Genomic DNA, 55835 nt, shown 5'->3' on the forward strand with positions numbered 1-55835 from the left:
ATGCCCGAACGGCATGGGCACAGGCGGCCCAGGCTACACGATCAACTGTGAGATCAACCCGAACAAGCATGAGCGCGGTACGCTCGCAATGGCACACGCTGGCCGTAACACGGGCGGCAGCCAGTTCTACATCTGCTACCAGCCACAGCCGCATCTTGACGGCGGACATACCGTATTCGGTAAAGTGTCCAAAGGCATGGAGCATGTCGACACGTTCAAGAACGGCGTGAAGATGGAGAAAGTCGAAATCTTCGAAGTGTAATAACGCGAAGTCGACAGCCCGCACGGCGATAAGCCGTACGGGCTTTCTTTATGCTGTACGATAAGTTCCGCATTTTGCACGCCTCTCTTCCATGGAACCGTGTCTGTGACGCTAAGAATGGCGCTGTGACGTCCGTTATCGTGCCATCCTGGAACGCTTGTCCGTTTCGATAGGGACATGTTCGTGTATAGAATCAGTAAGCGATAGGGGTATCCAGCAGCCTGTAATACGGGCTGACTTAACTCTTAACGAGACCAGAAGAAGAGGTGGCGAACATGGAGAAGGAGCAATATTACGTATCGGTATCCGCGCGCACGATCGAGACGTCGCCGTCGCGGTCCGAGCAGCTGGAGATCGAAGCAACCGAACAGGAGCTTAACGAATTGCAAGCCAGACTCGAGCGTGAAGAGCATGACTACAACGTAACTTCGGGCAGGGCGCTCATTCCTTACAAATCGGCCGAGCGCGATCCCGCGACAGAGGCGTTCAGCGAGCACCTGCTAGAGCTGTATGCGTACATTTATGAGCTCGGTACGCCGTCGACCCGCGAGCACATCGAATCCATGGACATCCTGCCAGAGCTGAAGAATCAGAATATGGACTTGCCAGGGTACAAGTAGGCGACTCGCCGATCTGATTCCCTTGCGAACACCCTTTTTTACGGAAGGGTGTTTTTTGGCATGCTCCTAAGCTAGCTGCAGAGCTGTCCTCCGCTTCATTGGCATAGCAAGGAAATGGGTTGCTTTTTTCAGAGCCGAGTGGTAACATTTTTGTCAAAGTATTTGCAGCTAACCTTCGGGGTAGGGTGAAATTCCCAACCGGCGGTGATCAAGGCTTCCATTGACTACCTTTCGCAAGGCGTCATTAATGAAGTGCTTGTCAGTCCGTGACCCGTGCTTGCTGGCTTCTTCTCGTCGAACGACTGAAGCTAATGCCGCAAGAACGGTGGACCCGGTGTGAATCCGGGACCGACAGTAAAGTCTGGATGGGAGAAGGCGACGGCAGCGAAATCGGATTCCTGTTTCCTGGATTACTTGTACCTTTTTTCACAAGTAAGAAGGGTTTATTCGGATGTGTATTTGAGCTGTTCCTCATCGTTTGATCACCATCACCCCGTCGGCATTTATGCGGATAGGGGTGTTTTTATTTGGAAGCAATTATCAATGATGGTTACTATATGCAGCTAGCCATCGACATGGCCAAGAAAGCTAGCGGCCAGACGGATATTAATCCCGTGGTCGGCTGCGTCATTGTGAAGGAAGGCCGAATTATCGGCTTGGGCGCGCATCTGAAGCGCGGCGAAGGCCATGCTGAAGTACATGCGCTGCGGATGGCAGGTGAAGAAGCAGAAGGCTCCACAGCTTATGTGACGCTTGAGCCCTGCAGTCATCATGGCAAGACGCCTCCTTGCTGCGAACGCTTGATCGACGCTAAGGTTGCCCGTGTCGTGGTGGCCTGCACCGATCCGAATCCGATGGTCGCAGGAAGGGGCATCTCTCGTCTGCGCGAAGCGGGCATTGAAGTCGATGTAGGTCTTCTCGGCGACGTCTCGCTGCAAATGAACGAGAAGTTCAACAAGTTCATTACGACCCGGCAGCCATATATCACGCTTAAGACGGCGATGACGCTCGATGGCAAGATTGCAGCCAAGACCGGCGACAGCCGTTACGTGAGCGGTCCGGCGGCACGCGAGCACGTCCATACCCTTCGGCATCAGCATATGGGCATTATGGTCGGCGTGCAGACGGCGCTAGCGGATGACCCGGAGTTGACGACCCGGCTGAGCGTTCCGGCACTGCATCCTACCCGGATTATCGTCGATTCGAAGCTTCGTCTGTCTCCTGAAGCGCGGCTGTTCCACAACCGGGAAGTGCCGATCATCATACTGACCGTGGAAGGGGCAGATCCTAATAAACGGGCTGCGCTCGAAGCGCAAGGGGCGAAGGTTATTACTTGCGGCAATGGCGAGCAGGTCGATCTTACGCTAGCCATGAAGCAGTTGGGCGAGGAAGAGATCGGTTCGATTCTGCTGGAAGGCGGCGGGAAGCTTAACGGGGCCATGCTAGAGCTTGGGCTGGTGGATAAAATCATGCTGTTCATCGCACCGAAGCTCATCGGCGGAGATAATGCCCCCGGCGCTTTTTCGTTCGGCGGATTCGGGAAGATGGCCGACGCGATCCAGCTTACGGGCGTTACTATGGAACAGGTTGGCGATGACTTCTGCTTGACCGGTTATCCTGCAGGGCGATAGCGACTAGTCTCGCTGAAGGCTGCAGACTAGGAGGGTATGCGACATGTTCACTGGATTGATTGAGGAGGTAGGCGCGCTGCGCCGCGCTTACCAGCAAGGAGAAGCGATGCTATTGACCATCGAAGCGTCCCGCGTGCTTGAAGGGGTGGCGCTCGGTGACAGCATTGCCGTCAATGGCGTATGTCTGACGGTTACGGAATTCAACCGTTCGTCCTTTACGGTAGACGTGATGCCGCAGACGTTTCGCCATACGAATTTGAAGGATACGCGGCCCGGAGAGAAAGTCAATCTCGAGCGAGCCATGCAAGTCGGCCAGCGCTTCGGCGGCCATATCGTGCAGGGCCACGCCGACGGCACGGGGACCATCGAGTCCCGGACGCACGACGCGAATGCGGTCGTATTCACGATCCGTCCACATGATTCGGCGCTGATGAGGTATGTTATTGCACAGGGCTCCGTGACGCTGGACGGCATCAGCCTTACGGTCGTCAGCAGGGACCCGCACGCGTTCTCGGTGTCCATCATTCCGCACACCTTGAAGGAAACCGCCCTTCAAGGCAAACAGCCCGGCAGCGTCATTAACATCGAGACCGACGTGCTGGGCAAATATATCGACCATCTGCTTCATGAACCGAGAGTTCCACGGGAGGAGCAGCCGAATGACGGCCGTTCGCGCAGCGGCGGCGGAGTTACGGCCGCGTTTCTGGCGGACAATGGCTTTTTCTAAGGAGGGAACAAGATGAACGAGCAGGATACAAGACTGGAAGCATCGCTCGAGGGAATTTTCGATTCGATCGAAGAGGCTCTGGAGGATCTCAAGCAGGGTAAGGCCATCATCGTCGTTGACGACGAGGACCGGGAGAACGAAGGTGACTTGATCGCGCTCGCGGACAAGACGACGCCGGAAGTCATCAACTTCATGATCACGGAAGCGCGCGGGCTGGTGTGCGTGCCGATTACGCAGGAGCGGGCCGAAGAGCTTGACCTGCCGCCGATGGTCACGCATAATACCGATTACCACGGTACGGCGTTCACGGTGTCGGTCGACCATGTGACGACATCCACGGGCATCTCCGCTTTCGAACGGTCCGAGACGATTAAAGGGTTGATCGATCCGAGCTGCAAGGCGTCCGATTTTCGCCGGCCCGGCCATATCTTCCCGTTAATCGCGAAGAACGGCGGCGTACTTCGCAGAGCAGGGCATACCGAAGCGGCGATTGATTTGGCGCGAATGTGCGGCAGCGCGCCGGCCGGCGTCATTTGCGAAATTATTAAGGAAGACGGTACAATGGCAAGACTGATGGATCTGGTGGAGTTCAAGCGCCAGCATGGCCTGAAGCTGATCTCGATCGAGATGATGATCCAATACCGGAACGCCAAGGAGAAACTCGTTCAGCGTGCGGTCGATGTCAAGCTGCCTACCGACTATGGCGACTTCCGGGCGATCGCCTATACGAACGAAGTGGACAGCAAGGAGCATGTCGCGCTGGTCAAAGGCGAGATCGATCCTGCGCGTCCAACGCTTGTCCGCGTGCACTCGGAATGCTTGACCGGCGATGTGTTCCATTCGCACCGCTGCGATTGCGGACCGCAGCTTGCCGCCGCGCTGTCCCAGATTGAAGCGGAAGGCAGCGGAGTGCTGCTGTATATGCGGCAGGAAGGCCGCGGCATCGGTTTGATTAATAAATTAAAGGCCTATTCGCTCCAAGAGCAGGGATTAGACACCGTCGACGCGAATATTAAATTGGGTTTTGCGCCTGATCTCCGCGATTACGGGATTGGCGCGCAGATTCTGAAAGATCTCGGCATCACCCAGATGCGGCTGTTGACGAACAACCCGCGGAAGATCCGCGGCCTTGAAGGCTACGGCATCGAGGTCGTCGAACGCGTGCCGATTCAGATGGAAGCCAACGCGACGAACGAGCCATATTTGCAAGCGAAGAAATCGAAGCTCGGCCATTTGCTCGAGTTTGAAATATAAGCACCCGCCGTACACAAGCAAGTACATAATCGAAAAGGGGATATTCACATGCCACATGTATTCGAAGGACATTTAGTTTCGCAAGGACTGCGCTACGGGATCGTAGTCGGCCGTTTCAACGAATTTATCGTCAGCAAGCTGCTCAGCGGGGCGCTGGATGGCCTGAAGCGTCATGGCGTCAATGATGACGAAGTCGAGATCGCTTGGGTGCCAGGCGCATTCGAAATTCCGCTTATCGCGCAGAAGATGGCCGAATCCGGCAACTACGACGCCGTCATTACGCTTGGCGCGGTTATTCGGGGGTCAACGCCGCACTTTGACTTCGTCTGCAATGAAGCGGCGAAAGGTGTTGCGGCCGTTGCCTTGAAGACTGGCGTTCCGTCGATCTTCGGCGTTCTGACGACGGACTCCATCGAGCAGGCGGTTGAGCGTGCCGGTACGAAAGCGGGCAACAAAGGGTACGAGTCGGCGATCAGCGCGATCGAGATGGCGAACCTGACTAAATCTTTGAAGGGCTAATGCACTTCATTCAAGCGTAATAGAAGCATTATCGGGAGGAAGGCAACACCATGTCGGTTACGTACAAACTGGAATCTTTTGAAGGTCCGCTTGACCTGCTTCTTCACCTGATCGATAAGGCGGAGATCGACATTCACGAGGTGTCCATCAGCGAAATTACGGATCAATATATGGACTATCTGAATGCAATGCAGGAGCTGGAGCTTGAAGTGACCAGCGAGTTTCTCGTCATGGCCGCCACCCTCCTGTCGATTAAGAGCAAGCAGCTGCTGCCTAAGCCTCCGATCATTGAAGAGGAGTATGATTATTGGGAGGACGACAGCGGGCTCGATCCTCGCGATGAGCTCATCGCCAAGCTGGTGGAATACCGCAAGTACAAGCAGATTGCCGAGCAGCTTCGGGATATGGAATTCGAGCGCAGCTTGGTCTATACCAAAGAACCCGAAGACCTGACGCCATACATGCCGGTTATTCCGGAGAATCCGGTCAAAGGATTGCATGTAGGCGATCTGATCAAGGCATTCCAGCGTGCGCTCCGTAAGGCGACGCGGCGGAATGTGGTAGCTACCGTCCATCGCGATGAGGTATCCGTCAAAGACCGGATTCGTGACATCGTCCAGGTGCTGCGCGAGTTCGAGACGGTCCGGTTCTCCAAGCTGATCAAGACCGAGATGAGCCGGCACGAGATTGTCGTCACCTTCCTGGCGCTGCTGGAATTGATGAAGATGAAGCATATCCGTTGCTTCCAGCATCAGTTGTTTGACGATATCGTGATACATTGGAGAGGGGAAGCGGCAGAAAGTGGATTACTCGAAATTGAAGACAGTTACTGAAGGCTTGCTGTTCATGGCAGGAGACGAAGGATTGACCGCCAAGCAGCTGGCTGACATTCTGCAGACTGACACCGCCGTTGCGCACGATATCGCCAAAGACCTGATGAGCGAAATGAAGAAGAATAAGCGCGGCATCCTAGTCTCGCTCGTTGCAGGCGCTTTCCGGCTCACGACCAACCCGGATCACGCGCCGTTTTTTGAACGGATGGCGTATTCCCCGACAAGATCCAGCCTTTCGCAAGCGTCGCTGGAGACGCTGTCAATCATCGCCTACCGCCAGCCCATTACGCGGATCGACATCGAAGAGATTCGCGGCGTGAAGAGCGATCGGGCGCTCCAGACGTTAATGGCGAAGGATCTGATCGAGGAAGTCGGCCGCGCGGAAGCGATCGGCAGGCCGATTCTGTACGGGACGACGAAGTCGTTCCTCGACTATTTTTCACTGCCAAGCTTGGAATCGCTGCCCGAACCGTCAGCCGTTGACGATGACGCGCTGGATGAGCAGACCCAGCTGTTGTTCGAGAAGCTCGAGGGGCGTCAGATGACGATCGAAGAGCTGCCACCGGGGCATAACAAAGAATAGCACCAAATGCCAAACATGAGATTTGTTCGTAAGATCCATACTATCACTGAACTTAACAGAAATGGGGGAGATGACCCATGCTGGGTTACCCGTTCGGTGGTTGGATCGCGGCAGGTCTCTTTTTTTTGCTGCTGACCGCTGTGCTCCTGTCACGGCTTGTCGTGCGAGGCATCGTTAGCCGCATTGGCGAAGATGATCATGTCGAGCTGCGTATCCGAGGTCTGATGGGCCTCGTGAATTACCATTGGGAGCTGCCTATTATGCGCTTCACAAGCTTGAGCAAAGGCGTGGAGATGAAACAGGAGAAGACCTCCACGAACATGGGAGGCGACAGCGAGCAGATTTCCAAAGAAAAGGTCGATAAGGAAACGATTATCAAGCAGATCGATTGGATGCGCGTGCTGCTGCAGCAGACGGATCAGCTGTTAGGTTGGGTCCGAATCACGCTGAATCACGTCCATCTGACCGATTGGCGCTGGCGTTCTGCCGTGGGCACAGGCGATGCAATGTGGACGGCTATGCTGACGGGCATGGCGTGGACGGTCAAAACAACCGCGATCGGCGTTATATCGCAGCTGATTCGTCTGAAGACGGAGCCTAAAGTGACCGTTGAACCGGTGTATGCCAAAGCGCATTTCTCGACGGAGTGGCATTTCTCCGCGCATATCCGCCTGGGTTACGCGATTTTTGCCGGCGTTCATCTGCTGTACCGGATGCGCAAAGCGCGCGGGATTCTCCGCGGTCTTGTCGGCTGGCAGCGAATTCTGATGAGGGCGTAACCGGACTGTCCCCGGCAGCCACATAGAATGATTCGCTCAAGGGTAAACTGAATGTGGCAGAAAACATGAATGATAAGCAGCCAAGAGGAGGGCCAAGCAGCAATGAACGAGCATCCGATACAAGGGTTAATGCAAACGGCCATGGAGAACATCAAGGAAATGGTCGACGTCAATACGATCGTTGGCGACCCGGTACAGACGCCTGACGGCAGCGTTATTATGCCTATAAGCAAAGTAGGCTTCGGCTTCGTTGCCGGGGGCAGCGACATCCGATTGGGCAATATGGCCGATCAGGCTTCGGGAAATGCCGCATCCAACAATGATGCGCATAATGCCCTTGTCAGCATGCCTTTTGGCGGCGGCAGCGGCGGCGGCGTATCGATCACTCCGATCGCATTCCTGGTTGTAGGCACACAAGGCGTTCGCGTCGTTCCGCTCGATAGCCAGACTCATCTGGTGGAGCGCGTTATCGAGTCCGCGCCGCAAGTATTCGAGAAGCTTCAAGGGATGTTCAAAAAGAACGGCAATCAGCACGATGAACAGGCCAGTGCTGTCTATATCGACACGATCAATACGACGGACGGCCATATCATCTAAGCCGATGCGTTAAAATCTGGTCTTCCAGGAAAACTGCTCGCATGGAGCAGTTTTCTTATTTATAGACTTAAAGAATCGTTAGCGACATAACCTCGTCCCACGCTCATATAATGTACAAGACCAATGTAGGGCTAACCTGCCCGAGGAATACAAGGAGGATTACGTTTGTATGAGGCCACACCGTACACGTACTTGGCTCGCAGGTATTCTTGTGATGGCATGCTCGGCCATGACGGTCGTTCCGGCACACAAGGCAGACGCGGCGCCATCGATCTATACGAATGCCCAAGCAACGTCCTTAATTGATGTAGAATCCGGCCGCATCCTGTACAGCGAAGACGGCGACAAGCCTATGTTAATTGCGAGCTTAACCAAGATCATGACGGCGATCGTGGCGATTGAGCACGGGAAGCTGGCTGATATGGTCAAGACGAGTAAACGGGCGGCTGGCAAGGAAGGCTCATCGATCTATTTGAAGCTGGGAGAGCAGATGAGCCTGAAAGATATGCTGTACGGCTTGATGCTGCGATCGGGTAACGATGCGGCAACCGCTATTGCTGAGCATGTCGGAGGGTCCGAAGAAGGTTTCGTCTATCTGATGAACGAAAAAGCGAAGGAGCTCGGCTTGACGAACAGCCACTTCATGAATCCGAGCGGACTTGACGCGAAAGGGCATTATTCCTCTGCCAATGATTTGGCCAAGCTTACGGCGTACGCGATGCACAATCCCGTATTCAAAGAAATCGTGAAGACGCCGGGCAAGCGGGTGGAAGGGCGCGATTACCAGTGGGTGAACAAGAACAAAATGCTTCGGATGTATGACGGAGCAGACGGCGTCAAGACAGGCTATACGAAGGCGGCGCTCCGTTGTCTGGTCAGCTCGGCTACGCGGAATGATCAACAGCTTGCAGCGGTTACGCTGAGCGATCGCAGCGACTGGGCGGATCATGCGAAACTGTTCGATTGGGGCTTTGCGAATTTTCCGCTTACGGAACTTGCCTACAAGGGGCAGTTGGTCGATGGCTACTTGCTTGCGGCAGGCAGGACCGTACGGTATCCGCTAGCAAAGAACGAGCAAGGCGCCTTATCCACGAAGCTCAACCTTATTGATCCGGCTTCCATCTCGTACTCGCTTGGCGAGCGGGGCAAGCTGGAGTGGTCCATGAACGGGAAGCCGATTGCCGTAACGCCGGTCTATGACGTCATGGGATCAAGATTGTCATTGCCCGAACGACCTGCATGGGCAACGGAGGAAACCGCGGATCGCACGGCTAGACCATGGGCGTATTCGCTGCGCCATTCGCTTACACGGGTGCTAAAAACGTTGTTTGGAGGAATGGGGGCATAGAAGATGGTAAACTGGATATGGCTGTTTTTCATTGCGGCGAGCTTCGTGGCTGCAGCCATTAACGGCAACATGGAGGCGCTGACCGAAGCGGCCTTCGATGGAGCCAAGAACGGGGTATCCGTAAGCTTCGGCCTGATCAGCGTGATGGTGTTCTGGCTCGGGCTTATGCGAATTGCTGAGGACGGCGGCCTGCTGAACAAGCTGGCTGCCTTACTCCAGCCCCTCGTGCGCATGTTGTTCCCTGATGTTCCGAAAGGACATCCGGCACTCGGCTATATCATGAGTAACATGAGCGCGAACATTCTTGGCCTCGGTAATGCAGCTACGCCGATGGGGATTAAGGCGATGCAGGAGCTGCAGAAGCTCAACCCGGATAAGGAAACGGCGACGCCGGCCATGTGCACGCTGCTGGCCTTGAATACGGCGAGTATAACGCTGGTGCCCACGACGTTGATCGCCATTCGCATGACGTACGGCTCAGCGCATCCCGCCGAGATTGTCGGGACGACGCTAGCAGCGACGGCTGTTGCTACCGTTGCGGCTATTGCTGCTGACCGTTGGTACCGATCGCGAAGCAAACCGCCAATCAGCGGCGGCGGCATCGGCAAGACCATTCAGCGCGGCGCTTCACCGCCGGATTCATCCGCTTCGGCTGCTAGTGACGGAATCGCCTCCATTACAGCTTTGCCAACGGCAAGCGGGAAGGGGTGAGGTTCTCGTGTACGCATGGATCACGACGATATCAGCCTGGACCATCCCGTTCATGATTGCTTTTATTCCACTCTATGCCGCTTTCAAAAAAGTGCCGGTCTACGAATCCTTCCTTGAAGGCGCGAAAGACGGCTTCGGCACCGCGATCAACATCATTCCTCATCTCGTCGGTATGATGGTGGCCATCAGCATGTTTCGCGCATCTGGGGCGATGGACTTGATGATCGGGCTAATCCGGCCGTTATTCGACCAACTGGGCATTCCGAGCGAGGTACTCCCATTGGGACTGCTAAGACCACTGACCGGAGCGGGCTCGCTTGCTTTCACGACAGAGCTCATTAAGACGTACGGACCTGACTCCATGATCGGACGGATCGCTTCCACGATACAAGGCAGTACCGATACAACGCTATACGTGCTTACCGTTTACTTCGGCGCAGTCGGGATCCGACGCAGCCGCTATGCGCTTAAGGTAGGATTATTCTCGGATTTAGTCGGTTTTCTTGCTGCTATCTTTATCTGCTTATACATATTCGGCTAATATCCGGAGCTTCAAGAACAGCCCATTTCTGCGAAATGATCGGGATAACCGAACGTTTCGACAGAAGCGGGCTTTTTTTCGCTGTCTTTCGCTTTTCTTCTTTGTCGATTTTAGGGTATGATGGAGGATGAGGTGAACGAATTGGAACGATTACAGAAAATATTGGCGCAGGCGGGCATTGCTTCACGCCGCAAATGCGAAGAGTTAATACTGTCCGGAGTTGTTGCGGTTAACGGTGAGACGGTGACTACGCTCGGGGTGAAAGCCGATCCGGCCGTCGATGTCATTACGGTTAAGGGGCGTCCGATCCGCAATGAACAGAAGCTTTACTTAGTGATGAACAAGCCCAAAGGCGTCATCACGAGTGCCAGCGATCCGCAGGGCCGCAAGATCGTGTCCGATTTTCTCCCGGGCATTAAGGAACGCGTCTATCCGGTAGGAAGACTGGACTATGATACGGAAGGTTTGCTGCTGCTTACGAACGATGGCGAGTTTGCGAACTTGCTGACGCATCCGAGCCACCATGTGCCGAAGACGTATTTGGCTACGGTTAAAGGCATTCCGCACGGTACCGCGCTCGAGAAGCTGCAGAAGGGGATCAAACTGGAGGACGGCATGACGCAGCCGGCAGAGGTGGAGTACCAGGACGTCGACCCCGAGAAGAAGCAAGCGACGATCATGATTACGATCTACGAAGGCCGCAATCGCCAGGTTAGGCGTATGTTCGAAGCAATCTCCCATCCGGTAACCCGCCTGAAGCGGATCCGTTTCGGCGAATTGGGACTTATGAACCTGCAGCGCGGCAAGTATCGGCATCTGACGCCTAAAGAAGTGCAGGAGCTGAAGGATATCGCCCTCAAGACACATAAAGTTCAAAAATAGCGAAGTGACGGCATTCAACCTGCCGTCCCATTTTCGTTATAATGAAATTTGCAAGCGAGTTCAACAAGGCAAGGTCGGTGACGCATAGATGGGGAAATACCGCAAAACGACACAAATCGTCATTTTGATTGGGGTCTTGCTGCTCGGCGGATATGCGATCGGCAAGGCGCTTTTTGCATCTGACGACGGTGGCTTGCCCAAGATTGGCGAGAAGCCGCCGGAATTTGCGCTGCTCGGAGAAGATCAAGAGGCGCATAAGCTGTCCGATTATGAAGGCAAGGCGCTTGTCATTAATTTTTGGGGAACGTTCTGTCCGCCCTGTGTCATAGAGACGCCGGAGTTTCAGCGACAATATGAGAAGTGGACAAGTATGGGCAAGCCGTTCGAGATTATCGGCATCAATCTGGGCGAGGATAGCTTGACGGTCCGTAACTTCGTGCAGCAATACGGCTTAACCTACGAGATGCTGTACGACAAAGGCCGTAAGATCATGGCCAAGTACGGCGTAGAATCATTCCCGACGACGTTCTTCGTGAAGCCTGACGGTACGATTATGGATATATTCGTCGGCGGTATGACGGAGGAGGATATCGACAAACGCGTCACGAAACTGCTGCAGTCCTAACTTCGTAAGGAGGATTATTGTTGCTATCTTTCCAGAATACCAAATGTGAATGCGGCCATCAGAATCCGGTAGGCACCGTGCTGTGCGAAAGCTGCGGCAAACCGCTCGAGGAGGCTGAAGCTGCGTCTACGGCTCCGCTCGAGATGCGGTATGACGGCGCAGCAAGGCGGTCGCAGAAGACGAATCCGAGTATCATTGACCGGGTATGGAATTTCTTCTCCTCGGTGAAGATTGCTGTCTGGCTGATCGTAATTACGTTGATCGCTTCAATGATCGGGACGATTTTCACGCAAGAGAGCGCCTTCATTTCATTTGACCCGGACACGTATTACGAAGAGAAATACGGATGGATCGGTAAGCTCTATTATGAGCTCGGCTTCTCGCATACATACGAAACCTGGTGGTTCACAACGCTGATCGTCATGATCGCCACATCGCTCGTCGTCTGCAGTCTGGACCGGGTGCTCCCGCTCTACAAAGCGCTCAGCAAACAGCAGGTCCGCAAGCATGTTCAGTTCCTGAAACGGCAGCGGACGGTTTATGAAGGTGCCGTTGTTGGCGATGCTGAAGAGTGGGTCGCTGAAGTGGAGCAGCAGCTGAAGCGCAAACGTTACAAGGTGAAGCGCGAAGGCACTGCGCTGCTGGCCGAGAAGAACCGGTTCAGCCGCTGGGGACCTTACATCAATCATATCGGCTTGATCGTGTTCTTGCTGGCGGTGCTGCTGCGATCTGTTCCGGGCTGGGCGATGGACAGCTACTTGGCGATTCGGGAAGGCGAGACGCTGCAGATCCCGGAGACGAACTATTATCTTAAGAACGAGAAGTTTACGCTGGACTACTATGCGGATGACGAGCTGCCGGACGAGCTGAAAGGAATCCCTCGGCCTAAGCTTTATCAGACGGATGCCATTCTCTACGAATGTACGGCGGATTGCGATGATCCGCTCAAGGAACCGGTGCTTGAAGAAGTAAGCCAACACGGAATTATCGTGAATGACCCCATGGCTTACGGGGGACTGAAGATCTATCAGTTCGGATACGACGATACGCCGAAGCTCGCGGCCGTTAAGCCTGTCTTGGTGGATAAGACAACAGGCAAGACCTACGGGCCATTCGAGCTGTCGATGCGTAATCCGCAGCTGAATTACGAGCTCGGGCCTTATACGCTGGAGCTGCACTCGAAGTATTTGGACTTTGCGATGGATGAGAAAGGCGAGCCCCGGACCAAATCGGACGAACCTAACGCACCGGCCTTTATCTTTATGTTGAAAGGACCCGGATTGGCGGAGGACGGCGAACCGTATATGTATTTCCCAAGGCAGATCGATAAGGAAAAGTTCAGTCAGGATGCCATTAACGGCGATCTGGCGAATCGGTTCGAGATCAAGGTGCCTTCAATGGAAGGCGTAACCTTCGCCGGAACGGTCAGTACACTTAATATACGGACAGAGATGGCAATGCCTTATATATGGACAGGGACCGCGATTTGGATCTTCGGCGTATTCCTCGGCTCGTACTGGCATCACCGCCGTATCTGGCTGCGAATCGACGAGGGCCGCGTCCTGCTTGGGGCTCATACGAACAAAAACTTTCACGGCATGCGTGCCGATGTCGCTTCGGTCTTGAAGAAGACCGGGATCGATGTGGAGCCGAAGTCGCTCGATAACGGAGGTAATCGCGCTTGAATTCTTCATTGCTGACTTTCAGCAGCGACGCTTATTTGGTCGCGTTCTTTTTATACTGCTTAGGTTTTATCTCGTACGGGATTACGATCGCTGGGGCACGCTACACCAAGCGTGATCCGAAAGCGTATATGAAGCGTTGGGGACGGATCTCGTACGTCATATCATTGCTCGGCTTCGTGTCGCATGTTGCCTTCTTCTTTACCCGATGGATCGGCGGAGGGCATATCCCGACCAGCAATATGTATGAGTTTATCAGTTTCCTGGCGATGATGATCATGCTTGCATTCGTGGTCGTTCATGCCATATACCGCAAGGCGGTTATCGGGTTGTTCACGCTTCCGCTGATCGTCATTATCGTTGCTTATTCCATGGTCTTCCCTCAAGAAGTCCAGCCGCTTATCCCGGCGCTGCAATCCTATTGGCTGAAGATCCACGTTACCACCGCCGCGCTAGGCGAAGCTTTCTTCGCGGTCGGCTTTGCAACAGCGCTGCTGCAGTTGCTGCGCGTGGTCGATTTCCGCGAGAAGAGCCCTCGTGCACGCCGCTCGCAACGTTGGGTAGAGATTGTCATGATCGTCGGCGTGATCATGATCGGGTATCTGGTAAGTGTATTCGGTTTTCGCGCCGCGGGTTATGAAGCGGTCTTCGTGCAAGAGAACGTCACCATCACGGATGCCGGCGTTGATAATACCGAGACGGATGAAGTGGTGTATAGCCTTCCTCCGATCTTTAAGCCATTCAACAGCCAGGTACAAGAGATCGACTCTTTCATCGGTCTGAAGGACGGCGTATTCGAGACACCGCATTGGATGAAGGGCGTAGACGCCGCGCGCAAATTAAATACGATTATATGGTCTATCATTGCCGGGCTTGTGGTATATGCCATTATCCGTCTCATCCTTCGCAAACCGATTGGAGCCGTGCTTCATCCGTTTACGAGAGGGATCGATCCCGATGATCTGGATGAGATCAGCTACCGAACGATCGCGATCGGGTATCCGCTATTCACGCTAGGAGCTCTCGTATTCGCCATGATCTGGGCATATGAGGCTTGGTCGCGATTCTGGGGTTGGGATCCGAAGGAAGTATGGGCACTTATTACATGGCTCTACTATACGGCTTATCTCCATCTGCGGTTGTCCCGCGGCTGGCACGGTGAGAAGTCTGCATGGCTTGCCGTTATCGGCTTTATCGTGGTCATGTTCACGCTCGTCGGCGTCAACTTGGTACTTGTCGGTCTGCACTCCTATGCAGGCGTCTAAATGAAAGAATAAGGAGTCGAAGCGCATATGTCCGAACAGCAGCATCGTATTCTCGTCGTTGACGATGAAGAACGTATCCGCAGATTACTGAAAATGTACTTGGAGAAGGAAGGCTACGTCATCGAAGAGGCTGAGGACGGGGAGAGTGCGCTTCGTCTCGCGAGCGGCCGTGATTTTGATTTGATTCTGCTTGACGTTATGCTTCCCGGTATCGACGGCATCGAGGTTTGCTCGCGTCTTCGTCAGGTGAAGGCGACCCCGGTCATTATGCTGACGGCCAAAGGGGAAGAGATGAACCGCGTACAGGGCTTCGAGGTTGGCGCGGACGATTATGTCGTCAAGCCATTCAGCCCGCGCGAAGTCATCTACCGGGTTAAGGCGATTCTGCGCCGTTCCTCGGCAACCGCGTTCCTGTCAAAGGAGACGCTCACGAGCAACAATATCGTATTCCCGCATCTCATTATCGAGCATGACGCGCACCGTGTCATGGCTGGCGGACATGAGGTTAGCCTGACGCCGAAGGAATACGAGCTGCTGCATTATTTGGCCATCTCGCCGGATAAGGTCTTCTCGCGCGAAGAACTGCTGAAGGATGTATGGAACTACGAGTTCTTCGGCGATCTCCGTACGGTCGATACGCATGTGAAGCGGCTGCGCGAGAAGCTCAATAAGGTGTCTCCGGACGCTGCTTCCATGATCACGACCGTATGGGGCGTCGGCTACAAGCTCGAGGTTCCAAAATAACGATGTTCGGCATGTTATGGCGTAGTGTCGTCGGCAAGCTGTGGATGACAATCATCGCGCTTGTCGCTGTCGTATTGCTCATTCTGGGCGGATTCCTGTTGCAGTATATCGATATGCAGTTCGAGAATTCGCATCAGGTGAAGGTGCTCTTTGTCTATACGGGTATTATCGGGTTTTTGCTATCGACGTTCTTTGCTTTCTTCCTGTCCACGAAGATCACGCAGCCGCTGATTCAAATGAAGAAAGCGGCGGATCTTATAGCGAAAGGAGAGTATCGGACGAGAGTTCCGGTCCGTTCCAATGATGAGATCGGCGATCTGGCCGATACGTTTAACCATATGGCGGAAGAACTCGATACGCTTATCCGGGATTTGAGTCATGAGAAGGATCATCTGGCAAGCGTGCTTCGCAGCATGGGAGATGCCGTCGTTACCTTCGATGCGGAAGGGAACGTGATCTTGTCCAATCCGCCTGGCCAGCAGCTGCTGGATCGGTGGAATGCGATGGATTGGACTGAGGCAGCGGATGCCACGGGCAAGTACCGCATGCGTAACCAGGTGCCGGTTCCAATCTTCGAAATTTACCGAAACGTCCTTCGCAAAGGCCGGGATATGTCGGACAAAGTACATGTTCAGAGCGGCGCATGGTCGATTGTGATGGCGCCTCTTAAATCGAATGATGCTGTTCGCGGCGCTGTAGCGGTTATGCGTGATGTCACCGAGGAGACTAAGCTTGAGAAGCTTCGCAGAGACTTCGTCGCGAACGTCTCGCATGAGATTCGGACGCCGCTCTCCATGCTTCAAGGATATAGCGAGGCGCTGCTCGATGATATTGCCGGTTCGCCGGAAGAACGCCGGGAGCTGGCGCAGGTTATCCATGATGAGTCGCTCCGAATGGGACGATTGGTGAAGGATCTGCTCGATCTGGCCCGGATGGAGGCTGGTCATCTTGAGATGAGCCCGGTCTCGCTGGATCTGACGGACTTGCTGAAGCGAGTGCATCGCAAGTTCAACGTCTATGCCAAGGAAAGAGGCATCGCGCTTGAGCTGGTGCTTGCGCAAGATGAACTGCATCTTGGAGCAGGGGACGAGGATCGCCTTGAGCAGGTGCTTACGAACTTGCTCGATAACGCGCTTCGTCATACTTCCACCGGTGCTTCGATCCGACTCTCCGGGCGGTACACGGAGATCGAGATCAAGCATTATGTACAGATTCAGGTGGAGGATGAGGGCGAGGGCATTCCAAGCGAAGACCTTCCCTTTATATTCGAGCGTTTCTACAAGGCGGATAAGGCCCGCAAACGAGGCGCTTCCTCTGGTGGCACAGGTCTTGGACTTGCCATCGTCAAGAACATCATGGAAGCGCATCGCGGTCGAATTACGGCCGACAGTAAGGTTGGCAAAGGGACGACGTTCACGCTGCTGCTTCCTGTCGAAGCGACATAGATAATGTTTAAGCACACCGGCTCGGTGTGCTTTTTTTGTTGAAGCAAGCCGACTAATCTTGTTGGTCGTGAAACAATTTTCATCAGGATTTACGCGAAATGATTTCTACTTGGAGAAGAATGAGGGAAGGTGGGTACGAAAAAAGCACCGACCCTGGGATCGGTGCTAATTATAAATTAACGAAGCGTGATTTCTTTGGCATTATTCAAATCAGGCAAGGAGGCGATCTGAGCAACCAGTTCCTTCGGAGCTGCTTTGTCAACCGACAGCACCATGATCGCTGCGCCGCCTGCAAGTTGACGACCAACCTGCATCGTTGCGATGTTGACATTGTTGTCGCCGAGCAGTGTACCGATCTTACCGATAATGCCTGGTTTGTCATTGTGGGAGACGAGTACCAGATTGCCTTCTGGAGCAACGTCAACCGGGTATTTGTCGATCTGTACGATGCGTGGACCATAGCCTGTCAGCATGGTGCCGGCAACCGTACGCTCTTCGTTCTTCGAACGAAGGGTAACCGTAACAAGGTTCGTGAAGTCACGGGAGGCAGTCGATTTGTTCACGACGATGTTAACGTTGCGCTCTTTCGCCAAGTGCATCGAGTTAACGACGTTCACTTGCTCGATGCCGAGGTGATGTCCGAGAACGCCGCGTACGATATAGCGTGTCAGCGGCTGGGTATCAACGTCGGCAAGCTCGCCGGAGTAGCTGACTACGATCTCGGCTACTGCGCCTTCTGTAAGTTGAGCAACGAAGCTGCCCAGTTTCTCGCCAAGGCCGAAGTAAGGCTGAAGCACTTTAAGCAGGCTAGCCGGGATCGGCGGCATGTTGACCGCGTTCACGAACGGCTTGTCGCGCAGAATGTTCAGTACCTGTACCGACACGTCAATCGCAACGTTCTCTTGCGCTTCAACCGTAGATGCGCCGAGATGCGGAGTGACGATTACTTTCGGGTGGCTCAGGAATGGATGATCCGCTGCCGGAGGCTCGATCTCGAATACGTCAAACGCTGCACCGGCTACGATGCCTTGATCGATCGCTTCGATAAGCGCCTTCTCGTCGATGATGCCGCCGCGGGCACAGTTAACGATCCGCATGCCCTTCTTCATCACTTCGAACTGTGCGCTGCCGATCATGTGGCGCGTCTCAGGCGTCAGCGGCGTATGAACGGTCATGAAGTCCGCATTGCGTACAATCTCGTCAACCGTGGAGAGGCGAATACCGAGCTGCTCTGCGCGCTCTTCGGTCATGAATGGATCATAGCCCATGATTTCCATACCGAATGCTTTGGCGCGCTTCGCAACCTCGCTGCCGATCCGGCCCATACCGAGTACGCCGAGTACTTTGGTGCGGAGCTCAACGCCCACGAAAGATTTGCGATCCCATTCGCCGCCTACCGTCTTGAGGTAAGCTTGCGGAATGTGGCGCGCGACAGCCATCATCATGGCAAAGGTGTGCTCACATGTTGTAATGGTATTGCCGTCTGGTGCATTAATAACGATGATTCCAAGCTCAGTTGCTGCTTTAAGATCAATGTTGTCTACCCCAACGCCAGCGCGTCCGACTACTTTAAGCTGCTTGCCTGCTTCCATTACGCGCTTGGTAACCCGTGTCTGGCTGCGCACCAGAAGGGCGTCGTACTCGCCGATGATGGCGACAAGCTCGTCCTCGCTAAGACCAGGCTTCTTGTCAACAGCTACATCGGTTGCTTCCACAAGCTGTTGAATACCGAGATCGCTGATTGGATCTGAGACCAAAACTTTGAACATGTGAAGTGCCTCCTGAACGTTATTCCCATAGCATACTTGATTATGCCGCATTAAAGGCTTAAAGCAAGGATGTATGAGGTTTGGGTGCAACGGAATCGCGTATGCTAAAAACCCTCGCTAGCCGCTGATTGCATAACGGGCGAGAGTCTTGTATCGTGATCCGCTTCTATCATTACCGCTTGTCGCATCGCTCCGGACATTGTCGGAATTGTGCGATTTCGCGTACACCGTAACTGTTTTAGACTTTACTATTTTATAGCAACCTTGTGGATAAAATCAATGGCGAAACTTGCCCATTTGTGAAAATTTCGTTAGAATCAAGGGCAAATAAGTCGCTGTAACTGAGGTGTTTTGTGAAGATGTGGGAAGAGATCGCTCCTGGAGAATTTATAACGTTATTGTCGAATGATGCGCTGGAGACTACGCAAATTATTGATGTGCGAGAAAAGCATGAGTGGGATTACTATCATTTGGAAGAGTCTACCTTGCTGCCGATGAACGAGATCCCATCGAAGCTTCATCTGCTGCGGACGGACAAGCCGCTCTATATTGTATGCGCGCACGGGGTGCGAAGTGCGGTTGTATGTAACTATCTGCAAGAAAAAGGCTATGACAACCTCCGCAATGTTTCCGGCGGAATGGCTGCCATAGCCGATCTGCAAGGCTTTGCTTATGACTGAACCCGTAAGGCGAATTAATTCTCTTCGGAGAAGAAGAATGGGAGCTGCGGCAGAACTTCCTTCTCGTAAAGTCTGGATTTGCTGCTCATAAAATCCCCGGACCGAATGGCTTTGGCATTCACGAGCAAATCGACGACAGCATCGACCGTTTTCATCTTCATCTTGGTCGCTTCACCGGATAGGATATACTCGTCTACTCCCGTCGTAAGATCTTGCGGGTAATAAGGCGTGAGCAGCTGGCGCGCTTTGAGTTGGTCAGCCATCAGCTTATTCTTGACGGTGAGGGACAGCGTTTTCCACTGTGCGATGCCAAGCACGCCGGACGGATCGTAAGTAGCCGGGATTTTGGAATTTACGGTGTTGCTCCACCTCAGCATGGATTTGTAATAATCCAGCTGGGAAGCAGTTACTTGTTCGACGCCTTCCTTATAGAAGGAATCGTTGACGAGTGCCCGCATCAACTCGGCATCTGCCAGATCCTTAGAGGATACAGAGGCGCGGCTTGCGGCTTCGCCAAGGAGCTTGATCCCCTTGAGCATCTCGACCTGAGCCTGCTGCAGCAGCGGAGAAGAGCTTTGCATGGAAGAACTCGAAGCCCTTTTGTAGTTCTCTTTGGCCAAGGAGGCAAGTTCCTTCAAGGCAGAGGCAGGTTCCGACAAGGAAGCGGCCGCCAGCTTATCCATCGTCTTATACCATTCGGATTGAAATTCACGATAAGGTAAAAATACAGTATGATAGAAGGAGACCAAATCCTGCTGCGGATATGAGCCTGGTTCGCTGGGGGCGCCGCTCAAATGCGCTTTTTCTTCCACATATTTGGCTTCGGTCTGTTCGGCACCTATTTTGGCACCATAGAAGAAGGCGCCCACGGCTACGACGAGCATAAAGATGAAGCCGAGGCTGAAAAAAAGTTCTGTGCGGGTTAGTCGTTTCTCCATGGTAATCTCCTTCGTTCTCCCAATTTTCGCCAAAATTCGCGGCAGCAATTGTCCTACTAGTATAGGGGAATTCAATGTAAAAGAAAATATGAACCTTAGTTGACAGGCGGGAATCTATGAAAAAATTCGACATGAGCAAATTTAAGCTGCGCAAAGTCACAATCGATGAGATCGATGACCGGATGCTGCTTATTAATTTGTACGCTACACAAGCTGTTACACTTATTATCGGTCTCATATGGATTTTTTTTCAGAAGGGAAACCCGATTTTATTATTTTCCGCCCCGAAAGATTTTTCCTTTTTGTACTGGGGAGCGGGGCTGGCGGCTGCCGTATTGCTGGTTGACCTCGCCGTTTCCCGTTTTGTGCCGGATGAAGTCAATGATGATGGGGGAGTTAATGACCGGATTTTTAAAAACCGGGCGTGGTGGCATATCCTATTGTTGTCGTTTGTTGTCGCAGTTTGCGAAGAGACGTTGTTCCGCGGCGGCATTCAGGCTACGATCGGCCCCTATTGGACGAGCATCATTTTCGCTGCCATCCATGTGCGCTATTTGAAGCACTGGATTCCAACCGGGCTTGTCTTCTCCATAAGCTACGGACTCGGCTGGATTTACGAATACACGGATACATTGTGGACACCAATCGTTGCACATTTCCTCATTGACGCCATTATGGGCTTTATCATCAGGTTCCGGAGGGAATAGAAGTATGAGCAGGGTAGAGAAATTCGGAAGCCGCAAACTGGATGGGGGAAATGTTCGGGCTCGGGGGAAAGCCGGCGCTAAGCCGGATGCCGAAGGGGAGCAACTTCCTTCTAGAGTGGAGAAATATCCTTCTAATCGCTATAAATTCACGCATTGGTTCTATCGTTTCCTTATTATGTTGTTCATTATGCTGGCAGTCGGGCTGTTATTATGGGGGAAAAGGCGATATGGTCTTTAACGGTATCTTAATCATTTTACTTCTTGCGGCAGCTGGCATTGCGATATTATCTTGGATGGTTCGCGAAGCAAATAAGCATCGACTCGATGCGCAAACGGTTCATCTGGCGGAACTGCCGGCTTCGTTCGAGGGGACGAGGGTATTATTTTTGTCCGATGTCCATGCACGGGAAATCCCGGATCTGCTTATCCAGCATGCCAAGGAGGATGGCCCGGTAGATTTGGTGCTCATCGGCGGAGATTTAAGGGAGCATGGCGTACCGCTTGAACGAAGCAGAAGCAATATTCGCAAGCTGTTAACGCTTGCGCCCGTCTATATGGTATACGGCAATCATGATTATGATGAGGATATTCGTTCATTCGATGTTATGTTGCGCGAAGAAGGGGTTCGAGTGCTAATCAACGAATCGGTCATCCTGGAGCAACAAGACGGCGCAAGGGTACGGCTTGCAGGCACCGACGACCCGCGGACATTGCGGGAAGACGTAGCCATGACGCTCAGTCATCCGGAGGTCGAGCCGGGAATATGCACGATAATGCTGGCGCATGATCCGGAAATTATCGAGCGTCTGAGCGAATCGGAAGAGCGGCAGATTAACCTGATAATGTCCGGCCACACACATGGAGGGCAAATCGTATTGCCGTTGATCGGGCCGCTCGTAATCTCGTCGAATATCCGAAAATATACGTATGGCTGGTTTACGTTTGACGGTAAGAAGCAAACAACCGCCACGGATGTGCGGCGGTTGTTCGTCAGCCGGGGGCTAGGCACATCCAAGTTCCCGCTGCGCCTGGGCGCTCCGGCCGAATATCATATTTTCACTCTGAAATCTGGCTCTTCTCGTTAGTTTCAATTGTCGCGGGGTCAATGAAGGTATACCCCTTATCTTTCAACTTCGTCAGCAAGGAATCGAGAGCGTCTTTGGTCCATGGCAATTCATGCATCAGGATATTAGCGCCCGAATGGAGCTGCTCCAATACATTAGCAATGACTTTGTCGGGTTTGTCTTTCGTACTGCTGTCCCAGTCAAGGGAGCCGTTGGACCATGTCATATAGAGCAGACCTTGATCAGCGGCAATTTTCTTCACTTTATCGCCGCCTGAGCCGAAGGGCGGGCGGAAGAACCTCGGCGTCGTTCCCGTTGTTTCCTTAACGATGGATTGGACGTCGCCGATTTGTTTTGTAATGACGGATTCGTTTTCTTGTTTGAGATCGATATGTTCCCAAGAATGGTTGCCGATCGTCTGCCCGCGTTCGGCTATTTTTTTCAGCAATTCCGGTTTTGCTTTGACGCGGTATCCGTTAACGAAGAAGATCGCTTTGGCATGGTGCTTATCCAATGTGTCCAGCATGGCAGTTAACGTCTCATCGTCTTTCGGGCCATCGTCAAAGGTGAGCAGCACCGCCTTCTTCGGTGCGTTCGTGCCTTCGATGGGGACGAAGCGGTAGGCGTCGTTCATTCGATATAATTTCTCGCGTTTGCTTGGTGCTTCGGACATTGGAGCTTGCTTGTCCGCCGACGTTTCTGGTGCTGTCTGCGAGTTAGCCGAAGCAGGCTGATCGGATGCGGGAGCAGGAACGGGTACGGGCACGGACTTCGTGACCGAATTGGAGTTAGTCTTGGGTGAGGCGGAATTTCCGCCTTTCCCATTATCCGTCTGATTTGCATTATTCTCAGGCTGTATGTTGTTTGACTGTTCCGAAGGCGAGTTGTTCCCGCAGGCAACCAGAAGCGATAATAATACAGTCGCAATCGTAATCCGCTGCAAATTTTGTATCATGAGCTGCATTCCCCTCCTGTCGTTTCATTAGATTACCCTTAAATCGTCCTATTTGTATCATACTTACGGGTGAGCAACCTATTCATATCTTTCCTGAATTTGTGGAGCATGCCGCGCGCCAAGCCAGGCCACAATACGTAGTGAATCCAACGATCACAAAGGAGGACTCACGCATATGAGATTGACCGGATTTATTATGGGTACTGTTGCAGGGATGATGACTGCCGCTTATTTGTCCAAGAAACGCCCAGGTATGGTAGCATGGGCGGGAGCCGCAACAGGTGATATGTTGTCTTCGGTAAAAGGCAAGGCGATCAGCGCAGTCATGAACCGGAAATTCGGGCGTGAGACCAACGCAGCTACGGCTGCCGCTCCAACTTCGACGGCAGTAAAAACTGCCGGAAGTTCGACGAACTCCACCGATTCTTGGAATCAAATCGAAGTGCTCATGAATGCCGATCCGCAAGTAAAAGCGGAAGCTGAGGAGATCGTCAAAGAGAACCAAACGCATTAAGCTTTACCTTGCAAAAAGCTTGGGCCATCCCTAATCGGATGGCCCAAAAGCTTGAACAAAAATGAATCGCCAACGCCGTCTCTTCCGTATGAAAGGGGAGGCAGCTTGGCGATTCTTTTTTTGTCCGATCTAGTGCATTCCAAGTACGAAAATGATAACATAGGTATATAGCACGAATTAAGCACACATTGCTCGCTGTTTCATACGCTGTTAAATAACAGATACAACCGCAATCCTTTGCGCCATTGCAATCTGTTTGCTCCGCGAAACGAAGCAGATGCTTTCGAAGAGGAGGATCCTAACATGAAAATCGAACGACTCAATCAAGATAAAATACGAATTTTCCTGACGTTCGACGACCTGCTGGAGCGTGGGATCCAGAAGGAAGACATGTGGCGCGAAATTCCGAAGGTGCATGAGCTGTTCAGCGAGATGATGGATCAAGCCTACACCGAACTCGGTTTCGATGCCAACGGGCCATTGGCAGTAGAAGTGTTCGCGCTTCCGGCTCAAGGTATGGTCGTAATCGTCACGCGGGGCAAGGTGAACGGAAGACCCGAAGAACGGGCACTCGAAGACGAAGACAGCGACGAGGATGTATATGAGCTCGAGGTTACGATGGAACAGAGCGATGTCGTCCTATATGCGTTCCGCGATTTCGAACATGTTATTGATGCTTGCAAACAACTGCATACAGCCGGATTGTCTGAGGACGGACGTCTCTATGCATACAACGGTAAATATATGCTTGCCTTTGAACCGGCAGGCCTGGAGCTTGCTCGCTATCAGGTATTGATTGCGGTGCTTGCTGAATATGGTGAAGCTGCCTCTGTAACGACCGCAGTTTTGGATGAATATGGGAAGGTCATTATTCCTGCTAAAGCTGTAACCGAAATCTGCATCCATTTTTAACATGAACGCACTGATGGAGCATCATTAGCGGCATTTCCGCTAGCATGGGTGCTCCTTTATTGTGTCCTTGGAAGGCTTGCATTATGAACGGAAGCTCAATTGCGGGAGCCGCATAGAGTAGACGGTTACCGCCCATATTATGCAATGAAAAGGTGGTGACAGTTCCAATGAATGGAACAGATTCGAACGATGTCCTGCAATCGACGCAGATCGTCATCGAAGAGGCACTTCGCAAACTAGGCTATGGCGAAGAAATGGTCGAGCTTCTTAAGGAACCGATTCGGATGCTCTCCGTTCGAATTCCGGTTCGTATGGATAATGGCAAGACGAAAGTGTTTCAAGGCTACCGCGCCCAGCATAACGATGCCGTCGGGCCGACGAAGGGCGGCGTGCGCTTCCATCCGGACGTCTCGGAGAACGAAGTTAAAGCGCTCTCGATCTGGATGAGCTTGAAATGCGGCATTGCAGACCTGCCTTACGGCGGCGGGAAAGGCGGAATTATTTGCGATCCGCGTAAAATGTCTTTCCGAGAGCTGGAGCGCCTTAGCCGCGGCTATGTAAGAGCGATCAGCCAGCTCGTAGGGCCGACGAAGGACATCCCTGCTCCGGATGTCATGACCAACTCCCAGATCATGGCGTGGATGATGGATGAGTATAGCCGAATTCGCGAATTCGATTCGCCGGGCTTCATTACGGGCAAACCGATTGTCCTCGGGGGTTCGCAAGGACGCGAGACGGCGACCGCACGCGGGGTAGCGATCATGATCGATGAAGCCATGAAGAAGAAAGGCATCCCTATTCAGGATGCGCGCGTCGTCATTCAAGGGTTCGGCAACGCCGGCAGCTACCTGGCCAAATTCATGTTCGAAGCGGGTGCCAAAGTTATAGGTATTTCCGATGTGAACGGCGCGTTGTATAATGATAAAGGGCTCGATATTGAATATCTGCTCGATCGTCGGGATTCCTTCGGTACCGTAACGAATTTATTCAAAGAAACCATCTCGAATGACGAGCTGCTAACGTTGGATTGCGACGTTCTCGTACCTGCAGCCATCGAGAATCAAATAACGGCAGACAATGCCCATAACATTAAAGCGAAGATTATCGTGGAGGCGGCCAACGGGCCAACTACGCTAGAGGCCACTCGGATTGTTACCGACCGCGGTATTTTGCTCGTGCCTGATGTGCTGGCAAGCAGCGGCGGGGTGATCGTATCCTACTTTGAATGGGTGCAGAATAACCAAGGCTACTACTGGTCGGAGCATGAGGTCGATACGAAGTTGCGCGATATGATGATCCGCGGGTTCAATCAAGTCTATGAACTGCATGAGACCCGTAAGGTGAATATGCGCCTAGCGGCTTATATGGTAGGCGTGCGCAAGACGGCGGAAGCGTCCAGACTGCGCGGCTGGATTTAATTACGGGGCATTACACGGGCGGCACACGTCGTTCTGCCTTAAGATGGAGGTGACAGACGAGAGAATGCTTCTTTTATCGATATTGACCGCAGCGGTCGCACCGGGCATTTCTCTGCTCATGTACTTCTACTTAAAGGACAGGTATGATGCTGAACCGGTTCATATGGTCATCAAAGTGTTTTTGCTTGGCGTATTGATCGTCCTGCCGATCATGGTCATCCAACGAGGCCTCCTGATCTGGTGGGGCGATCATGAGTTTCTATTCGCGTTCGGCGTCTCGGCCGGGGTGGAGGAGCTGGTCAAGTGGTTTGTCCTTTTCCATATCATTTATAACCATACGGAATTCGACGAGCCTTATGACGGCATCTTGTATGCCGTTGCTATCTCGTTAGGGTTCGCTACGGTCGAGAATGTGCTGTACGCCATTTTCCAACCGGCTTCATTCGGTTCACTGTTGGTCCGCGCACTGCTTCCCGTATCCGGTCATGCGTTATTCGGGGTTACGATGGGCTATTATTTGGGCAAAGCCAAATTCGCCGAAGGCAAGCAGGTCAAGAAGTTCCTCGCCTTGTCCTTGCTCCTGGCAATGGTAGAGCACGGCGTATACGATTGGATTATGGGATCGGGCACCGTCTATTGGATCTGGTTTATCGTTCCGCTCATGGTTTACCTATGGGTCAAAGGCATGCGTAAGATCAACCGGGCTAACGCGAGATCGCCATTCCGGCTGCTTGGCAAAGAGGAAGAGATTAAGCTATAACGATTCCGTCCATAATATTGAAGTTGGTTGACCAATTTCGGCTATGGACAGGAGGAAGATTAGCATTGTCTCGCGTGAAAGTAACCATTCGATGCAATAACTGCGGAGAGAAATTCATTCTTCGCGGACGCCGTGACAAAGGTAAGGTAGACACTGGCTTCAAGCAGTGCCTCTGCAACAATGTGGAGGACTTTGAAGTGGAAGAACTTGCGCTATAACGCGAAGCCTGACAGGCATGCCAGGACTTCCCGAAAACATGAATAAAGCTCCTTTCGACAAACCAAACTACCACTAGGGTTTGCATACGAAAGGAGCTTTTGCCATATGTACCGTCGATTAAGTGCTGTGCTGTTCCCGGTAATGACGCTGTTCTTTATCGGCTCAATCTATTGGGGTTATCAAGAGCATCAGGAGAAGAACTCCATCCTGATCAAAGCAGAGAACCAATATCAGCGTGCGTTCCATGATCTCTCCTACCACGTGGAGCAGCTTCATCGTGAACTCGGCAGCACGCTTGCCGTGAATACAACTTCACAAGCTTACCAGCGCAAGGGGCTAGTGAATGTGTGGCGCTTGACGAGCCAGGCGCAGAATGAAATCAATCAGCTGCCGCTCACGCTGTTACCGTTCAACACGACCGAGGAGTTCCTGTCCAAGATCGCGAATTTCGCTTATAAAACATCGGTGCGCGACCTAAGCAAGCAGCCGCTCTCGCCGGATGAATATAAGACCCTCAAAACGCTGTATGCGAATTCAGAGGAAATCTCGCAGAACCTGCTCGGCGTGCAAAGCAAAGTATTGGCCAAAAACTTGCGCTGGATGGATGTGGAGGTCGCGCTGGCCTCCGAGCAATCCGCAAGGGACAACACGATTATTGACGGCTTCAAAACGGTCGACAAGAAGGTGAGCGAGTACCCGGAAATCAACTGGGGGCCTTCCGTGGCGAGCATGTATCAGAAGCGTTCGGTTCAAATGCTCGGCGGGACGAAGAAAACGCCGGAGGATATCAAGAAGCTGGCAGCCGATTTTCTCAAAGTCGACCCAAGCGTCGTTCAAGTGGTCGAGAACGGAAAAGGGACCGAATATGAATCGTTTACCGCGTCGGTTAAGCAGCCGAATTCGGAACGTCTGACGCAGATGGATTTTACGAAGAAGGGCGGACAGCTCATCTGGTACATGAATCCGAAAGAAGTGACGCAGAAGAACTTGAACATCGGCCAGGCGGAGAAGACGGCATTGCAGTTCTTGAATGAGCACGGATACAAAGGACTTAAGCTGACGAATTACGATGAATACAACAACGTGATATCGTTCACGGCGGTAGGCACGCAGCAAGGCGTACTCATCTACCCCGAGAAGCTGACGATCAAAGTCGCGCTGGACGATGGCGAAGTTACAGGACTGCAAGCGAATGACTACGTCTATGAGCACCATACGCGCAAAATCCCGAAACCGAAGCTTGCCGCGGCAAAAGCGCGAACCGCGCTGAATCCGGAGCTGAAAGTCGAATCGGAACAGTTGGCTATTATTCTGAACGATATGGGGGCAGAGGTGCTGACCTATGAGTTCACCGGCAAAATCAACGGGGGCAAATACCGGATTTACATCAATGCCAACACGTCAGCGGAGGAAGCGATCGAACAGCTGCCATAGATGCCCAAGCGGCGGAATGCGAACATAAGCCCTCGCGTTCCGCCCTTATTTTTGCCCCGTCGTCCAAATAAGCAATGGCCTGTGCTATAATCGGGGAACGGAGGGGACCAGCGATGCTACCGAAAATTAACCAACTATTATACATACAGGTGGCTACCTCGGACGAAACAGAGGCAGCAATCGAATATAAGACACGAATTGCCGACGAGACCGAAGGCGAACTCTATATTGAGATCCCGGTTCGTGAAGGAACCAGCCGATACAAGAGGCTTTATCTCGGAGACGAACTGTCCGCATACTACTTATCCAGCGAAGGCGTGAAGCATTACTTCAACTCGCATGTGCTCGGCTTCAAAGAAGACGTGGTTCGGCTCGTTCGCATTCGCAAGCCGGAGCTGGAATCCATTACGAAGATTCAGCGCCGCAACTTTCTGCGGGTCGGGGCAGAACTGGAGATGGCCGTTCAGTTCTCGGGGCTGCGTTTTATCGTCATTACCGATGATGTCGGAGGCGGGGGCGTATCGTTCCTTAGCGACGGCAAGCGGCCGATCCAGGAAGGCCAGGAGATGGAATGCTGGCTGCTGTTGAACTTCCGCAACGGCAGCATTGATCATGCGCAGTACAAGGCAGAGGTCGTGCGGATGAAGAAGCTGGAAACCGGAAGAGTACAGGTGATGTGTAAATTCATTGCCATCTCAGAGAACGAGCGACAGAAGATCATCCGTTATTGTTTCGAACGGCAGTTTGAGCTGCGCAAGTAGCATGGTGATGCATAATCCGACGAACGAATGAAAAAACTACCCCCAAACGTTGTAAGGGGAGTTAGGATCATGAAGTGGCGCCAATGGCTGGTCAACAATCGGACCAAAGCAGGAAGCAAGAGCAAACAACTGATTCAATTGTCGGATGATGTGTCGAAAATGCTGCAAAAGATCGTCATCACGCTATTGGTTGCTGTCGTTTTCTGTCAGCTCGCCATGCAATCCAATACGGTAAGAAGGTGGGTGACGAGCGTAGATCGACTGGAGGGAACGCCTTTTCAGTAGGTGTACGTTCTTTGCATCTGCACCTTCGGTGTGGTATAATTTTCACATTCGCAGGCACAGCCTGCTTTTTTCTTGACGACTTGTCCATGCGTCTAAGAAGCAAGGCAGGTTAGATCGGTCCCCAAGGAGGTCGCACACCGTTGAGCAAGGATGAGAGGGTCCGCAGTGATCGAATGAACGTGGCGCTAGACGGTCCTGCCGGAGCAGGTAAGAGCACGGTTGCGAGGCAGGTAGCCAAACGGCTGGGTTACGTATACGTCGACACTGGCGCGATGTATCGGGCTGTGACGCTCGCGGCTATTCGCAGCGGCATTCGTCCTGACGAAGCGGACAAGCTAAGAGAGTTGGTCGCATCGCTTGAGATCGCTCTGATGCCTGGACCGGAAGGTCAAGTTGTACTGCTTAATGGAGAAGATGTTACGGAGCAGATTCGCACTAGAGACGTTACATTATCCGTATCTGCAGTTGCGGCTAACGAGGCAGTTCGAGCTAAGCTTGTTGATTTGCAGCGCAAGATGGCATCAGAACGCGGTATCGTGATGGATGGCCGAGATATCGGTACGCACGTATTGCCTGACGCCGAATTGAAAGTGTTTCTCACCGCCAGTGTCCAGATAAGAGCGTTTCGCCGGTTCCAGGAACTTAAAGAAGAGGATCGGGTTCCGATTGAGCAGCTTGAACGCGAGATTGCCGAGCGCGACCGAAGCGACGAGCAACGCGAAATCTCACCTCTTATCTGTGCGAAGGATGCCGTAGTCTTGGATAGCTCGGATATGACGATCGAACAGGTCGTCGAAGCGATCCTGGATATGAGCAGAACCAAAATGGCGGAGGCGAAATAAACTATGATTTATGTGTTTGTTCGATGGCTGCTTCGCGTATTCTATTCGGTTGTTTTCCGATTTGAAGCAGTCGGCCTTGAGAACATTCCCGCAACCGGTCCTGTTGTGTTATGTTCCAACCATATCAGCAACTTCGACCCTCCGACCGTGGGCATCAAGGTGAAACGCAAAGTTCACTACATGGCTAAAGCGGAATTGTTCGAAATTCCGGTCTTTGGTTCGCTCATTCGCGCCTTGGGAGCTTTCCCGGTCAAACGCGGCGGGGTCAGTAAGGATGCCATTCGAAGTGCAATTGCGCTGCTGGAGAACGGCGGGGTGATGGGCATTTTTCCGGAAGGATCGCGTAAAGCACCTTCGGGTATGGGTAAGAAAGGCGCGGCAATGATTGCAATGCGCAGCCATGCAACCGTCATTCCGGTCGCTGTAATTGGTACATATAAGCCTTTTCGCAAAATGATCATTCGTTACGGCCAACCAATCGATATGGCGGCCTTTATCCAAGATTCATCTTCTGATGTGTTGGAACGCGTAACGGAAGAGATTATGGCGAATATCCGGGAAATGGTTCGTCAAGGCTAATAACAAAGTTTTAGACAGTATGCGTCCGGCTTTCACGTTTCAAAGCGAGCGCGTATGTTTAAATAATAGTTGGGGTATGAATTGAGGAGGTTATTGCAAATGTCAGAAGAAACAAAAGTGCAAGAAACACTAGGCCAAGAGGCTCTGGACAATCTTGTGTCCATAAAGAAAGGCGATACAGTTAAAGGAACGATCGTCAAAATCGAAGATAACCAAGCCTATGTTAGCCTTGGATATAAATACGACGGCGTAATTCCTCTTCGCGAACTGTCCTCGATTTCGATCGACAATGCAGCTGAAGCTGTTCAAGTCGGTCAAGAAATCGAACTGAAAGTCGTATCGATCAACGATGAGAAAGAAAGCCTTGTTCTTTCGAAACGTGCAATCGACGGCGAAAAAGCTTGGGATGAGCTGCAAGCTCGTTTCGATAGCGGCGAAGTATTCGAAGTAACAGTAGCGGACGTTGTTAAAGGCGGTCTGGTTGCTGACGTAGGTGTACGCGGATTTATTCCTGCTTCTATGGTAGAACGTCATTTCGTTGAAGATTTCAGTGACTACAAAGGCCGCACACTTCGCGTGAAAGTGAAAGAAATCGACCGCGAGAACAACAAGGTCATTCTTTCGGCGAAAGAAGTGCTGGACGCTGAATTCGAAACAAACAAACAAAACATCATCGGCAACCTGCAAGTGGGCCAAGAAATCGAAGGCACAGTGCAGCGCCTGACGCCATTCGGCGCGTTCGTTGATATCGGCGGCGTGGACGGTCTGGTACACGTATCCGAGCTCTCCTACCAACACGTTGCGCATCCTAAGGATGTTGTGTCGGAAGGCCAACAAGTTCGCGTGAAAGTATTGAAAGTTGATCCGGCAGCAGGCAAAATCAGCCTGTCGATCAAAGCTGCTCAACCAGGTCCTTGGGATGAGGCTGGCGGCAAATTCAATACTGGCGATATCGTAACTGGTACGGTTCGCCGTGTCGTGAGCTTCGGCGCGTTCGTTGAGATCGCACCGGGCGTAGAAGGTCTGGTTCACATCTCGCAATTGGCGCACCGCCATGTGGCTACGCCATATGAAGTGGTGAAAGAAGGCCAAGAAGTTCAAGCGAAAATTCTGGACTTTAACCCAGCTGAGCAACGTGTTAGCCTCAGCATTAAAGAAACAGAAGAAGCGCCTGAGCAACCGGCTAAGCAAGAACGCGCACCACGAGAGCGCAATGACCGCGATCGTGGTCCTAAAGTCGAGAAAATCGACAACCCTAACGTTAGCCTCAGCGGCCAAAGCATGAGCTTTACGCTTGGCGAGCGCTTCGGCGACAAACTGAGCAAGCTGAAATAAATCTTGTAATGAAGACCGCAAGGAGACGCAGGAGACTGCCGCTCCAAGCGGTCTTTTTGCATGGAATCAGACTTCCTTCTCTAGCACATACTAAACCATCAAACGAGGTGATACTCATGAATGATGGTTTTTTTGCCGTGTGGTTGCTAGCGATCGGATTGATTCTCTATTTGACGGGTTGGCAGACGCAGGTGGCTGATCAAACGTCACGTATGGCCGTGGCGGCCTTTTTGACGGGCGTAACGCTGCTGCATGGCCTTGCTGTGCCTATCGGCGGAGGAATCGTAACGCTGCAAGGCAGTGCGGCTTGGGCGCTGCTCTGGGCATTCATTGCGGTTATATGTATTCGGAACTTCCTGCAGTCGCTCTTCGTCATCCTCTGTGCCGTATTAGGCGGTGCCGTGTGGCTATGGATTCGATTCATGTATGCGACCGATCCGGTCTTCCTGTTCTTTCATCCTGGCCTAGATGGCGCGATTATTGCCGGATTTCTCGCGGGTATGCTTACGGAACGATTCGCTATGCAGGCAGCAATTATCGCTATCGCCGCATCGATCGCTCAATTCTCGGCGATTCTTATGCCCGGGAAGCCAATCGAACCGATTACGATTGGCATGCTCAGTTGGTGGGATGGGGCCGTGGCAGCTTTAGCCGCTTCACGACTGACTTGGAATGTTAAAGCGGGCATCCGGCATGTTTCCAAATGGTTTAGCGAAGGAACGAGAGAACGGGGAGGGAATCCGTAACATGTGGAGAGAGACGAGCCAATATATCGAGGAGCACCACGTCTTGCTAGGCATTCTGCTCGGCGTCATATTCGGGATTACGGCCAGGCTGCTTATGCTTCGCACGGACTATCGACAATATCCGACGTATCCGCATGGACGTATCATCCACATATCGTTGGGCGTTATTGCCGCGGCGCTAGGTGCGGTAGCCGTCCCTGCGCTTTACAAGAAAGACTATACGGCGATCACGTTCTTGACGCTTGCCGCCCAACAGTTTCGCGATGTGCGCAATATGGAGCGCAATACGTTATCGAAAATTGACTCGTTGGAGCTCGTCTCGCGCGGTGCCGCCTACATCGAGGGGATCGCGATGGTGTTCGAGGGACGCAACTATTTGGTCATTCTGTCCGCGCTGCTCACCAGCTTAGTAGCAACGTCGCTGGGGCTCTTGTATGGCGTTGTGATGGGTCTCCTTTCGCTGCTTATCGTATTTAAGCTGAAGTCCGGCAAATCGATCTCGCACATTGCCAAAGCCGAAATCGGTCCCATCAAAGTCGACGGGCCGGACTTGTTCGTCGGGGATATCTACATCATGAATGTCGGCTTGTCTTCCAATCAAGCGGTCATCAAAGAGCGCGGCATGGGGATCATTCTGAATCCGTACAATCCGAACGGCAAGGCGACGCTAAGCAATTTGGGCCAAAGGCAGGCCATCTTGTTCGATCTCTGCACCATTCTCGGTGTGTACCGGGACGATGGCGAGCCCATGCTGATTCCGATGGCCAAGCTGGATATGAAGGATGGACGGCTGGGGATCTTCCTGCTGCCGCAAGAGCAGGATGCCTCGAAAGCGCTCGCGGTCGTGCAACGGGTTCCGATCCTGGAGTCGGCGGTACGTATGCCAACCGAGGCAAGCGTGAATAAAGGAAGGGAGAGACAACATGGGTAAGATCGTCGGAATCGTCACGGTGAACGGGGAAGCGGTAGCCGGCGGAGCGCCGATCTTCATTGAACCGGATGCGGAAAAACGCGAAACAACGGCTTTCCTGCTGGAGAAAATACTCGATGCCTGCGCACACGATCTGAAGAATGGGACCTTTATCTTGGTTAACCATAAAGGGGAATGAAATGTTAGCCAAGCCAGCTGTTTTTTGCTATGATGAAAGGCGTGAGTATTTTGATAAACATAATCTGCCGGCATGAAGAGCATGCGGCTTGACTATTTGCTGCTTAAGACGAGAAGTCTGCGGCTTGTATTATGTTTACGCTTGAGGAGTGAAATCGATGTCTAAACCCATTATCGCCATCGTAGGGCGGCCGAATGTGGGGAAATCTACGATCTTTAACCGGATTATCGGTGATCGGTTAGCGATTGTGGAAGACAAGCCTGGCGTTACCCGGGATCGCTTGTACGGTTCCGGAGAATGGAGTGGCAAAGCGTTCAGTATTGTGGATACTGGCGGTATTGAAATTGATGGTGAAGACGAGATCATGAAGTCTGTCCGCATGCAAGCGGAACTGGCCGTTGAAGAAGCGGACGTCATCATTTTCATGGTAGATGCCAAAGCAGGGTTGACCCATGCGGACGATGAAGTGGCGCAGATGCTGCTTAGATCCCGGAAGCCAATTGTCGTGGCCGTGAATAAAGTCGACAATTTTAACCGACTTGATGATATTTATGAATTTTATAATCTCGGATTCGGTGAACCGATCGCAATCTCCGGTTCGCACGGTACAGGGATCGGCGACTTGCTGGAAGCGGCCGTTAACCTTTTGCCGGATAAGGAAGAAGAGGTTTATGAGGAAGACGTCATCCGCGTAGCGCTTATCGGGCGTCCGAATGTCGGCAAATCCTCGCTAGTCAACGCCATTCTTGGCGAAGAGCGGGTTATCGTCAGCAATGTTGCGGGAACAACCCGCGATGCAATCGACACCCCGTTCGAACGTGACGGACAGAAGTATGTCCTGATCGATACAGCCGGTATGCGCAAGCGCGGCAAAGTGTACGAATCGACGGAGAAGTACAGCGTCATGCGCGCTCTGAAAGCGATTGAACGTGCGGATGTTGTTCTGGTGCTCATTAACGGTGAAGAGGGCATTATCGAGCAAGATAAGCATATTGCCGGTTATGCGCATGAAGCGGGCAAAGCTTCGATCTTCGTCGTGAACAAATGGGATGTCGTCGAGAAGGACGATAAGACGATGCAGAACTTCTCGAGCACGATTCGCGATCACTTCCTGTTCATGTCTTATGCGCCAATCGTCTATCTGTCCGCCGTGACCAAGCAGCGTCTGCACAAGCTGCTGCCTGTCGTCAACCACGTGTCGGAGCAGCACTCGCTTCGCATTCAGACCCATCTGCTTAATGACGTGGTGTCCGATGCGATCGCGCTTAATCCGCCGCCGACCGATAAAGGCAAGCGCTTGCGGATCAACTATGCAACGCAGGTAGCGACAAGACCGCCGACAATCGTACTCTTCGCGAACGATCCGGATCTGATGCACTTCTCGTACGAGCGTTATCTCGAGAATAAGATCCGAGCGGCATTTAACTTTGAAGGAACGCCAATACGGATATTCACGCGTCGAAAATCCGACGAAGATTAGGTCGACGACTTTGTCGGCCTTCTTCTTTATTAGCAGATTTATGCGTACGTGGACAATAGATTGACCGTTTGACCGGGGAAGAATTTAGGAGGAGTACGTCATGTTTGAAGTTATCGCTATTCTTATCAGTTATCTATTAGGATCGATATCGTTCAGTATCCTCATTGCCAAGTGGGTCAAGGGCATCGATATTCGCAATCATGGCAGCGGCAACGCCGGGGCAACGAATACGCTTCGCATTCTGGGCAAAGGACCTGCAATCGCCGTGTTCCTGTTGGACATCGCCAAAGGCGTAGCTGCAGTATGGCTCGGCAAGCTGATGATCGGTGGCGAATGGGTTCCGGTTCTGTGTGGATTGGCTGCGATTATCGGACACAACTGGCCGGTATATTTCGGCTTTAAGGGCGGTAAAGGCATTGCGACTACGGTAGGCGTACTGGCTACCTTGGCTTTTCTGCCGACCTTGTTCGCAGGTTTGCTGGCAATCGGCATAATTGCCTTGACGCGTTTCGTTTCGTTAGGATCGCTGGTTCTTTCAGCCTTAACGCCAGTATTTATTTGGCTGATGAATATGCCTTATCCCTACCTTTGGGCAAGTTTAGTGATCTGTCTGTTTGCTTTTGTGCGCCACCGCACTAACATCGTTAAGCTGATGCAGGGCAACGAGAACAAGCTCGGCGCTCGCAAAGGGTAAGGAGGCAATGTCACATATGACACAACGAAGAGCAGCCGTGCTGGTTGCCGGCAGCTGGGGAACGGCGCTGGCTACGGTATTGGCCGATAACGGATACGACGTACATATTTGGTCTCGCAATGAAGAGCAAGTGAACGAGATCAATGAACATCATACGAATAAGCGTTTTTTGCAGGAGGCGGTACTTCCCCATAACCTGAAGGCGACGACGGATATGGAAGAAGCGATCACCGGAGCAGAGCTCGTCTTGTTCGTCGCGACATCCGCTTCCATGCGAGAAGTGGCGCGTAAAGCGTCGCCTTATATTACGGAGTCCATGCTCATTATCCATGCGACCAAAGGCTTCGAAACCGGGACGCTGAAACGGATGACGACCGTGCTTGCCGAGGAGCTGAAGACGGATCCGACGCGCCTTGTTGTGTTGTCGGGTCCGAGTCATGCGGAGGAGGTTGTCCGCCGTCAGCCGACAACTGTCGTCGTGGCCGCCGAGAATATGGAAGCCGCGGAACAAGCGCAGGATGCGCTTATTACGCAGTCGTTCCGCGTGTACACGAATCCTGACGCGATCGGCGTGGAAGTAGCCGGCGCGATCAAGAATATTATCGCGCTTGGCGCGGGTTTAACGGATGGGCTCGGCTTCGGCGATAACGCCAAGTCTGCACTCATCACGAGAGGGCTCTCGGAGATTACGCGTCTAGGCATGGCGATGGGGGCCAATCCTTTGACGTTCTCCGGTCTTGCCGGCGTTGGCGACTTGATCGTTACGTGTACGAGTACGTTGAGCCGGAACTGGCGTGCCGGATCCATGCTTGCCAAGGGGAAATCGCTCGACACGGTGCTCGCCGAGATGGGCATGGTCGTGGAAGGGGTACGAACCACGAGCGCGGCGCACGAGTTGTCGCAAACGTATGGCGTCGTGATGCCGATCACGGAGCAGCTGTATAAAGTGCTGTTCGAGGGCAAAGAACCGAGGAAGGCCGCTGTCGACCTTATGGGTCGCGGTCGCAAGCACGAGATGGAGGATATCGCGCCGATTCAGTAAAGCTGCGGCTTACAGCGCAACACTTCGTTAATTGAGGTGTTGTGCTTTTTTTTCAATCAGCTGAGCCGAATGCAGCCTCAAACCATTCAGGTAGCACAACACTCGATTCGGATAAGCAATCAGATCGTTTGTGTTTACTAGCTGAATGCTGCGGCTCAAATACCCAGCCGCAAACCAATCAGGTAGCACAAACGGTCGACTCACACTTCCAGTCGATCGTTTGTGCTGTTACTCATCACGTTTCCCCCTCCCGCCTCATATGATACTAGCAGCACCATGATACGTGCCGCCCCTTGGCAGCGGCCTTCTTGGTTAGCGTCTAGCAGCAGGAGGGAACTTGACAACCGTGGCAGATAAGAACTTTTCCAAAGATGTGCTGAGTGCCGTTAACAAAAAGACCGGCAAACCGATATCCGAGAATGCGGTGAAGAAGCTCGCGAGCGGCGTAACTTCGGATACTGTCAATAATGAAGCAGAGCTTCGCAAGCTGATCAAGTCCGTTGCGGCCATGGCGAATGTACCCGTCACAGAGGGAACGATCAACGACATCGTCGGCGCTGTTCAGAAGAGCGGTCTGAATATGAACAATATGGAGTCGCTCATGAAGCTGATGATGAAAAAGTAAGCCATGGACAGAAGCCGAGCAGGCAAGCTAACGGGGACGACAGTGCCTAGGCGAACCTGTTGGCTTCTGTTTTTTTGTCATTCCATTGTTGGGCGCTAAGTCTTATGGTTGGCTGATTCCGGTAACCAATGCTATAATAGAACGAATATTTTGTCGGACAAGGTGGGTAAGAGAATGGATCCAATGACGAAGATGTGGGTATCCTTTGTGGGCATCGGGCTTATGGCGATTGCGGCTGTACTGGTCACCTTCGCGAGGTATAAGTTGAAAGGCGTGTTCCGGTTTATTGTGTCCGCGGTCGCATTCGTGACTTTGCTGATTGGCGGGGTCATCGGGTTTATATCAGTTGCGTAAGCGAATACATACGAACATAAAGGAGCTATAAATCATGATTGAACTTGTTTCGCGTACGAAAACGGTCCAGGTTGAAGCGATAGAGGGGCAGTCCTTGCTCGACCTGGCGATCAAGAATAAAGTGGACTGGCTGTTCTCCTGTACCCGCGGCACCTGTGCCCGCTGCCGGTGCCTAGTGGAAGAAGGCGCAGAATATTTGGAAGAGGTCACGGACGAGGAATGGGACCGCATGGAACCGGAGGAATTCGACCAAGGCTACCGGTTGGCGTGTCAGGCGATCGTCAAGCCGGGCGCAGTGCGCATTAAAGCGATCAATAAACCTTATTTCTAAACAGAAGGATGTGTGCCAGGTGGAGGAGAAGGATACGATCCGCCTTGCCCTATCGCGAATCGCTGAGGCGGTGGACGGAACGGGGGCTACATGGCTCGTCGGCGGAAGCGCGGGGCTGATGCTTCGCGGGCTGCCGCTAACGGTTCCGCCGCGTGACTTGGACCTGTATGCCGATTTGGAAGATGCGGCTATTATCCATGAGCGTCTGAAGCGCTATGCGGTCGATGATCCGCATCTTAGCGTGAGTCCGATCTACCGTTCCGTCTTAAGCCATTATGAGATCGAAGGGATTTCCGTCGAGCTTGTAGGCGGATTCGAGGTGACGGCCTCGCACAGCCATTATCGCGTAGAGGCCCGGCGCGTGTTGAATCCGCACCGCTTTGAGATCGCAGTCGGCCATCATCATGTAAGTATCGTCCCTCTGGCGCATGAGCTGTGGTTCAATGTGCTGCGTCAACGCGAAGACCGGATCGAGAGCATCGCCGCTGCCATTCGCAACGACCGTACGCCGCATCTGGAGGGGCTAGACGCTGTAGAAGCTCATAATGCCTTCCCGCAGGGACTGCTGGAAGCGGTACATGAGCGGATCGGGATCGGTCCCGGAGGACAGGCGCATGAGTCATGAGATCACGTTCCTGCCGGATGGGAAACGGATTGCGGTAAGGCCCGGAATGACGGTGCTGGAGGCATCCAGGAAAGCCGGGGTTGCGATACGAACGCGCTGCGACGGCAAGGCAGGCTGCCTCATGTGCAAGGTGAAGAGCGATGGAGCGGGATTGTCGCCGCCGAACGATCAAGAGAAGCGGAAACTAGCGGGACTAACGGCAGACGGCACGAGGCTTGCCTGCCAGGCCAGAATAACAGGCACGGCTTGCGTCGAGGTGCCTGAAGATCCACTGCGCGCTTTTGTCAGGAAACAGCTAGAGCGTCAGGCTGAGGATGACAAGTTGTGGTAAGGGTTTGCTTAAAAGGAGGAGCTTCTAGCAATGAAAGCATGGAGAAGCGTGCTGTCGGCGATGCTGACGGCCGTGATGTTGACGGTACTGTCAGGCTGTCTGTATCCCGATGATGAGCTTGAGCAAAGCCAGATTCCGGCGAAGGATGCCATATTGTCGGTCCAATCCGTCATTGACCAATATCAGAAGGATACGGGACTGCTTCCGATCGTCAATAGTGAACCGGAGACCCCTGTTTACGAGAAGTATCAGGTTGATTTCGGCAAATTAGTGCGTCTCAAATACGTGAGCGACATTCCTTCCGCCGCATTCGAAAAGGGCGGAAGCTATTATTTTCTGATCATCAACGAAGAGACCGACCCGACCATCAAGCTGATGAATCTCGTTCTCTATCAGAAAGTGAATGATATTCAGCGCGCCGTTCAAGCGTACGCTACCGCCAACAACGGAGTGCTGCCCAAGGGCGACGAGCGTTACCCTGGGTTTTATCAGATCGACTACGGCAAGCTGAAGAAGAGCGAGCTGAAGGTGCAAAGCGTGTACTCGGGCCAGACGCTTCAGACGATGATGGATGACAAGGGCAATGTCTATATCGATTATGCGGTCGATCTGATGCAGGCTGCACAGAAGGCGGGGCTTGACCAAATTCCGGAGAAGCAGGATTTACGACCTTATTTGGTGGATACCTCCGACTTCGTACCGGTGAAGTCGACCGTTTATTATTTGGTGCAAGGCGAACCGGTCCCGCAAGCGGCAGGACAATAGATGAAGTCGACAATAGCCTTTGTTCCCACTACGGGGAGCAAAGGTTTTTTTTGCGTGGCGAAGGCATAGGGGGCGCCATTCTCTCATATATCTCAATCTTGGAAGGACGGAGGCGGGAATAAGGGATGAATTAAAAGATTTCCTCACGCGGTCGTCATATTCAGCTCACTAGCGCAATAAGCTATTACTAGTCCAAATTCATGTACGAGTTGCGTCGCTTGCCTGCTCACAGATACGGCGGATGGCGGCGAACCCTGACGACTACACAGCAGGAGGAAACGCGGCAGTAACGGTACGTCCATGTACTGGCGAAATACGATTGGGAGGGGATATTCAGTGGAGAAAGTGGACATTTTCAAGGACATAGCCGAACGAACCGGCGGGGATATTTACCTCGGCGTCGTGGGTGCGGTCCGCACAGGCAAATCAACCTTCATCAAACGGTTCATGGAGACGGTTGTTCTGCCGAATATTACGAGCGAAGCCGATCGGGTGAGAGCCATTGATGAGTTGCCGCAAAGCGCGGCAGGCAAGACGATTATGACGACGGAGCCGAAATTCGTGCCGAACCAGGCCGTACAGCTTCGCGTAGCCGAGGGGCTGGACGTCAACGTCCGTCTTGTCGACTGCGTAGGCTATGCGGTAGACGGTGCCAAAGGCTACGAGGATGAGAATGGCCCGCGGATGATTACGACACCATGGTTCGAGGAGCCGATCCCGTTCCAAGAGGCAGCGGAAATCGGAACGCGCAAGGTCATCCAAGAGCATTCCACGCTAGGTATCGTCGTGACTACCGACGGTTCCATTGCCGAAATTCCGCGCAGCTCCTATGTAGAAGCCGAGGAGCGGGTTATTAACGAACTGAAGGAAGTCGGCAAGCCGTTCGTGCTCATCGTGAATTCCACGAAGCCGAAGAGCGACGAGGCGCTGCAGCTTCGCAATGAACTGCAAGCCAAGTACGACATTCCGGTACTGACGCTCAGCGTTGCTCAAATGGGCGAAGAGGATGTTCTCTCCGTATTGCGCGAGGTGCTCTACGAGTTCCCTGTGCATGAAGTGAACGTCAATCTTCCAAGCTGGGTTATGGTGCTCAATGATAACCACTGGCTTCGTTCCAACTACGAAAACTCCGTACGCGATACGGTGAAAGATATTCGCAGGCTGCGTGACGTGGACCGCGTCGTGAGCCAGTTCGTCGAGTACGACTTTATCGACCGTGCGGGACTGAGCGGCCTGAACATGGGCCAAGGCGTTGCGGAGATCGATCTGTATGCGCCGGACGAACTGTACGATCAGATCTTGATGGAAGTCGTCGGCGTTGAGATTCGCGGCAAGGATCATCTGCTCCAGCTGATGCAAGAGTTCTCGCATGCGAAGCGGGAGTACGACCGCTTCCAGGAAGCGCTCGAGATGGTCAAGACGACAGGCTACGGCATCGCGGCTCCTACGTTGGCCGAGATGCAGCTGGATGAGCCGGAGCTGATTCGTCAAGGCTCCCGGTTCGGCGTTCGCCTGAAGGCAACGGCACCATCGATCCATATGATTCGCGTCGACGTGGAATCCGAGTTCGCCCCCATCATTGGGACGGAGAAGCAGAGCGAAGAGTTGGTGCGTTACCTCATGCAAGACTTCGAGAACGACCCGATCAAAGTATGGGATTCAGACATGTTCGGCCGTTCCCTGCACTCCATCGTGCGCGAAGGCATTCAGGGCAAAATAGCGATGATGCCGGACAATGCGCGCTACAAGCTGCAGGAAACGCTTGGCCGCATCATTAACGAAGGCTCGGGCGGTCTGATTGCCATTATCCTTTAAGCACATAGGCCAGCCCACGAGAGGTACGCTTATCAACGCGTGCCTCTTTTGGCGCGTGCTTTGGAAGAAGAAGGAATAAATGAAAAGGATCGGAGCAAAAAGTTCGCAAATGGTTCATGTGACAAGCATAAAAACACGGCATTCCTCTTGAAATTCTAAATCCGCTGTATTACTATAAGTTTGTTCGTGTTTCGATAGGCACATCTTGCACATTGAGCCACAATCTACATTCGCTAGATTGGCGGTTCGAAACGCCAGATTCAGCGAAATCGCTTACGTCTAACCCGATTAGGTATATTTTTCTTCATTTTGTGATAAACAGAATGATAGTGAAGCGACTATGTATGGCTGTAAGGGGAGGTGAAAGAAATGAACAAAACGGAACTCATCGCAAAAGTGGCAGAACTTACCGACCTTTCCAAGAAGGACGCATCGAAAGCAGTTGACGCTGTGTTTGACGCAATCTCCGACGCTCTTCAAAGCGGAGATAAAGTACAGCTTGTTGGATTTGGTAACTTTGAAGTGAAGAGCCGCGAGGCTCGTAAAGGCCGCAACCCGCAAACGGGTGAGGAGATCGACATCCCGGCAAGCAAAATTCCTTCGTTCAAAGCTGGTAAATCGCTGAAGGATCTTGTTTCCCAATAATATGGTTTTCGCCGCTAACGTCCGGATGCCCAGCATTCGGACGTTTTTTGATTGAAACCAATGTTACCCCGGTTAGCTCTATTGACTTTGGACATAAAATCCAGTAGAGTCATTTTTGCAGACGACTAGTACCGGCATAAGTGATGGACTGCACCTGTCGGGTGTTAGCTCAGCTTGGTAGAGCGCTACCTTGGGGTGGTAGAGGTCGCCAGTTCAAATCCGGTACACCCGACCATATCCAGCCATTGAAGCTGCTGTCCTGACAAACGATGTGGGAAGCAGTTTTTTAAATTCGATTTTAGTGAGAAGGTGACTCTTAAATGAGCGAGAGCAATGAGTATATCGTTGTCAAAGCAAAAGCCCAAGGCGTTCAAGTGATCGGCCTGACGCGCGGGCACGATACGAAGTTTCACCATACGGAGAAGCTTGATAAGGGCGAGGTATTGATTGCCCAGTTCACGGACCATACGTCCGCCATGAAAATCCGCGGCAAAGCGACGGTCATTACGAAACATGGAGTCGTCGAGACGGACGAGTAGAATCAACCAGCAGAGCAGGACGCGAATTTGCGTACATACCGCATAATATGCGGGATCTTCTTGAGCCAAGCAGGCATAGCCTGCTTTTTTTCTTTGTAGAATAGAGAAAAGACATTTGTTCTACGGAAAGGCGGGCAGCTTGATGAAGATCTGGAAACGCCTTATTGCCTCGGCAGCAGCAGCCATTATGGTGACCGTGATTCTTAGCGTCCTGCCGATGGCCGAACGTCATAAGCTGGCTTCAGAAGGTGCGGTAGCCGTATTCCGAGCCGTGCCGGTTAAGCGGCTCAGCAACGAGAATCTGGTGGACTCCATCATTGGACAGCAGCTCAAGCTGCCGATCCGCAAAGCCGAGTGGAAGCAGGGCGTGTTGTCGCTCGATCTCGCCATTGACACAAGGCCCGACCGGATCGATATTTGGATGAGCGACCTGGAACGGCTGCTCGACTTGAGCTTCCTCCAGACGGTCAACGTGAACCGGCTGCTGGTCCGTTTCGTCGCCTATCCTGCTGTACCGGGTCCTTATAAGCTTCAAGCGGCTGTCGATGTGCGCCGTACGGACAGCTGGCTCTCGAAGGAACTGGCAGCCGTGGATGGGGCTAGGCCGGATGAGGACAGCCAGTGGCGTCAGAAGCTTAGAATGACCTTTGTAAGCGAGATGGGAAGCAGCCAATGACGCTCGGTGATCCAGAACCTCCTCTTATGGCGAAATCATGAATGAGATGCTATAATAATTTAGATTATAGAACAGCAAGACTTTCGCTGCTCTGCCCGGAGGCTTGACCGATGAAACCTTACAGAATTCCTGAGCTTGCCAAGAAATATGTGGAGTACGATATGATTCAATCGCACACTGAGCTGCCAGCCTTTCCGGATTCCCGGACTCGGCTGCTTTTCGTGTTTCTGGCAAATCAACAAGAGTCCTCGCCTCACAGCGAATTGTATGCTCTGGTTACTTCTTTGGTGCAGCTGGGCATGGACACTCATGACACGATCGATTCCGACTCGGGCCGGCTGAATGAGAAGGAGATGCGCTCACGTCAGTTGAAGGTGCTGGCTGGCGATTACTTCAGCAGCCGATTTATTCAGCTGCTCGCACATGCGGGCCAGATCGACATGATCAGGCGGATTAGCCAAGGCGTGTGCGAGGTGAACCGTCTCAAGGTCAACCTCTACATGCGCATGAAGCAATTCAAGATCAACGCTGAGGAATATTGGAATCAATGCATGCAAGTGAAGATCGAGTTGTTTCAGGTGTTTACGGGCATCCTTGATGACAAGGCGGCCCGCTTCTGGAACGAGCTGCTCGAAGGTGTCGGACGGTGCGAGGTTGCACTCGAGGAGTTAGACAAAAGCAAGCAGCCTGAACAATTTGTCGGCAGTTGGGGATATTGGCATATTCTCGATGTGGGGACTGAAGAGGAGAAGTACCAGCTTGACCTTCCTCAGCCTGAGCCGACGTTCATTAAGGCGCTGGTTGACAAGTATGACATTATTCAACGGCTTCACGAAAAGCTTAAAACATCCGCCCAACAGATCCAAGCGGTTGCAGCTCGTCTTGAATCGGACAAGCTTGCGCAGGAAATTCTCGCCATTGGCGAATCCTTCATGCGGCCGCTGGCGCCGGCGTCTCCGGCTATGGGCGAGAGAAGGTGAATGAATCGATGCAGCAGCAGACGAACTCGAAAGACCATGTTCATTCCGTATTTGAGAAGATCGCGCCCAAATACGATCTCATGAACGACTTGCTCAGCTTCCGCCGCCATAAAGCGTGGCGCAAGTTCACGATGCGCAAGATGAATGTTAAACCAGGCGATACCGCGGTCGACTTGTGCTGCGGCACATGCGACTGGACGATCGATTTAGCCCGGGCGAGCGGCAACGGCCATATCGACGGGTTGGATTTCAGCCAGAACATGCTTGCTGTAGGGCAGAACAAGCTCGAGCAAGAAGGGCTGGTCGGGCAAGTTACGCTTCATCATGGCAATGCAATGGAGCTCCCATTCGCGGATAATCAGTTTGATTACGCGACAATCGGCTTCGGACTTCGGAACGTGCCCGATCTGGTGCAGGTGCTGAAGGAGATGCAACGCGTTGTCAAGCCAGGCGGGCAGGTCGTATGCCTGGAGTTGTCGAAGCCGACGTGGCAGCCATTCAAAGCCATTTATTATTTCTACTTTGAACGCATTCTTCCGTCGCTGGGCAAGTTGTTCGCGAAGAGCTATGACCAGTACAAGTGGCTTCCTGATTCGCTTAAGATCTTCCCAGATATGCATCAGTTGGCGGATGTCTATCGCCAGATCGGACTTCGGGACGTTCGCGTCTACCCGCTTACCGGCGGAATAGCTGCGCTTCATATCGGAACGAAGGGGACAGATCAAGCATGATGCGCAAACTCGGGAAATTCGGTGTTTTTCTAGAAATGATCAAGATCGAGCATACGATCTTCGCTTTGCCTTTTGCCTTCATGGGCGCGTTGCTCGGTGCAGTCGTCATGGAGGACCGCCTGCCGCAATGGAGCGAGATCGGTTGGATCTTGCTTGCAATGGTGGGTGCGAGAAGCGCGGCTATGGGGCTTAACCGCGTCATCGACCGTGCAATTGACGCACGCAACCCAAGGACCGAGAAACGGGCAATTCCTGCCGGGCTGTTGAAGGTCGGTGAAGTCATTCTATTCATTGTGGTATCATTCGTGTTATTGTTCGTTGCGGCGTCCAATCTGGACCCGATCTGTATCGTGCTTATGCCGATCGCGGTATTCTTCTTAGTTTTCTACTCGTATACGAAACGGTTTACATGGCTATGCCATGTGGTGCTCGGTTTAACGATCGGTCTTGCACCGCTTGGCGCATGGGTGGCAGTAACAGGCGAGTTCGGAACTGCTGCTTGGCTGCTCTACATCTCTAACGTATTCTGGCTAGCCGGTTTCGATATTATCTATGCTTGCCAAGATTACGAATTCGACTCCCGCGAAGGCGTTCATTCCATTCCGGCGCGCTTCGGCCTGAACGGAGCGCTTAAGCTCGCTCGGTTCTTCCATATCATTACGGCCGTATGCTTGTTCCTGTTGTTCTGGGTGACCAATCTAAGCTGGATTTACTTGATCGCTATTATCGTAGCTGCTGCTTGTCTGTTCTACGAACATTGGATTGTGAAACCGAACGATATTAGCCGTGTCCAAACCGCATTCTTTACGATGAACGGCGCGCTGAGCACGGTGGTGTTGATCGGTACATTCTTTGATCTGGTGGTGCTGCATAAGTGGTAGCCTCAAGGCAAACCAAATGGGCCGTTGGCATTACAGGCGCAAGCGGCGCGGTCTACGGCTTCCGGCTGATCGAGGTGCTGCTCGCCGCCGGCGTACAAGTACATCTGGTCATGACGGATGCCGGCTGGCGCGTAGCGAAGGAAGAACTCGGACTTTCCGCTGCCAAACGCCAAGAGGCGCTGGAAGGAAAGTTTCCGGGCGCTATGGCGGAAGGCAAGTTGGTCTATTACCCGAATGCCGATATAGGAGCTGCTATTGCCAGCGGCTCCTTCTTGATTGAAGGCATGATTATCATGCCGTGCTCGATGGGCACGCTTGCCTCCGTTGCACATGGCATCTCGGATGATTTGATGACGAGAGCCGCGGATGTTATGCTCAAGGAAGGCCGCAAGCTTGTTATCGTGCCTCGCGAGACGCCGCTGCATGCCATTCATTTGGAGAATATGCTTACTTTAGCCAAGCTTGGCGTCAAGCTGGTGCCGGCGATGCCGGCTTTTTATTACGGTCCGCAATCGATGAGCGATATGGTCGATTTCCTCGTCGGCAAGGTGATGGATCAGATTCAAATTGAACACGAATTGTACAGAAGATGGGGAGATGAGCATTATGGGGCTGAATCGCCCGATCACCATCGGACGGATTGATTATGCCAATGCATGGCCGCTGTTTCATTTTTCTGAAGAGAAGCTTCCTGAAGAACGCTTTACCATCGTTAGACGCGTACCATCGCTGCTTAACCAAGCGATGCGCAATGGCGAGTTGGATGTAACGGCGATGGCGGCATTCGCTTATGGCCAGCATGCAGACAATTATCTCCTGCTGCCTGACTTGTCCGTCAGCGCAAAAGGCAGAGTGAACTCGATCCTCCTTTTCCTGAAAGCGCCGCTAGAGGAGGTCCTGAAGGGGACCATTGCGGTTACGAATACATCGGCAACCTCGATCAATCTGCTCAAGATCATCATGGGCATGTATTATCAGGCAAACCCAGCGTATGTGACGATGGAGCCGGAGCTGGATTCGATGCTGGAGCAAGCTGACGCGGCTTTGATTATCGGCGACCCGGCTATTAAAGCCTCTTGGCAAGCTGAAGGTCTTACTGTGATCGACCTCGGCCAGCTGTGGCGCGACTGGACAGGCTATGGCATGACTTTCGCGCTCGTCGCCGTGCGCAAAGAAATTGCCGAACTGGACCCGGAATCGATTGCCCAGGTGTTAGAGGCGTTGACCTACAGCAAGGCGAGGAGCTTGCGCGAACCGCAAGTGCTGGTGGACAAAGCCTGCGCCGAGTTAGGTGGAACGAGCGACTATTGGAGCCGATACTTCCGCGAGCTTCATCATGATTTCGGAGCGGCGGAACAGACAGGGCTTTCTCTATATTTCGAATATGCTTATAAGCTAGGCCTGCTTGACCATCAAGTGAATATGCGCTTTTTTGACGTCCGATCCGTTCTACAGGTGAATGAATGAAGCTGCTAGATATTTATGCCAAAATGAAAGGTGACCTCGATGTGATCGAGAGCGAGCTTGCTCGCAGCGTCACCTCGGATCATCCGTTGCTGACCGAAGCGTCCACGCATCTGCTCAAGGCAGGCGGCAAACGGATTCGACCTGTGTTCGTGCTGCTTGCGGGCAAGTTCGGCACGTATGATCTGGAACGAATGAAGCGTGTCGCCGTGCCGCTCGAACTGATTCATATGGCCTCGCTCGTTCATGATGATGTCATTGATAACGCGCAGACCAGACGGGGCCAGCTGACCGTCAAAGCCAAGTGGGATAACCGGATTGCGATGTACACCGGCGACTATATCTATGGGAAGGCGCTATCCATCGTTACGGATCTGCACAACCCGCTTATACACCAAATATTGGCGAAAGCCATGGTGCAGATGTGCATAGGCGAGATGGAACAAATTCGCTACTTTTTCAATACCGAACAGTCGATTCGCGACTACTTGCTGCGGATTCGCCGGAAGACCGCGCTTCTTCTGGCGATCAGCTGTCAACTTGGCGCTATTGCCGCAGGTGCAGAGCCGCATGTTTACAATCGTCTATACCGTTTTGGGTACAATGTGGGAATGGCCTTCCAGATTAGCGATGACCTGCTTGATCTGCTCGGTACAGAGAAGCAGATCGGCAAGCCGCCCGGCAGTGATATCAAGCAGGGGAACATCACTTTGCCGGTGCTGCTCGCCCTTCGTGAGTCCACTATTCGCGACCCGCTCATGAAGGAAATAATTCACATTCGCGAAACGAATGGAGCAGGGGATACGAAATCCGCGTTGAAGTTAATACGTAAGAGCGAGGGCGTGCGTGTTGCTGAGGCTTTGGCGAGCCGGTATATCGCGAAAGCGATTGAGGCTCTGCAGGGACTGCCTGACATGACGGCCAAGAAGAATTTGGTAGACATCGCTCATTTCGTCGCGAAGCGGAGCTATTAGCGTAGCGTTCGCGCAAGTTGGGGAGGAAAACCACAGATGGAGAGAACGTTTCTAATGGTGAAACCGGACGGCGTCCAACGGGGGCTGATCGGAGAAATCGTATCACGGTTTGAGCGTAAGGGACTTCAGTTGGCTGCAGCCAAATTCATGCGGTTAACACCAGAACTTGCAGAGAAACATTATGCGGAGCATGTAGGGAAACCTTTCTATCCTCCTTTGGTCGATTTTATTACGTCGGGACCTGTATTCGCCATGGTGTGGCAAGGGGATAATGTAATTGCGCTGACTCGCGCGATGATCGGCAAGACGAATGCGCTCGAAGCTGCGCCGGGAACGATCCGTTCCGACTATGCGGTACATACGAATTTCAATCTCATTCACGGCTCGGATTCGCCCGAGAGCGCGGAACGGGAGATCGGCATTTATTTTAACCAAGACGAGCTTCTCGATTATGAGCATTCGGTGCAGCGCTGGATTTAAATACAGGTAAGTTGTTCGACAAGCGCATCAGGAGAACAGCAGCGGAGGGAACTGAACGTATGGAAGATATCGATTTCACCCAATTCGTCAAACGCATCAAAGAAAAAACCGCTATCGACCTGTCCCAGTATAAGGAAGCTCAGATGAAGCGCCGATTGACGACGCTGCGGATGAAGCACGGCTTTAATACGTTCATGGCTTATTGGGAGGCATTGTCCAAGGATTCGAAGCTCATGAACGAGTTCCTGGACCGGATGACCATTAACGTGTCCGAGTTCTGGCGGAACCCAAGCCGGTGGGAAGCATTAGAGAAACGCTTCCTGCCTGAGATGATGAAATCATCCAGCAAGCTCAAAATTTGGAGCGCGGCCTGCTCGACGGGCGAGGAACCGTATACGCTCGCGATGATTCTCTCCAAGCTTGGAGCAGCGGATAAAGCTACGCTACTGGCGACGGATCTCGATCAGATGGTACTTCAGAAGGCGATGCAGGGCGAGTATCAGGACCGATCCATTCGGGATGTCCCGCCTGCTTACGTCTCCGAGTTTCTGACCAAGAAAGACGCTGATACGTATGTCGTCAATCCGAAGCTTAAGCGGCTCATTACCTTCAAGCAGGGGAATCTGCTGCATGATACCTTCGACAGCGGCTTTGATCTGATCGTATGCCGGAATGTGATGATCTACTTCACTGAGGAAGCGAAGCAGTTGTTGTACCATAAATTCTCGAAGGCGCTCAAGCCTGGCGGCTTATTGTTCGTCGGCAGCACGGAACAGATCTTTAATCCAGCGCAGTATAACTTTGAACCTGCGGAGACCTTCTTCTACCGCCGCGTTTAATCGCTGTCCGATGTATATCGCTTTCCACATTCTCCAATAATATCGTTAGGTTGAAATTATGTTGGAGGGAACGTATGGATAAGCGAAAAGTAATTGCGGCCTATCGGCGCGGGATGATTAACGTGCAGGAATGCGCGCAGATTCTCGGCATTGATATGAGCCAGATCACAAGGCTCATTAACGACCCTTATCTGGCTGTCGAACCGCAATTACGGCGTGGCAAGCAATCGGTCAACGGATAATCCATTAACCAATGGACAACAAACTGCCTGTTACCCTCGGATTTCCGGGAGCGACAGGCAGTTTATTTGTTTTGGCCCGCTAATTCAGCGACATTGTAATTCCTTGTCAAACCTAAGGGGCTGTACTATAATGGGCAAAGATGTTCAAGTGGGATCATATGAGCACGGTAAAGTGAATCGTGAAGGGGTGTGGGCTTTGCCTGGCATCCCTTCCTTTGCATCCGGCTTCTCGTAAAGAATCGTTAGACTCGTTTAACGGGTGAGACCAGTAAGGCTAGACCATCAAATGAAGCAGGTGAGACTGACGAATGAGTGAAAGACGAGAGCTGATTGTGGAATTGGGTGAGCGGTCCTACCCGATTTACATTGGAGAGGGCATCTTGCATGAGGCAGGCGAGCTGCTCGCTGCACGCGGGATTAGCAAGAAATCGCCGATGCTCATCGTAACCGACGAGTCGATTGCGAAGCTGCATCTGCCTTTGCTGGAGAAGGTCCTTCAGGAGGCGGGCTTCACGGCTGTGACCGCGATCGTTCCGCCGGGCGAGAGTTCCAAATCGCTGAAAGTGTTCGAGGAGCTCGTGACCAAAGCGCTGCAGGCGGGACTTGACCGCAAGTCGGCCATCGTTGCCCTGGGCGGCGGAGTCGTAGGGGATCTCGCGGGTTATGTAGCGGCTTCGTATATGCGCGGCATTAAGTTTGTTCAAATTCCGACGACTATTCTTGCCCACGACAGCAGTGTAGGCGGCAAGGTAGCCGTGAACCATCCGCTCGCCAAAAATATTATCGGCGCCTTCCACCAGCCGGAACTGGTTTTGTATGATTTGAGCACGCTGCAGACGCTGCCGCCGCGAGAGGTTGCGGCTGGGTTGGCGGAAGTAGTCAAGCATGGCCTCATCTGGGATGAAGCTTTCGTCGCTTGGTGCGATGAGAATGCGGAACGTCTGGTTCAACTCGATTCGGACGCGCTTGGTTACGCCCTGTACAAAGGCTGTAGCGTAAAGGCGGCTGTCGTATCCAAGGACGAGCGGGAGAACGATCTGCGTGCCATTCTGAACCTCGGTCATACGATCGGTCATGCTCTGGAGGCGGTAGCCGGATATGGGGAACTTCTGCACGGAGAAGCGATTTCCATCGGCATGGTGGGGTCTGCACGTATCGGAGTGCGGTTAGGAGCGCCGGAAGAGATCTACGCGGTAACGAAGCGAGTATTGTCGCGTGTCGGCTTGCCGGTTCGATTGCCGGAGCATCTGGATACGGACGCCATCATGGAAGCGATGATGCACGACAAGAAGTTCCAGGAAGGAACGATGACGTTCATCGTGCCGACCTCGATTGGACAGGTAGAGATCAATTCATCAGTCTCTAAAGCTTTAGTGCGGGAAATAGTTGAAGAATTGAAACGGGAGGCGTAACTTGTATGGTTGTTCGGGGAGTACGCGGTGCCATTACGGTCGATGTGAATGAGGAACAGCCGATTCTGCAGGCAACGGCAAGGTTGTTGCACGAGATCGTCCGGGCGAACGGAATTGTGCCCGAAGACATTTGCTCGGTCATGATTACGGTTACGGGGGATCTGGATGCGACCTTCCCTGCACGTGCCATTCGCGCTATGGATGGCTGGGACTTGGTGCCGCTCATGTGCGCGTTGGAAGTGCCGGTTCAGGGCAGTCTGGAAAAATGCGTCCGGTTACTGGTCCATATCAACACGGAGAAGTCGCAGCAACAGATCGAGCATGTGTACCTGGGAGGCGCGCAGGTGCTGCGTCCTGATTTGACGAAAGCATAAATGTACACGTTTTGTCGGATTCAATTGGCATTATTTTCATAGTAAGCGATTGACGAATTGACGATGCTGGTGTATAGTGAGTTCATATTTTGTTGATGAGAACGCAAGACGAGAGAGTTAGCTGAGCGAAGTAGTGGTTTTAGAGCTGAGAAGAGATGAGCGTAGTTTAGTTGAGACGAGCGTATTGTTGCGCGTTTGACAGATCCGTTGTGATACATGCCTTTAGCAGGTTTATTTTTGCTATCCTTTTCATGAGGCTACGCGATTTTAAGCCGGTTCAGGGGATCAACACGGACTGCCGTCAGCACTCATCTTCCATCTCCTAACACACACTCCTGCCTCGGCAGGAGTTTTTTTATTTTCCATAACGAGGAGAGATAGACATGAATCATGAGTTGCAGCAGGTTATCCAATTGGCGGGAAGCTACAACCTTATTCCGATCGTCAGGCATGTGATGGCCGATACCGAGACGCCGATCCGTTTGTTCCAGCACTTCTATCAGGAGCGCCGCGCGTTCCTGCTCGAAAGTGTCGAGGGCGGGGTCAAATGGGCTCGCCATTCCTTCATCGGAACGGACCCGTTCATGCTCGTCCGCGGCAAGAACGGCGAGATGGTGATCGAGCAGAACGGCGAGGAGAAGGTGCTGCGCGAGAAGCCGATTGAGCTGCTGAAAGCTCATCTTCGTTCCTATCGCAGTCCTTCGGTTCCTGAGCTTCCGCCTTTCACCGGCGGTGCGATCGGATTCTTCGGCTATGACTTGCTGCAGTATTATGAGAAGCTTGCTCCTCACCGTATTGACGATCTGAAGATGAACGATATCCAATTCATGTTCTGCGACCAAGTGATCGTATTCGATCATTTCAAGCAGCAGATCCAAGTCATCGGCAATGTGCATATCCCTGAAGCGGCAACGGATGAACAGATTGAAGCGGCGTATAACAAGGCAGTGGCACGTATCGATGCCACGCTGGAGCGGATCGCGCAGCCGCAGCCGACGCTTCTTATGCCTGGCGGGGCTGTACCGCTCGATCCGGATCTCGGGGAGATTCAATCGAATGTAACGAAAGAACAATTTATCGCGAACATAGAGAAGTCCAAGGAATACATTCGTTCAGGCGATATTTTCCAAGTGGTGCTGTCCCAACGTTTCAGCATCGAAACCGATGTCGATCCGCTTCATGTCTACCGGGTGCTGCGCACGATGAATCCGTCCCCTTACATGTACTATTTGAAAATGGACGATGAAGTCATCGTCGGCACTTCGCCAGAGGCGCTCGTCAAAGTTACCGGCGACCGGGTGGAGACAAGACCGATCGCGGGCACGCGCCCTCGCGGCAAGACACCGGAGCAGGATCGCGCTTATGAGGTGGAGCTGCTAGCCGATGAGAAGGAACGCGCCGAGCATCTGATGCTGGTGGACCTCGGGCGTAACGATATCGGCCGCGTAGCCGAATTCGGTACCGTTCGCTGCGATGCTTATATGGAGATTGAACGCTACTCCCATGTCATGCACATCGTCTCGAACGTATCCGGCAAGCTTCGCGAGGACAAAGATTTCTTCGATGCTTTCCTCTCCTGCTTGCCTGCGGGTACGGTATCGGGAGCTCCCAAACTTCGCGCCATGAACATTATCGCGGAGCTGGAGAATGAAGCGCGGGGCGCTTATGCCGGCGCGATCGGCTATCTCGGATTTAGCGGGACGATGGATGCCTGCATTACGATTCGGACGATTATCTTCAAGCATGGCAAAGCCTACGTACAGGCGGGGGCGGGAATCGTGTGGGATTCCGTTCCGGAGAATGAATATCAGGAAACGGTTAATAAAGGGATGGCGATGCTCAAAGCCATCCGCGCTGCCGAAGCGGTATTCCAGACGCCGAAGCGGACGGCCAGCATGATCAACAGCGACTACTTCGCAGGAACGAGAGGGTGAGCTCATGATGACAACTGAATCGATGACGATACAGCAGGCGCTAATGAAGCTGACTAGCGGAGAAAGTCTGACGACAAGCGAAGCCGGTGCGGTGATGGGGATTATTATGCGCGGCGAGGCGACAGGCGCGCAGATCGGTGCCGTCATTACAGCTCTGCGGATGAAAGGCGAGACGAAGGAAGAGATTACCGGATTCGCGCTTACGATGCGCGCGCATTCGAATCAAGTGCGCACCGAGCAGCAGGGATTGCTCGACACTTGCGGCACGGGCGGATCGGGTATTCATAAGTTCAATATTTCCACCGCTTCGGCGATGATTGCTTCGGCCGCAGGCGTACGCGTCGCCAAACATGGCAACCGCGCAATGTCGGGGAAGGCCGGAAGCGCGGATGTGCTGGAAGCGCTTGGGGTTAACATTAATTTATCGGCTGAACAGGCAGCAGCTTGCCTGGAGTCGATCGGCATTTGCTTCATGTTCGCGCAGCTCTATCATCCTTCGCTCAAGCATGCGGCCGCGCCGCGCCGCGAGCTGGGCATTCGGACGATTTTCAATATGCTCGGACCGCTCGCGAATCCGGCCGGAGCCGACCGCCAGCTGCTCGGCCTTTACGACAAGTCTCGCACGGGTACCGTCGCTGAGGTGCTAAGCGAGCTTGGCTTGAAGCGGGCGTTGGTCGTAAGCAGCCATGACGGCTTGGATGAGATTAGCATCTCGGCGCCTACGCAGATATCGGAGCTCAAGGACGGCAAGGTGAGCACGTTCGATATTACGCCGGAGGCGCTGGGCCTTGCGGAACGTCCGCTGTCCGAAGTCATCGGTGGGGATGCGCACGTCAACGCCGCCATCATTCGCAGCATCTTCAGCGGCGAAGAGCAAGGCGCATATCGCGATATTGTGCTTGCTAATGCAGGCGCGTGCATTTATGTCGGCGGTGGTGCTGATAGTCTCCGCGAAGGCGTAGCGGCTGCAGCAATGATCATCGATTCGGGCAAAGCGCGTCAGAAGCTGGAACAATTGATTGTAACGACAGGAGAAGTGGCCCATGTTTCTTGATAAAATCGTAGCAACCAAACGCAAGGAGGTCGCTGCCTTGGCAGAGACCTTCTCGCTTACAGATATCGAGCGTCAGATCGCGGCTCTTCCGGCGACCAAAGGCTTCGAGCGAGCGATCACGTCCGGTCGTAACCGTGATCTTGGCTTGATCGCCGAAGTGAAGAAGGCGTCGCCTTCCAAAGGATTAATCCGTCCCGATTTTCATCCGGTGGAACTGGCTTCCACCTATGTGAAGGCGGGGGCTGACTGCCTCTCCGTGCTGACGGATACGGATTATTTTCAGGGCAGCAACGCTTACTTAAGCGCGGTTCGCGAAGCGGTTCAAGTACCGCTCCTACGGAAGGATTTTACGATCGATTATCGTCAAGTATACGAGGCTCGCGTCATTGGCGCAGATGCGGTTCTGCTCATCGCGGCCATTCTAAGCGCTGCCGAGCTTGCCGAACTGCATGATCTAGCCGTGTCGATCGGAC

General features: G+C 52.8%; 66 protein-coding genes, 1 tRNA gene and 1 riboswitch (2 of these 68 running past the window's edge). Of the genes, 64 read left to right on the plus strand and 3 right to left on the minus strand.

What is annotated here, in order from left to right:
* The 19 genes from FHS18_RS06265 to FHS18_RS06355 all read left to right on the plus strand — a co-directional run.
* Positions 1–262, plus strand: the 3' portion of a protein-coding gene (locus tag FHS18_RS06265; RefSeq protein ID WP_183598097.1) for a peptidylprolyl isomerase. Its footprint begins 170 nt before the window's first position; the window shows 262 of its 432 coding nt (coding positions 171–432); its start codon lies off the left edge, out of view; the stop codon is at positions 260–262.
* Positions 263–537: 275 nt separating this feature from the next.
* On the plus strand, positions 538–882 hold the full coding sequence (locus tag FHS18_RS06270) for a hypothetical protein (protein ID WP_183598099.1): 345 nt from the start codon (positions 538–540) through the stop codon (positions 880–882).
* A 167-nt stretch (positions 883–1049) separates the two neighbouring features.
* Positions 1050–1263, plus strand: a riboswitch (FMN riboswitch).
* A 146-nt stretch (positions 1264–1409) separates the two neighbouring features.
* Complete coding sequence (gene ribD / locus FHS18_RS06275; protein WP_409348534.1) at positions 1410–2513, plus strand: bifunctional diaminohydroxyphosphoribosylaminopyrimidine deaminase/5-amino-6-(5-phosphoribosylamino)uracil reductase RibD; 1104 nt, start codon at positions 1410–1412, stop codon at positions 2511–2513.
* 43 nt (positions 2514–2556) lie between these two features.
* Entirely contained in the window at positions 2557–3240 is a 684-nt protein-coding gene (gene ribE, locus FHS18_RS06280; protein ID WP_183598101.1) for a riboflavin synthase, read from the plus strand.
* A gap of 12 nt (positions 3241–3252) precedes the next feature.
* Positions 3253–4494, plus strand: a complete 1242-nt coding sequence (locus FHS18_RS06285; protein ID WP_221401209.1) for a bifunctional 3,4-dihydroxy-2-butanone-4-phosphate synthase/GTP cyclohydrolase II — start codon at positions 3253–3255, stop codon at positions 4492–4494.
* Between the two features lie 48 nt (positions 4495–4542).
* The gene (gene ribH, locus FHS18_RS06290) at positions 4543–5013 is read left to right on the plus strand and encodes a 6,7-dimethyl-8-ribityllumazine synthase (RefSeq protein WP_183598103.1); all 471 of its coding nucleotides are present in this window, start codon (positions 4543–4545) and stop codon (positions 5011–5013) included.
* A 50-nt stretch (positions 5014–5063) separates the two neighbouring features.
* Positions 5064–5846: a segregation and condensation protein A gene (locus FHS18_RS06295; protein WP_183598105.1), complete on the plus strand. Its 783-nt coding sequence runs from the start codon at positions 5064–5066 to the stop codon at positions 5844–5846.
* Positions 5815–6429 carry an SMC-Scp complex subunit ScpB gene (gene scpB / locus FHS18_RS06300; protein ID WP_183598107.1) on the plus strand — a complete coding sequence of 205 codons (615 nt, stop codon included), beginning with the start codon at positions 5815–5817 and terminating at the stop codon, positions 6427–6429. The genes FHS18_RS06295 and scpB overlap by 32 nt, the downstream gene beginning before the upstream one ends.
* A gap of 77 nt (positions 6430–6506) precedes the next feature.
* On the plus strand, positions 6507–7208 hold the full coding sequence (locus FHS18_RS06305) for a DUF2953 domain-containing protein (protein WP_183598109.1): 702 nt from the start codon (positions 6507–6509) through the stop codon (positions 7206–7208).
* Between the two features lie 102 nt (positions 7209–7310).
* Positions 7311–7805 (plus strand): GerW family sporulation protein, encoded by a 495-nt coding sequence (ytfJ, locus tag FHS18_RS06310; protein ID WP_183598111.1) that lies wholly within the window; start codon positions 7311–7313, stop codon positions 7803–7805.
* Positions 7806–7974: 169 nt separating this feature from the next.
* A complete protein-coding gene (locus tag FHS18_RS06315) occupies positions 7975–9153 on the plus strand; it encodes a D-alanyl-D-alanine carboxypeptidase family protein (RefSeq protein ID WP_183598113.1) in 1179 nt (392 codons plus the stop codon).
* A 3-nt stretch (positions 9154–9156) separates the two neighbouring features.
* Complete coding sequence (locus FHS18_RS06320; protein WP_183598115.1) at positions 9157–9864, plus strand: nucleoside recognition domain-containing protein; 708 nt, start codon at positions 9157–9159, stop codon at positions 9862–9864.
* A gap of 7 nt (positions 9865–9871) precedes the next feature.
* The gene (locus FHS18_RS06325; protein WP_343060424.1) at positions 9872–10405 is read left to right on the plus strand and encodes a spore maturation protein; all 534 of its coding nucleotides are present in this window, start codon (positions 9872–9874) and stop codon (positions 10403–10405) included.
* 141 nt (positions 10406–10546) lie between these two features.
* Positions 10547–11287 carry a pseudouridine synthase gene (locus tag FHS18_RS06330; protein WP_183598695.1) on the plus strand — a complete coding sequence of 247 codons (741 nt, stop codon included), beginning with the start codon at positions 10547–10549 and terminating at the stop codon, positions 11285–11287.
* 88 nt (positions 11288–11375) lie between these two features.
* Complete coding sequence (locus tag FHS18_RS06335) at positions 11376–11912, plus strand: redoxin domain-containing protein (RefSeq protein WP_183598117.1); 537 nt, start codon at positions 11376–11378, stop codon at positions 11910–11912.
* 20 nt (positions 11913–11932) lie between these two features.
* Complete coding sequence (resB, locus tag FHS18_RS06340) at positions 11933–13597, plus strand: cytochrome c biogenesis protein ResB (RefSeq protein WP_183598119.1); 1665 nt, start codon at positions 11933–11935, stop codon at positions 13595–13597.
* Positions 13594–14859, plus strand: coding sequence for a c-type cytochrome biogenesis protein CcsB (gene ccsB / locus FHS18_RS06345; protein WP_183598121.1), 1266 nt, complete (start codon positions 13594–13596; stop codon positions 14857–14859). Before resB ends, ccsB begins: the two co-directional genes overlap by 4 nt.
* 27 nt (positions 14860–14886) lie before the next feature.
* A complete protein-coding gene (locus FHS18_RS06350; RefSeq protein ID WP_183598123.1) occupies positions 14887–15603 on the plus strand; it encodes a response regulator transcription factor in 717 nt (238 codons plus the stop codon).
* Positions 15604–15614: 11 nt separating this feature from the next.
* Positions 15615–17048, plus strand: coding sequence for a HAMP domain-containing sensor histidine kinase (locus FHS18_RS06355; RefSeq protein ID WP_183598124.1), 1434 nt, complete (start codon positions 15615–15617; stop codon positions 17046–17048).
* 176 nt (positions 17049–17224) lie between these two features.
* Here FHS18_RS06355 and serA read toward each other — a convergent pair whose 3' ends face one another.
* Positions 17225–18817 carry a phosphoglycerate dehydrogenase gene (gene serA / locus FHS18_RS06360; RefSeq protein WP_183598126.1) on the minus strand — a complete coding sequence of 531 codons (1593 nt, stop codon included), beginning with the start codon at positions 18815–18817 and terminating at the stop codon, positions 17225–17227.
* 359 nt (positions 18818–19176) lie between these two features.
* Here serA and FHS18_RS06365 point away from each other — a divergent pair, with 359 nt between their 5' ends.
* Positions 19177–19497: a rhodanese-like domain-containing protein gene (locus FHS18_RS06365; RefSeq protein WP_183598128.1), complete on the plus strand. Its 321-nt coding sequence runs from the start codon at positions 19177–19179 to the stop codon at positions 19495–19497.
* 14 nt (positions 19498–19511) lie between these two features.
* Here FHS18_RS06365 and FHS18_RS06370 read toward each other — a convergent pair whose 3' ends face one another.
* Positions 19512–20435: a hypothetical protein gene (locus FHS18_RS06370; protein WP_183598130.1), complete on the minus strand. Its 924-nt coding sequence runs from the start codon at positions 20433–20435 to the stop codon at positions 19512–19514.
* Positions 20436–20551: 116 nt separating this feature from the next.
* Between FHS18_RS06370 and FHS18_RS06375 the strand changes: the two genes are divergently transcribed.
* Both FHS18_RS06375 and FHS18_RS06380 read left to right on the plus strand, forming a co-directional pair.
* Entirely contained in the window at positions 20552–21142 is a 591-nt protein-coding gene (locus FHS18_RS06375; protein WP_183598132.1) for a CPBP family intramembrane glutamic endopeptidase, read from the plus strand.
* 227 nt (positions 21143–21369) lie between these two features.
* The gene (locus FHS18_RS06380) at positions 21370–22227 is read left to right on the plus strand and encodes a metallophosphoesterase (RefSeq protein ID WP_183598134.1); all 858 of its coding nucleotides are present in this window, start codon (positions 21370–21372) and stop codon (positions 22225–22227) included.
* On the opposite strand, the gene FHS18_RS06385 is transcribed toward FHS18_RS06380, so the two are convergent.
* A complete protein-coding gene (locus FHS18_RS06385; protein ID WP_183598136.1) occupies positions 22199–23161 on the minus strand; it encodes a polysaccharide deacetylase family protein in 963 nt (320 codons plus the stop codon). The genes FHS18_RS06380 and FHS18_RS06385 overlap by 29 nt on opposite strands.
* 175 nt (positions 23162–23336) lie before the next feature.
* Between FHS18_RS06385 and FHS18_RS06390 the strand changes: the two genes are divergently transcribed.
* The 42 genes from FHS18_RS06390 to trpC all read left to right on the plus strand — a co-directional run.
* Positions 23337–23675, plus strand: a complete 339-nt coding sequence (locus tag FHS18_RS06390; protein WP_183598138.1) for a hypothetical protein — start codon at positions 23337–23339, stop codon at positions 23673–23675.
* Positions 23676–23978: 303 nt separating this feature from the next.
* The gene (locus FHS18_RS06395) at positions 23979–24587 is read left to right on the plus strand and encodes a genetic competence negative regulator (protein WP_183598140.1); all 609 of its coding nucleotides are present in this window, start codon (positions 23979–23981) and stop codon (positions 24585–24587) included.
* 167 nt (positions 24588–24754) lie between these two features.
* Positions 24755–26005, plus strand: a complete 1251-nt coding sequence (locus FHS18_RS06400) for a Glu/Leu/Phe/Val family dehydrogenase (RefSeq protein ID WP_183598142.1) — start codon at positions 24755–24757, stop codon at positions 26003–26005.
* Positions 26006–26069: 64 nt separating this feature from the next.
* Positions 26070–26765 (plus strand): glutamic-type intramembrane protease PrsW, encoded by a 696-nt coding sequence (gene prsW, locus FHS18_RS06405; protein ID WP_183598144.1) that lies wholly within the window; start codon positions 26070–26072, stop codon positions 26763–26765.
* A gap of 65 nt (positions 26766–26830) precedes the next feature.
* Positions 26831–26983 carry a hypothetical protein gene (locus FHS18_RS34020; protein ID WP_221401210.1) on the plus strand — a complete coding sequence of 51 codons (153 nt, stop codon included), beginning with the start codon at positions 26831–26833 and terminating at the stop codon, positions 26981–26983.
* Between the two features lie 106 nt (positions 26984–27089).
* Entirely contained in the window at positions 27090–28418 is a 1329-nt protein-coding gene (ypeB, locus tag FHS18_RS06410) for a germination protein YpeB (RefSeq protein ID WP_183598146.1), read from the plus strand.
* A gap of 113 nt (positions 28419–28531) precedes the next feature.
* Positions 28532–29179 carry a flagellar brake protein gene (locus FHS18_RS06415; protein ID WP_183598148.1) on the plus strand — a complete coding sequence of 216 codons (648 nt, stop codon included), beginning with the start codon at positions 28532–28534 and terminating at the stop codon, positions 29177–29179.
* A 69-nt stretch (positions 29180–29248) separates the two neighbouring features.
* Complete coding sequence (locus tag FHS18_RS06420) at positions 29249–29464, plus strand: hypothetical protein (RefSeq protein WP_183598150.1); 216 nt, start codon at positions 29249–29251, stop codon at positions 29462–29464.
* A 173-nt stretch (positions 29465–29637) separates the two neighbouring features.
* Complete coding sequence (cmk, locus tag FHS18_RS06425; RefSeq protein WP_183598697.1) at positions 29638–30306, plus strand: (d)CMP kinase; 669 nt, start codon at positions 29638–29640, stop codon at positions 30304–30306.
* Between the two features lie 3 nt (positions 30307–30309).
* Positions 30310–30885 carry a lysophospholipid acyltransferase family protein gene (locus FHS18_RS06430; RefSeq protein ID WP_183598152.1) on the plus strand — a complete coding sequence of 192 codons (576 nt, stop codon included), beginning with the start codon at positions 30310–30312 and terminating at the stop codon, positions 30883–30885.
* A gap of 99 nt (positions 30886–30984) precedes the next feature.
* Complete coding sequence (rpsA, locus tag FHS18_RS06435) at positions 30985–32220, plus strand: 30S ribosomal protein S1 (protein ID WP_183598154.1); 1236 nt, start codon at positions 30985–30987, stop codon at positions 32218–32220.
* A gap of 116 nt (positions 32221–32336) precedes the next feature.
* A complete protein-coding gene (locus FHS18_RS06440; RefSeq protein WP_183598156.1) occupies positions 32337–32966 on the plus strand; it encodes a YphA family membrane protein in 630 nt (209 codons plus the stop codon).
* A 1-nt stretch (position 32967) separates the two neighbouring features.
* The gene (locus FHS18_RS06445; protein ID WP_183598158.1) at positions 32968–33897 is read left to right on the plus strand and encodes a YIEGIA family protein; all 930 of its coding nucleotides are present in this window, start codon (positions 32968–32970) and stop codon (positions 33895–33897) included.
* Positions 33890–34075: a capping complex subunit for YIEGIA gene (locus tag FHS18_RS06450; protein ID WP_183598160.1), complete on the plus strand. Its 186-nt coding sequence runs from the start codon at positions 33890–33892 to the stop codon at positions 34073–34075. The genes FHS18_RS06445 and FHS18_RS06450 overlap by 8 nt, the downstream gene beginning before the upstream one ends.
* Positions 34076–34232: 157 nt before the next feature.
* Positions 34233–35555 (plus strand): ribosome biogenesis GTPase Der, encoded by a 1323-nt coding sequence (der, locus tag FHS18_RS06455; protein ID WP_183598162.1) that lies wholly within the window; start codon positions 34233–34235, stop codon positions 35553–35555.
* A gap of 100 nt (positions 35556–35655) precedes the next feature.
* Positions 35656–36249: a glycerol-3-phosphate 1-O-acyltransferase PlsY gene (gene plsY, locus FHS18_RS06460; protein ID WP_183598164.1), complete on the plus strand. Its 594-nt coding sequence runs from the start codon at positions 35656–35658 to the stop codon at positions 36247–36249.
* Between the two features lie 7 nt (positions 36250–36256).
* Positions 36257–37291, plus strand: a complete 1035-nt coding sequence (locus tag FHS18_RS06465) for an NAD(P)H-dependent glycerol-3-phosphate dehydrogenase (protein ID WP_409348533.1) — start codon at positions 36257–36259, stop codon at positions 37289–37291.
* 346 nt (positions 37292–37637) lie between these two features.
* Complete coding sequence (locus FHS18_RS06470; protein ID WP_183598699.1) at positions 37638–37916, plus strand: stage VI sporulation protein F; 279 nt, start codon at positions 37638–37640, stop codon at positions 37914–37916.
* Positions 37917–38090: 174 nt separating this feature from the next.
* Entirely contained in the window at positions 38091–38270 is a 180-nt protein-coding gene (locus FHS18_RS06475) for a DUF2768 domain-containing protein (RefSeq protein WP_183598168.1), read from the plus strand.
* 34 nt (positions 38271–38304) lie between these two features.
* A complete protein-coding gene (locus FHS18_RS06480) occupies positions 38305–38601 on the plus strand; it encodes a 2Fe-2S iron-sulfur cluster-binding protein (protein WP_183598170.1) in 297 nt (98 codons plus the stop codon).
* Between the two features lie 19 nt (positions 38602–38620).
* Positions 38621–39226 carry a nucleotidyltransferase family protein gene (locus tag FHS18_RS06485; protein ID WP_183598173.1) on the plus strand — a complete coding sequence of 202 codons (606 nt, stop codon included), beginning with the start codon at positions 38621–38623 and terminating at the stop codon, positions 39224–39226.
* On the plus strand, positions 39216–39557 hold the full coding sequence (locus FHS18_RS06490) for a 2Fe-2S iron-sulfur cluster-binding protein (protein WP_183598175.1): 342 nt from the start codon (positions 39216–39218) through the stop codon (positions 39555–39557). The genes FHS18_RS06485 and FHS18_RS06490 overlap by 11 nt, the downstream gene beginning before the upstream one ends.
* A gap of 30 nt (positions 39558–39587) precedes the next feature.
* The gene (locus tag FHS18_RS06495; RefSeq protein WP_183598177.1) at positions 39588–40322 is read left to right on the plus strand and encodes a hypothetical protein; all 735 of its coding nucleotides are present in this window, start codon (positions 39588–39590) and stop codon (positions 40320–40322) included.
* Positions 40323–40658: 336 nt separating this feature from the next.
* Complete coding sequence (gene spoIVA, locus FHS18_RS06500; RefSeq protein ID WP_183598179.1) at positions 40659–42137, plus strand: stage IV sporulation protein A; 1479 nt, start codon at positions 40659–40661, stop codon at positions 42135–42137.
* Positions 42138–42506: 369 nt separating this feature from the next.
* Complete coding sequence (locus FHS18_RS06505) at positions 42507–42782, plus strand: HU family DNA-binding protein (RefSeq protein WP_183598181.1); 276 nt, start codon at positions 42507–42509, stop codon at positions 42780–42782.
* 158 nt (positions 42783–42940) lie between these two features.
* Positions 42941–43017 (plus strand) — tRNA-Pro (locus FHS18_RS06510).
* An 85-nt stretch (positions 43018–43102) separates the two neighbouring features.
* Positions 43103–43321 (plus strand): trp RNA-binding attenuation protein MtrB, encoded by a 219-nt coding sequence (gene mtrB, locus FHS18_RS06515; protein ID WP_183598183.1) that lies wholly within the window; start codon positions 43103–43105, stop codon positions 43319–43321.
* A 142-nt stretch (positions 43322–43463) separates the two neighbouring features.
* Positions 43464–43997, plus strand: a complete 534-nt coding sequence (locus tag FHS18_RS06520) for a hypothetical protein (protein WP_183598185.1) — start codon at positions 43464–43466, stop codon at positions 43995–43997.
* Between the two features lie 110 nt (positions 43998–44107).
* Positions 44108–44977 (plus strand): heptaprenyl diphosphate synthase component 1, encoded by an 870-nt coding sequence (locus FHS18_RS06525; protein WP_183598187.1) that lies wholly within the window; start codon positions 44108–44110, stop codon positions 44975–44977.
* An 8-nt stretch (positions 44978–44985) separates the two neighbouring features.
* Positions 44986–45708 (plus strand): demethylmenaquinone methyltransferase, encoded by a 723-nt coding sequence (locus FHS18_RS06530; protein ID WP_183598701.1) that lies wholly within the window; start codon positions 44986–44988, stop codon positions 45706–45708.
* Complete coding sequence (locus FHS18_RS06535; RefSeq protein WP_183598189.1) at positions 45705–46589, plus strand: UbiA-like polyprenyltransferase; 885 nt, start codon at positions 45705–45707, stop codon at positions 46587–46589. The genes FHS18_RS06530 and FHS18_RS06535 overlap by 4 nt, the downstream gene beginning before the upstream one ends.
* Positions 46583–47233 carry a UbiX family flavin prenyltransferase gene (locus FHS18_RS06540; RefSeq protein WP_183598191.1) on the plus strand — a complete coding sequence of 217 codons (651 nt, stop codon included), beginning with the start codon at positions 46583–46585 and terminating at the stop codon, positions 47231–47233. Before FHS18_RS06535 ends, FHS18_RS06540 begins: the two co-directional genes overlap by 7 nt.
* Positions 47196–48056: a menaquinone biosynthesis protein gene (locus FHS18_RS06545; protein ID WP_409348532.1), complete on the plus strand. Its 861-nt coding sequence runs from the start codon at positions 47196–47198 to the stop codon at positions 48054–48056. Before FHS18_RS06540 ends, FHS18_RS06545 begins: the two co-directional genes overlap by 38 nt.
* Positions 48053–49027: a polyprenyl synthetase family protein gene (locus tag FHS18_RS06550; protein WP_183598195.1), complete on the plus strand. Its 975-nt coding sequence runs from the start codon at positions 48053–48055 to the stop codon at positions 49025–49027. Before FHS18_RS06545 ends, FHS18_RS06550 begins: the two co-directional genes overlap by 4 nt.
* Before the next feature lie 36 nt (positions 49028–49063).
* On the plus strand, positions 49064–49507 hold the full coding sequence (gene ndk, locus FHS18_RS06555) for a nucleoside-diphosphate kinase (protein WP_183598197.1): 444 nt from the start codon (positions 49064–49066) through the stop codon (positions 49505–49507).
* A 59-nt stretch (positions 49508–49566) separates the two neighbouring features.
* Entirely contained in the window at positions 49567–50346 is a 780-nt protein-coding gene (locus FHS18_RS06560) for a CheR family methyltransferase (RefSeq protein WP_221401213.1), read from the plus strand.
* Positions 50347–50420: 74 nt separating this feature from the next.
* Positions 50421–50588 (plus strand): hypothetical protein, encoded by a 168-nt coding sequence (locus FHS18_RS06565; RefSeq protein WP_183598199.1) that lies wholly within the window; start codon positions 50421–50423, stop codon positions 50586–50588.
* 308 nt (positions 50589–50896) lie between these two features.
* On the plus strand, positions 50897–52000 hold the full coding sequence (gene aroB, locus FHS18_RS06570; protein ID WP_183598201.1) for a 3-dehydroquinate synthase: 1104 nt from the start codon (positions 50897–50899) through the stop codon (positions 51998–52000).
* 5 nt (positions 52001–52005) lie between these two features.
* Positions 52006–52374, plus strand: coding sequence for a chorismate mutase (aroH, locus tag FHS18_RS06575; protein WP_183598203.1), 369 nt, complete (start codon positions 52006–52008; stop codon positions 52372–52374).
* A 383-nt stretch (positions 52375–52757) separates the two neighbouring features.
* Positions 52758–54308 carry an anthranilate synthase component I gene (gene trpE, locus FHS18_RS06580; RefSeq protein WP_183598205.1) on the plus strand — a complete coding sequence of 517 codons (1551 nt, stop codon included), beginning with the start codon at positions 52758–52760 and terminating at the stop codon, positions 54306–54308.
* A gap of 7 nt (positions 54309–54315) precedes the next feature.
* Positions 54316–55362 carry an anthranilate phosphoribosyltransferase gene (gene trpD / locus FHS18_RS06585; RefSeq protein WP_183598704.1) on the plus strand — a complete coding sequence of 349 codons (1047 nt, stop codon included), beginning with the start codon at positions 54316–54318 and terminating at the stop codon, positions 55360–55362.
* Positions 55352–55835, plus strand: partial view of an indole-3-glycerol phosphate synthase TrpC gene (gene trpC, locus FHS18_RS06590; RefSeq protein ID WP_183598207.1) — the 5' portion only. The gene runs 314 nt beyond the window's last position; only the first 484 of its 798 coding nucleotides appear in the window; it begins with the start codon at positions 55352–55354; its stop codon lies beyond the right edge, outside the window. Before trpD ends, trpC begins: the two co-directional genes overlap by 11 nt.

The sequence above is a fragment of the Paenibacillus phyllosphaerae genome, from assembly GCF_014192105.1.
GTDB classification, from domain to species: Bacteria; Bacillota; Bacilli; order Paenibacillales; family Paenibacillaceae; genus Paenibacillus_Z; species Paenibacillus_Z phyllosphaerae.

Bases quoted from the DNA above. Each gene is read 5' to 3' on its own strand.
- FHS18_RS06270 (WP_183598099.1), top strand. From the start codon at position 538: ATGGAGAAGGAGCAATATTACGTATCGGTATCCGCGCGCACGATCGAG.
- ribE (WP_183598101.1), top strand. From the start codon at position 2,557: ATGTTCACTGGATTGATTGAGGAGGTAGGCGCGCTGCGCCGCGCTTAC.
- FHS18_RS06285 (WP_221401209.1), top strand. From the start codon at position 3,253: ATGAACGAGCAGGATACAAGACTGGAAGCATCGCTCGAGGGAATTTTC.
- ribH (WP_183598103.1), top strand. From the start codon at position 4,543: ATGCCACATGTATTCGAAGGACATTTAGTTTCGCAAGGACTGCGCTAC.
- FHS18_RS06295 (WP_183598105.1), top strand. From the start codon at position 5,064: ATGTCGGTTACGTACAAACTGGAATCTTTTGAAGGTCCGCTTGACCTG.
- FHS18_RS06305 (WP_183598109.1), top strand. From the start codon at position 6,507: ATGCTGGGTTACCCGTTCGGTGGTTGGATCGCGGCAGGTCTCTTTTTT.
- ytfJ (WP_183598111.1), top strand. From the start codon at position 7,311: ATGAACGAGCATCCGATACAAGGGTTAATGCAAACGGCCATGGAGAAC.
- FHS18_RS06315 (WP_183598113.1), top strand. From the start codon at position 7,975: ATGAGGCCACACCGTACACGTACTTGGCTCGCAGGTATTCTTGTGATG.
- FHS18_RS06320 (WP_183598115.1), top strand. From the start codon at position 9,157: ATGGTAAACTGGATATGGCTGTTTTTCATTGCGGCGAGCTTCGTGGCT.
- FHS18_RS06335 (WP_183598117.1), top strand. From the start codon at position 11,376: ATGGGGAAATACCGCAAAACGACACAAATCGTCATTTTGATTGGGGTC.
- FHS18_RS06350 (WP_183598123.1), top strand. From the start codon at position 14,887: ATGTCCGAACAGCAGCATCGTATTCTCGTCGTTGACGATGAAGAACGT.
- FHS18_RS06355 (WP_183598124.1), top strand. From the start codon at position 15,615: ATGTTATGGCGTAGTGTCGTCGGCAAGCTGTGGATGACAATCATCGCG.
- serA (WP_183598126.1), bottom strand. From the start codon at position 18,817: ATGTTCAAAGTTTTGGTCTCAGATCCAATCAGCGATCTCGGTATTCAA.
- FHS18_RS06365 (WP_183598128.1), top strand. From the start codon at position 19,177: ATGTGGGAAGAGATCGCTCCTGGAGAATTTATAACGTTATTGTCGAAT.
- FHS18_RS06370 (WP_183598130.1), bottom strand. From the start codon at position 20,435: ATGGAGAAACGACTAACCCGCACAGAACTTTTTTTCAGCCTCGGCTTC.
- FHS18_RS06375 (WP_183598132.1), top strand. From the start codon at position 20,552: ATGAAAAAATTCGACATGAGCAAATTTAAGCTGCGCAAAGTCACAATC.
- FHS18_RS06380 (WP_183598134.1), top strand. From the start codon at position 21,370: ATGGTCTTTAACGGTATCTTAATCATTTTACTTCTTGCGGCAGCTGGC.
- FHS18_RS06385 (WP_183598136.1), bottom strand. From the start codon at position 23,161: ATGATACAAAATTTGCAGCGGATTACGATTGCGACTGTATTATTATCG.
- FHS18_RS06390 (WP_183598138.1), top strand. From the start codon at position 23,337: ATGAGATTGACCGGATTTATTATGGGTACTGTTGCAGGGATGATGACT.
- FHS18_RS06395 (WP_183598140.1), top strand. From the start codon at position 23,979: ATGAAAATCGAACGACTCAATCAAGATAAAATACGAATTTTCCTGACG.
- FHS18_RS06400 (WP_183598142.1), top strand. From the start codon at position 24,755: ATGAATGGAACAGATTCGAACGATGTCCTGCAATCGACGCAGATCGTC.
- prsW (WP_183598144.1), top strand. From the start codon at position 26,070: ATGCTTCTTTTATCGATATTGACCGCAGCGGTCGCACCGGGCATTTCT.
- ypeB (WP_183598146.1), top strand. From the start codon at position 27,090: ATGTACCGTCGATTAAGTGCTGTGCTGTTCCCGGTAATGACGCTGTTC.
- FHS18_RS06415 (WP_183598148.1), top strand. From the start codon at position 28,532: ATGCTACCGAAAATTAACCAACTATTATACATACAGGTGGCTACCTCG.
- FHS18_RS06420 (WP_183598150.1), top strand. From the start codon at position 29,249: ATGAAGTGGCGCCAATGGCTGGTCAACAATCGGACCAAAGCAGGAAGC.
- cmk (WP_183598697.1), top strand. From the start codon at position 29,638: ATGAACGTGGCGCTAGACGGTCCTGCCGGAGCAGGTAAGAGCACGGTT.
- FHS18_RS06430 (WP_183598152.1), top strand. From the start codon at position 30,310: ATGATTTATGTGTTTGTTCGATGGCTGCTTCGCGTATTCTATTCGGTT.
- rpsA (WP_183598154.1), top strand. From the start codon at position 30,985: ATGTCAGAAGAAACAAAAGTGCAAGAAACACTAGGCCAAGAGGCTCTG.
- FHS18_RS06440 (WP_183598156.1), top strand. From the start codon at position 32,337: ATGAATGATGGTTTTTTTGCCGTGTGGTTGCTAGCGATCGGATTGATT.
- FHS18_RS06445 (WP_183598158.1), top strand. From the start codon at position 32,968: ATGTGGAGAGAGACGAGCCAATATATCGAGGAGCACCACGTCTTGCTA.
- FHS18_RS06450 (WP_183598160.1), top strand. From the start codon at position 33,890: ATGGGTAAGATCGTCGGAATCGTCACGGTGAACGGGGAAGCGGTAGCC.
- der (WP_183598162.1), top strand. From the start codon at position 34,233: ATGTCTAAACCCATTATCGCCATCGTAGGGCGGCCGAATGTGGGGAAA.
- plsY (WP_183598164.1), top strand. From the start codon at position 35,656: ATGTTTGAAGTTATCGCTATTCTTATCAGTTATCTATTAGGATCGATA.
- FHS18_RS06465 (WP_409348533.1), top strand. From the start codon at position 36,257: ATGTCACATATGACACAACGAAGAGCAGCCGTGCTGGTTGCCGGCAGC.
- FHS18_RS06475 (WP_183598168.1), top strand. From the start codon at position 38,091: ATGGATCCAATGACGAAGATGTGGGTATCCTTTGTGGGCATCGGGCTT.
- FHS18_RS06480 (WP_183598170.1), top strand. From the start codon at position 38,305: ATGATTGAACTTGTTTCGCGTACGAAAACGGTCCAGGTTGAAGCGATA.
- FHS18_RS06490 (WP_183598175.1), top strand. From the start codon at position 39,216: ATGAGTCATGAGATCACGTTCCTGCCGGATGGGAAACGGATTGCGGTA.
- FHS18_RS06495 (WP_183598177.1), top strand. From the start codon at position 39,588: ATGAAAGCATGGAGAAGCGTGCTGTCGGCGATGCTGACGGCCGTGATG.
- FHS18_RS06505 (WP_183598181.1), top strand. From the start codon at position 42,507: ATGAACAAAACGGAACTCATCGCAAAAGTGGCAGAACTTACCGACCTT.
- mtrB (WP_183598183.1), top strand. From the start codon at position 43,103: ATGAGCGAGAGCAATGAGTATATCGTTGTCAAAGCAAAAGCCCAAGGC.
- FHS18_RS06520 (WP_183598185.1), top strand. From the start codon at position 43,464: ATGAAGATCTGGAAACGCCTTATTGCCTCGGCAGCAGCAGCCATTATG.
- FHS18_RS06525 (WP_183598187.1), top strand. From the start codon at position 44,108: ATGAAACCTTACAGAATTCCTGAGCTTGCCAAGAAATATGTGGAGTAC.
- FHS18_RS06530 (WP_183598701.1), top strand. From the start codon at position 44,986: ATGCAGCAGCAGACGAACTCGAAAGACCATGTTCATTCCGTATTTGAG.
- FHS18_RS06535 (WP_183598189.1), top strand. From the start codon at position 45,705: ATGATGCGCAAACTCGGGAAATTCGGTGTTTTTCTAGAAATGATCAAG.
- FHS18_RS06545 (WP_409348532.1), top strand. From the start codon at position 47,196: ATGGGGCTGAATCGCCCGATCACCATCGGACGGATTGATTATGCCAAT.
- FHS18_RS06550 (WP_183598195.1), top strand. From the start codon at position 48,053: ATGAAGCTGCTAGATATTTATGCCAAAATGAAAGGTGACCTCGATGTG.
- ndk (WP_183598197.1), top strand. From the start codon at position 49,064: ATGGAGAGAACGTTTCTAATGGTGAAACCGGACGGCGTCCAACGGGGG.
- FHS18_RS06560 (WP_221401213.1), top strand. From the start codon at position 49,567: ATGGAAGATATCGATTTCACCCAATTCGTCAAACGCATCAAAGAAAAA.
- FHS18_RS06565 (WP_183598199.1), top strand. From the start codon at position 50,421: ATGGATAAGCGAAAAGTAATTGCGGCCTATCGGCGCGGGATGATTAAC.
- aroB (WP_183598201.1), top strand. From the start codon at position 50,897: ATGAGTGAAAGACGAGAGCTGATTGTGGAATTGGGTGAGCGGTCCTAC.
- aroH (WP_183598203.1), top strand. From the start codon at position 52,006: ATGGTTGTTCGGGGAGTACGCGGTGCCATTACGGTCGATGTGAATGAG.
- trpE (WP_183598205.1), top strand. From the start codon at position 52,758: ATGAATCATGAGTTGCAGCAGGTTATCCAATTGGCGGGAAGCTACAAC.
- trpD (WP_183598704.1), top strand. From the start codon at position 54,316: ATGACAACTGAATCGATGACGATACAGCAGGCGCTAATGAAGCTGACT.